Annotated in this window: 42 protein-coding genes and 1 other RNA gene; 20 read left to right on the top strand and 23 right to left on the bottom strand. The window is 67.6% G+C overall.

Annotated elements, in window-relative coordinates:
- Window positions 1-120 precede the first annotated feature (120 nt).
- The 6 genes from BUA29_RS07515 to BUA29_RS07490 all read right to left on the bottom strand — a co-directional run bounded on the left by BUA29_RS07515 (window position 121) and on the right by BUA29_RS07490 (window position 7,454).
- Window positions 121-1,101 (bottom strand): IS5 family transposase, encoded by a 981-nt coding sequence (locus tag BUA29_RS07515; RefSeq protein WP_072755831.1) that lies wholly within the window; start codon window positions 1,099-1,101, stop codon window positions 121-123.
- A gap of 52 nt (window positions 1,102-1,153) precedes the next feature.
- A complete protein-coding gene (locus tag BUA29_RS07510) occupies window positions 1,154-1,498 on the bottom strand; it encodes an OsmC family protein (RefSeq protein WP_072755994.1) in 345 nt (114 codons plus the stop codon).
- Between the two features lie 20 nt (window positions 1,499-1,518).
- Window positions 1,519-4,755: an efflux RND transporter permease subunit gene (locus tag BUA29_RS07505; protein WP_178137906.1), complete on the bottom strand. Its 3,237-nt coding sequence runs from the start codon at window positions 4,753-4,755 to the stop codon at window positions 1,519-1,521.
- A 13-nt stretch (window positions 4,756-4,768) separates the two neighbouring features.
- Window positions 4,769-5,860, bottom strand: a complete 1,092-nt coding sequence (locus tag BUA29_RS07500) for an efflux RND transporter periplasmic adaptor subunit (RefSeq protein WP_072755992.1) — start codon at window positions 5,858-5,860, stop codon at window positions 4,769-4,771.
- Window positions 5,847-6,053, bottom strand: coding sequence for a YgaP family membrane protein (locus BUA29_RS07495; protein ID WP_072755991.1), 207 nt, complete (start codon window positions 6,051-6,053; stop codon window positions 5,847-5,849). Before BUA29_RS07495 ends, BUA29_RS07500 begins: the two co-directional genes overlap by 14 nt.
- Before the next feature lie 111 nt (window positions 6,054-6,164).
- Window positions 6,165-7,454: an NAD(P)/FAD-dependent oxidoreductase gene (locus BUA29_RS07490; protein WP_072755990.1), complete on the bottom strand. Its 1,290-nt coding sequence runs from the start codon at window positions 7,452-7,454 to the stop codon at window positions 6,165-6,167.
- Window positions 7,455-7,585: 131 nt separating this feature from the next.
- Between BUA29_RS07490 and BUA29_RS07485 the strand changes: the two genes are divergently transcribed.
- Entirely contained in the window at window positions 7,586-7,960 is a 375-nt protein-coding gene (locus BUA29_RS07485) for an ArsR/SmtB family transcription factor (RefSeq protein ID WP_072755989.1), read from the top strand.
- Window positions 7,961-7,965: 5 nt separating this feature from the next.
- Here the strand turns inward: BUA29_RS07485 and recG are convergent, their stop codons facing one another.
- From recG to BUA29_RS07455, 6 genes are all read right to left on the bottom strand, one after another.
- Window positions 7,966-10,056 carry an ATP-dependent DNA helicase RecG gene (gene recG / locus BUA29_RS07480; protein ID WP_072755988.1) on the bottom strand — a complete coding sequence of 697 codons (2,091 nt, stop codon included), beginning with the start codon at window positions 10,054-10,056 and terminating at the stop codon, window positions 7,966-7,968.
- Window positions 10,057-10,090: 34 nt separating this feature from the next.
- Entirely contained in the window at window positions 10,091-10,480 is a 390-nt protein-coding gene (locus BUA29_RS07475; RefSeq protein ID WP_072755987.1) for a RidA family protein, read from the bottom strand.
- 48 nt (window positions 10,481-10,528) lie between these two features.
- Complete coding sequence (locus tag BUA29_RS07470) at window positions 10,529-12,709, bottom strand: RelA/SpoT family protein (protein ID WP_072755986.1); 2,181 nt, start codon at window positions 12,707-12,709, stop codon at window positions 10,529-10,531.
- A gap of 114 nt (window positions 12,710-12,823) precedes the next feature.
- A complete protein-coding gene (gene rpoZ / locus BUA29_RS07465; protein WP_072755985.1) occupies window positions 12,824-13,123 on the bottom strand; it encodes a DNA-directed RNA polymerase subunit omega in 300 nt (99 codons plus the stop codon).
- Window positions 13,124-13,236: 113 nt separating this feature from the next.
- Entirely contained in the window at window positions 13,237-13,854 is a 618-nt protein-coding gene (gene gmk / locus BUA29_RS07460) for a guanylate kinase (protein ID WP_072755984.1), read from the bottom strand.
- Between the two features lie 31 nt (window positions 13,855-13,885).
- Window positions 13,886-14,752, bottom strand: a complete 867-nt coding sequence (locus BUA29_RS07455; protein WP_072755983.1) for a YicC/YloC family endoribonuclease — start codon at window positions 14,750-14,752, stop codon at window positions 13,886-13,888.
- Between the two features lie 205 nt (window positions 14,753-14,957).
- On the opposite strand from BUA29_RS07455, the gene rph reads away from it, so the two are divergent.
- The 6 genes from rph (at window position 14,958) to pepQ (ending at window position 21,498) form a co-directional block, all read left to right on the top strand.
- The gene (rph, locus tag BUA29_RS07450; RefSeq protein WP_072755982.1) at window positions 14,958-15,683 is read left to right on the top strand and encodes a ribonuclease PH; all 726 of its coding nucleotides are present in this window, start codon (window positions 14,958-14,960) and stop codon (window positions 15,681-15,683) included.
- Window positions 15,684-15,687: 4 nt separating this feature from the next.
- Window positions 15,688-16,290, top strand: a complete 603-nt coding sequence (rdgB, locus tag BUA29_RS07445; protein WP_072755981.1) for an RdgB/HAM1 family non-canonical purine NTP pyrophosphatase — start codon at window positions 15,688-15,690, stop codon at window positions 16,288-16,290.
- An 8-nt stretch (window positions 16,291-16,298) separates the two neighbouring features.
- The gene (gene hemW / locus BUA29_RS07440; protein WP_072755980.1) at window positions 16,299-17,486 is read left to right on the top strand and encodes a radical SAM family heme chaperone HemW; all 1,188 of its coding nucleotides are present in this window, start codon (window positions 16,299-16,301) and stop codon (window positions 17,484-17,486) included.
- Between the two features lie 74 nt (window positions 17,487-17,560).
- A complete protein-coding gene (locus tag BUA29_RS07435) occupies window positions 17,561-19,765 on the top strand; it encodes a DUF1631 family protein (protein ID WP_178137905.1) in 2,205 nt (734 codons plus the stop codon).
- Window positions 19,755-20,096: a PilZ domain-containing protein gene (locus tag BUA29_RS07430; RefSeq protein ID WP_072755978.1), complete on the top strand. Its 342-nt coding sequence runs from the start codon at window positions 19,755-19,757 to the stop codon at window positions 20,094-20,096. The genes BUA29_RS07435 and BUA29_RS07430 overlap by 11 nt, the downstream gene beginning before the upstream one ends.
- Before the next feature lie 76 nt (window positions 20,097-20,172).
- Window positions 20,173-21,498: a Xaa-Pro dipeptidase gene (pepQ, locus tag BUA29_RS07425; RefSeq protein WP_072755977.1), complete on the top strand. Its 1,326-nt coding sequence runs from the start codon at window positions 20,173-20,175 to the stop codon at window positions 21,496-21,498.
- Window positions 21,499-21,561: 63 nt separating this feature from the next.
- Here the strand turns inward: pepQ and BUA29_RS07420 are convergent, their stop codons facing one another.
- Together BUA29_RS07420 and BUA29_RS07415 are read right to left on the bottom strand one after the other, a co-directional pair.
- Complete coding sequence (locus tag BUA29_RS07420; RefSeq protein ID WP_072755976.1) at window positions 21,562-22,884, bottom strand: aminopeptidase P N-terminal domain-containing protein; 1,323 nt, start codon at window positions 22,882-22,884, stop codon at window positions 21,562-21,564.
- A gap of 15 nt (window positions 22,885-22,899) precedes the next feature.
- Entirely contained in the window at window positions 22,900-23,439 is a 540-nt protein-coding gene (locus tag BUA29_RS07415) for a UPF0149 family protein (protein WP_072755975.1), read from the bottom strand.
- 228 nt (window positions 23,440-23,667) lie between these two features.
- On the opposite strand from BUA29_RS07415, the gene BUA29_RS07410 reads away from it, so the two are divergent.
- The 11 genes from BUA29_RS07410 (at window position 23,668) to BUA29_RS07360 (ending at window position 31,341) form a co-directional block, all read left to right on the top strand.
- Window positions 23,668-23,856, top strand: a complete 189-nt coding sequence (locus BUA29_RS07410; protein ID WP_072755974.1) for a hypothetical protein — start codon at window positions 23,668-23,670, stop codon at window positions 23,854-23,856.
- Between the two features lie 144 nt (window positions 23,857-24,000).
- A complete protein-coding gene (locus BUA29_RS07405; RefSeq protein ID WP_072755973.1) occupies window positions 24,001-25,968 on the top strand; it encodes a putative bifunctional diguanylate cyclase/phosphodiesterase in 1,968 nt (655 codons plus the stop codon).
- 9 nt (window positions 25,969-25,977) lie between these two features.
- Entirely contained in the window at window positions 25,978-26,199 is a 222-nt protein-coding gene (locus BUA29_RS07400; protein ID WP_072755972.1) for a TIGR02449 family protein, read from the top strand.
- Window positions 26,196-26,477: a cell division protein ZapA gene (locus tag BUA29_RS07395; RefSeq protein ID WP_072755971.1), complete on the top strand. Its 282-nt coding sequence runs from the start codon at window positions 26,196-26,198 to the stop codon at window positions 26,475-26,477. The genes BUA29_RS07400 and BUA29_RS07395 overlap by 4 nt, the downstream gene beginning before the upstream one ends.
- A 49-nt stretch (window positions 26,478-26,526) precedes the next feature.
- A non-coding RNA gene (ssrS, locus tag BUA29_RS07390) (6S RNA) lies at window positions 26,527-26,709 on the top strand.
- A gap of 32 nt (window positions 26,710-26,741) precedes the next feature.
- A complete protein-coding gene (locus BUA29_RS07385) occupies window positions 26,742-27,335 on the top strand; it encodes a 5-formyltetrahydrofolate cyclo-ligase (protein WP_072755996.1) in 594 nt (197 codons plus the stop codon).
- Window positions 27,332-27,814: an EVE domain-containing protein gene (locus BUA29_RS07380; protein ID WP_072755970.1), complete on the top strand. Its 483-nt coding sequence runs from the start codon at window positions 27,332-27,334 to the stop codon at window positions 27,812-27,814. Before BUA29_RS07385 ends, BUA29_RS07380 begins: the two co-directional genes overlap by 4 nt.
- Window positions 27,807-28,454 carry a ribose-5-phosphate isomerase RpiA gene (gene rpiA, locus BUA29_RS07375; RefSeq protein WP_072755969.1) on the top strand — a complete coding sequence of 216 codons (648 nt, stop codon included), beginning with the start codon at window positions 27,807-27,809 and terminating at the stop codon, window positions 28,452-28,454. Before BUA29_RS07380 ends, rpiA begins: the two co-directional genes overlap by 8 nt.
- 83 nt (window positions 28,455-28,537) lie before the next feature.
- Entirely contained in the window at window positions 28,538-29,206 is a 669-nt protein-coding gene (locus tag BUA29_RS07370) for a TetR/AcrR family transcriptional regulator (protein ID WP_072755968.1), read from the top strand.
- 126 nt (window positions 29,207-29,332) lie between these two features.
- A complete protein-coding gene (locus BUA29_RS07365) occupies window positions 29,333-29,986 on the top strand; it encodes a protein-L-isoaspartate O-methyltransferase family protein (protein ID WP_072755967.1) in 654 nt (217 codons plus the stop codon).
- Window positions 29,987-30,006: 20 nt separating this feature from the next.
- Window positions 30,007-31,341: a TolC family outer membrane protein gene (locus BUA29_RS07360; protein ID WP_072755966.1), complete on the top strand. Its 1,335-nt coding sequence runs from the start codon at window positions 30,007-30,009 to the stop codon at window positions 31,339-31,341.
- A 60-nt stretch (window positions 31,342-31,401) separates the two neighbouring features.
- Here BUA29_RS07360 and waaA read toward each other — a convergent pair whose 3' ends face one another.
- Complete coding sequence (waaA, locus tag BUA29_RS07355) at window positions 31,402-32,694, bottom strand: lipid IV(A) 3-deoxy-D-manno-octulosonic acid transferase (RefSeq protein WP_072755995.1); 1,293 nt, start codon at window positions 32,692-32,694, stop codon at window positions 31,402-31,404.
- A gap of 43 nt (window positions 32,695-32,737) precedes the next feature.
- Here waaA and lpxL point away from each other — a divergent pair, with 43 nt between their 5' ends.
- On the top strand, window positions 32,738-33,643 hold the full coding sequence (gene lpxL / locus BUA29_RS07350) for an LpxL/LpxP family Kdo(2)-lipid IV(A) lauroyl/palmitoleoyl acyltransferase (RefSeq protein WP_072755965.1): 906 nt from the start codon (window positions 32,738-32,740) through the stop codon (window positions 33,641-33,643).
- Here the strand turns inward: lpxL and BUA29_RS07345 are convergent.
- The 5 genes from BUA29_RS07345 to BUA29_RS07325 form a co-directional block, all read right to left on the bottom strand.
- Entirely contained in the window at window positions 33,634-34,944 is a 1,311-nt protein-coding gene (locus tag BUA29_RS07345) for an O-antigen ligase family protein (RefSeq protein ID WP_072755964.1), read from the bottom strand. The genes lpxL and BUA29_RS07345 overlap by 10 nt on opposite strands.
- A complete protein-coding gene (locus BUA29_RS07340) occupies window positions 34,944-36,047 on the bottom strand; it encodes a glycosyltransferase (RefSeq protein WP_072755963.1) in 1,104 nt (367 codons plus the stop codon). Before BUA29_RS07340 ends, BUA29_RS07345 begins: the two co-directional genes overlap by 1 nt.
- A 14-nt stretch (window positions 36,048-36,061) precedes the next feature.
- Complete coding sequence (locus BUA29_RS07335) at window positions 36,062-36,265, bottom strand: zinc-finger domain-containing protein (RefSeq protein WP_072755962.1); 204 nt, start codon at window positions 36,263-36,265, stop codon at window positions 36,062-36,064.
- 109 nt (window positions 36,266-36,374) lie between these two features.
- Window positions 36,375-37,082: a pirin family protein gene (locus tag BUA29_RS07330; RefSeq protein ID WP_072755961.1), complete on the bottom strand. Its 708-nt coding sequence runs from the start codon at window positions 37,080-37,082 to the stop codon at window positions 36,375-36,377.
- Window positions 37,083-37,095: 13 nt separating this feature from the next.
- Entirely contained in the window at window positions 37,096-37,686 is a 591-nt protein-coding gene (locus BUA29_RS07325; RefSeq protein ID WP_072755960.1) for a malonic semialdehyde reductase, read from the bottom strand.
- A gap of 98 nt (window positions 37,687-37,784) precedes the next feature.
- Between BUA29_RS07325 and BUA29_RS07320 the strand changes: the two genes are divergently transcribed.
- The gene (locus tag BUA29_RS07320; protein WP_072755959.1) at window positions 37,785-38,750 is read left to right on the top strand and encodes a mitochondrial fission ELM1 family protein; all 966 of its coding nucleotides are present in this window, start codon (window positions 37,785-37,787) and stop codon (window positions 38,748-38,750) included.
- 62 nt (window positions 38,751-38,812) lie between these two features.
- Here BUA29_RS07320 and glnE read toward each other — a convergent pair whose 3' ends face one another.
- The 3 genes from glnE to BUA29_RS07300 all read right to left on the bottom strand — a co-directional run.
- Window positions 38,813-41,599, bottom strand: a complete 2,787-nt coding sequence (gene glnE / locus BUA29_RS07315; protein ID WP_072755958.1) for a bifunctional [glutamate--ammonia ligase]-adenylyl-L-tyrosine phosphorylase/[glutamate--ammonia-ligase] adenylyltransferase — start codon at window positions 41,597-41,599, stop codon at window positions 38,813-38,815.
- A 161-nt stretch (window positions 41,600-41,760) separates the two neighbouring features.
- Window positions 41,761-42,417, bottom strand: a complete 657-nt coding sequence (locus BUA29_RS07310) for a hypothetical protein (protein ID WP_178137904.1) — start codon at window positions 42,415-42,417, stop codon at window positions 41,761-41,763.
- The coding region (locus BUA29_RS07300; protein WP_143148848.1) for a transposase at window positions 42,398-42,673 on the bottom strand (276 nt) is incomplete at its 5' end. The genes BUA29_RS07310 and BUA29_RS07300, both read right to left, overlap by 20 nt.

The raw sequence follows: 42,673 nt of genomic DNA, 5'->3' as shown, positions 1-42,673 counted from the left end.
CTAAGGAAGGTCTGAACAACCCGCTCTGCCGCCCGGATTGCGGCATCGTGGCGCCGGCCTGGCGTCGCTTTCGAGCCGGATTTCGCCCGTGCAGGGCGGTTTTTGGCGGGTTTCCCCGCCTTACGGACGCACTGCTCCCGTCGTCGGCAACAAACGCCGGCGCGCCATCCACAGGTTCGACAGCGCGAACAGCGTCAGCACCTGCGCCGCGTTCTTCGCCAGGCCGCGGTAGCGCACCTTCGTGTAGCCGAACTGCCGCTTGATCACCCGGAACGGGTGCTCCACCTTCGCCCGCAGACTGGCCTTGTAGCGCTCCCACCGCTCGGCGTAGCGCCGCTCGCGCTCGTTCTTCATCGCACGCAGCTTCGACGGCTTCTCCGCGATCAGGAATCCGGCGTCCACGTCCTGCAGCTCCTCGCGCTTCTCGGCACCCGTGTAGCCGCTGTCGCCGCACACCGTGTCTTCCCGGCCGTGCAGCAGCTTGTGCACCTGCGTCACGTCGGCCACGTTCGCCGCCGTGCATTCCACGTGGTGCACCAGACCGGACGCGTCATCCACGCCGATGTGCGCCTTCATCCCGAAGAACCACTGGTTGCCCTTCTTGGTCTGGTGCATCGCCGGATCGCGCTCGCCCGCCTTGTTCTTGGTCGAGCTCGGCGCACTGATGATCGTGGCATCCACGATCGTGCCACTGCGCAGGCTCAGGCCCTTGCGCTGAAGATGGGCGTTGACCTGCTCGAAGAGCTTCTCGGCCAGCCCGTACGTCTCCAACAGCCGGCGGAAGTTGAGGATCGTCGTCTCGTCCGGGATGTCGGCAAGCCCGCCCAACTGCGCGAAGCGGCGCATCACCGGCGTGTCGTACAAGGCTTCTTCCATCGCCGGGTCGCTGAGCGCATACCACTGCTGCAGGAAGTGGATGCGCAGCATCGTCGCCAACGGATAGGGCTGGCGACCGGGACGGCCCATCTTCGGGTAGTGCGGCTCGATCAGACCCAGCAGCGCCTGCCACGGCACCACCTGCTCCATCTCCGCCAAAAACACCTCGCGCCGCGTGCGCTTGCGGCTCCCCAGACCCTCGGCATCACCGAACGACAGCTGCATCGCACTCACCCCGATCACGGTGAGGCATTGTCGCGCAATCGGGCGGAGTTGTTCAGACCTTCCCTAACGACGCGGCCGGATCCGCCAGCTGGATCTCGACCTCGGCACGCGGCAGGCGCCAGCGCCCTTGGGCGTTGCGCTCGCGGCGCGCGGTGATTCGGGTGCGGATCGGGCCCGGATTGTTTTTGAACTTGCGCAGCGCAAACACCAGGCTGGCCGACAGGCAGTTGGCCACGCCTGCCAGCAGCAGGTGGGCCGGGCTTGGCCCTGCGCCGGCCCCCAACGGGGCCGGCTCGTCGGTGTGCAGTGCGTCTAGCCCGGTGCCTTCGAAGCTCACCCGAAAGGCATACGGCCCTTCCTGTTCCAGCAGCAGGTGGATCCCTTCACTTTCGCTCACGGCACACCCTCCTCATGGCTTCATGCCGCCTTTTGGCCGGCAAGCTGGCGCTGTCGCAACGTGTAGTAAAGCAGCGGAATCACCACCAGCGTCAGCAAGGTGCTGACGAAGATGCCGAAAATCAAGGAAATCGCCAGGCCGTTGAAGATCGGGTCATCCAGGATGAAGAACGCACCCAGCATCGCCGCCACGCCGGTCAGGGCGATCGGCTTGGCACGCACGGCGCAGGCATCGATCACCGCCCGGGTCAGGGGCACACCGCGCGCGGTTTCCTGGTTGATGAAGTCCACCAGCAGGATCGAGTTACGCACGATGATACCGGCCAGCGCGATCATGCCGATCATGCTGGTGGCGGTGAACTGCTTGCCCAGCAGGGCATGGCCGGGCATCACGCCGATCACGGTCAGCGGAATCGGCGCCATGATCACCAGCGGCACCAGATAGCTGCGGAACTGCGCGACCACCAGCAGGTAGATCAGCACCATCCCGGCGGCGTAGGCAATCCCCATGTCACGGAAGGTTTCATAGGTGATCTGCCATTCGCCATCCCACTTGATGGCGTAGTTGCTGCTGTCATCCGGCTGGCGGATGAAGGTCTGCGCCAGATGCTGGCCGTCCACCGTCTGCGAGTTCAGCTTGCTGACCACCGAGAACATGCCGTACAGCGGGCTGTCCAACTTGCCGGCCTCATCGGCGGTGACATACACCACAGGCAGACCATCCTTGTGGTAGATCGCGCCATCCCAGGGTGCTTTCACCACCCGCACCAGCTCCGACAACGGCACCAACTGCCCTTGGGTGCTGCGCACCTTGAGCGCCAGCAATGAAGACAGCGCCGCCTGGTCCTGCGCCGGCAGACGCAACCGCACCGGCCGCGGGTACTTGGACACACCATCGTGCACATAGGTGGCATCCAGCCCCGACACCGCCATCGCGATGGCATCGGCAATCGCCGCCTGCGGCACACCCAAGCGGGCGGCGCGCTCACGATCGACCACGATCTGTTCGCGCGGCGCATCGGCCTCCACGCTGGTGTCGATATCGACGATGCCCTCGGTGCTGGCAAACGGCCCCTTGGCCAGCGCCGTGGCGACCTTGCGCTGCCCGGCATAGTCCGGGCCATAGACCTCGGCCACCAGCGGCGAGAGCACCGGCGGGCCCGGCGGCACTTCCACCACCTTCACCGAGGCGCCGTATTTCTGCGCGATCTTGGTCAGCATCGGCCGCATCGCCAGGGCAATCTCATGGCTCTGCCGCTTGCGGTGATGTTTGTCCACCAGATTGATCTGCAGATCACCCATGTAGCTGGCGTTGCGCAGGAAGTACTGGCGCACCAGACCGTTGAAGTTGATCGGCGAGGCAGTGCCTGCGTAGCCCTGGTAGTTCAGCACTTCCGGGACGGTATCCACGGCTGCCGCCAGCTCGGCCAGGACGGCGCTGGTCTGCTCGACCGTGCTGCCCTCCGGCATGTCCAGCACGACCTGCACCTCGGACTTGTTGTCGAACGGCAGCATCTTGAGCACCACCAGCTGGAACACGGCCAGCGACGCCGCCACCAGCACCAGCCCGATCATCGAGGCAAACAGCAGTGCCCGCTTGCGGCCGGCGCGCTCGCCGTGCAGGAACGGCGACATCACCCGCTCGAACAACCGGTGCAGCCAGGTTTGCTGGTGCTCCTCGTGTATGTGGTCGACTTCGGCCTCATGACCGTGCCGAGCCAACAGCTTGAGCGACAGCCACGGCGTGACGATCAGCGCCACGGCCAACGACAGCAACATGCCAACCGATGCGTTGATCGGAATCGGCCGCATGTAAGGGCCCATCAACCCGGACACGAAGGCCATCGGCATCAGCGCGGCAATCACCGTCAGCGTCGCCAGGATGGTCGGGCCGCCGACCTCGTCCACCGCCAACGGAATCACTTCGCGCAGGGTGCGCTTGCGGCCGTCGGCATCGGGGATGGCCAGGTGCCGGTGGATGTTTTCCACCACCACGATGGCGTCATCGACCAGGATGCCGATCGAGAAAATCAGCGCAAACAGCGAGACGCGGTTGAGGGTGAACCCCATCACCTTGGAGGCAAACAGGGTCAGCGCCAGGGTCAGAATCACCGCGCTGCCGACCACGATGGCTTCCCGCCAACCAAGCGCAAACAGCACCAGCAGCACCACGCTGAAGGTGGCAAACACCAACTTCTGGATCAGCTTCTGCGCCTTGTCGGTGGCGGTGGCACCGTAGTCGCGGGTGATGGTGACCTTGACATCATCCGGGATCAGCTCGCCACGCAACTGCTGAATGCGCTCGGCCACCGCGCGGGTGATGTCGGAGGCATTGCTGCCAGGCTTCTTGGCAATCGCGATGGTCACCGCTGGCGCAAGCCCGGCCTTCGGGCCTTCCCGTCCGGCAGGCGCGCCATGCCAGACATAGCGCGAGGGCAGATCGCCACGCGGTTCGATGGTGGCCACATCGGACAGCAGGATCGGTTTGCCATCGCGGCTGCCGATCACCAGATTGGCCACATCATCGGCATTGGCCAGATAGGCACCGGCGGTGACCGGCACCGCCCCCTGGGCGGCATCCACCCGCTCACCGGCCTGATGCACCAGATTGGCGGCTTGCAATGCCTGCGCCAGATCATTGACGCCCATGCCGTACGCGGCAAGTTTGGCGGCATCCAGGGTCACCAGCACGCTCTGGTCGGGCGCACCGATGGTGTAGATGTCACGGGTACCGGGAATACGCTTGAGCTCGGCTTCCAGCGTATGGGCAACTTGCGCCAGCCGGGTGGCATCCACCTGGGGATCGTCGCTCCACAGGGTCAGCGCCATCACCGGGACGTCATCGATGCCCTTGGGCTTGACCAGCGGCTGGCCCACACCGGCCCGCTGCGGTACGAAGTCCGCATTGGAGAACACCTGGTTGTAGAGCCGCACCAGGGCCTGCTGCCGCGGCACACCCACTTCGAACTCGACGGTCAGTACGGCCACACCCGGGCGGCTGATCGCATAGACGTGCTTGACGCCCTCGACCTCGGACAGCTTCTGCTCCAGCGGCGTGGCCACCCACTGCTCGACATCGCGGCTGCTGGCGCCATCGAACGGGACAATGACGTTGGCCATGGTCACGTCGATCTGCGGCTCTTCCTCGCGTGGCGTGATGGCCACGGCCAAAAGGCCCAGCAGCAGGCCCATGATGGCCAGGATCGGCGTGAGCGGATTGGCCTGGAACGCCGCCGCCAGCCGCCCCGAAATGCCCATGTGCGTGCGGCGATCAGTCACGGCCAGCCTCCATCGCCTTGCGTTGTGCCGCCAGCGCCTGCAGTGCCGCCACCGGATCGCGCGCCACCACATCGCCCGGCTTCAACCCGGAAATCACTTCCACCTGATCGCCGCGCTGACCGCCCAGCCGCACCTGGCGCAGCAACAGGCGGCCATCCTGCACCACATAGACGGCGGTCAGCTCACCGCGCCGAGCCACGCTGGCGGAAGGAATGGACACCCCGCGTCCATCCGGACCATCGGCATCGGCCGCGAATACGACTTTGGCGGTCGTGCCCGGAGCCGGCGCTGGATCCAGCGTCGGCAGGTTCACCCGAACATTGACGCTGTGGCTGAGGGGATCGGCCGCCGGAAACACCACCACGCTCGCGGGCGTGACTCGCCGGCCATCGGCCAGCAGCACGGTGGCTTCCGGATTGCGCCGAATGGCATCACCACGGCTCTGCGGCACCGCCACCTCGATGCGCAGCGCGCCCGGGGCATACAGGCTCATCAGCGGCATGCCGGGCGCGACGGTTTCTCCGGGTTCCACCCAGCGCCGGCTGATCACGCCGTCATACGGTGCGCGCACCACGGTGTAGGCCGCCTGCTGGCTAGCCTGCGCCACGGCGGCCGCTGCCGCATTGCGTGCGGCCACCGCGGCGTCACGGGCGGCGCGCGCCTGGTCAAGCTGAGCCTTGGAGACATACTGCGTATCGGCCAGCGCGGAAAAGCGCCGGTAGTTCTGCTCGGCCTCCACGGCCTGCGCCTCGGCTGCACGCAGCTGCGCGCGCGCCAGATTGGCGCCGGCTTCCTGCTCGACATTGCTGATCCGCAGCAACACGTCACCGGCATGCACGGCCTGGTTCACATCCACCCGCACCTCCAGCACGCGGCCCGAGGTCTGCGCCGCCAGATCAGCACGGCGAACCGCTTCCACCACGCCATCCCAGCTATGGCCGGGCATGTCGTTCCCAGCCTCGACCTTGAACGTGGCAAACCCAGCCGGAAGTGCGGGTGCGGTGGCCTGCGGCGTCTGCCCGCCACAGGCGGCAAGCGCCAGTGTCAGCGCCGCCGGCAGCAGCAATCGCTTACTTGAACGCACAGCCGCCTCCCTGCACACCCAGCTTCTTGAAGATCATCGCCGCCGGGCAGAACCCGGTGAAGCTGGCCTGCAGCATGTTCAGCCCGATGAAGGCGGTGAACAGCAGCCATTTCGGCGAGACGAAGTACACCAGAGCGACGCTGATCAGGATCATCACGCCAGCAAACGCCATCACGGCACGGTCGAGGTTCATGGGGGATCTCCTTGCAGATAAAGTCAGATCAAACGATTGCATTGCGGCTGTCGCGTCCGGCTCAACGCCGGGCGCGACACGGGCAGGCACATCCGGACCGTCAGCGCGACCTCAAGACGGGCGCTTTGCGTCTTTCAACCGCTCGATGCCAAGCAGGCTGAGGATGTGCTTTTCGTAAATCGGTTCGCTGGTGCCATTGCGCATCTTGTACAGGAAGTACTTCTCAAAGCCGATCTTGGCCAGGTGCACCCACTTGCCGATCTTGGTCCAGGTGACATTGCGCGGCGGAATCTGCGGCAGTGCCACGAAGGCCGCGCCGGTATCGCCCATGTCGGCCAGGCACACCGCATTCCAGGTGCCCTCGTAATCGGGGGTCCGGCCTTCCAGTTCGGCCTTGATGTTGCGGACGATGGTGGTGACCATCGACTCGATCATGAAGCCGGTCTTGGGCGCACCGGTCGGCACCGGGGTCGGCTCGACCGGCGGGATCGCCACGCATACGCCCGCCGAGAAAATCTTCGGATACTTCGGGCTGCGCTGATGCTTGTCCACGATCACGAAGCCGCGCGGATTGCACAGCCCGTCCACCGCCGCCACGGCATCCACACCCTTGAATGCCGGCAGCAGCATGGAGAACTTGAACGGCAGCACCTGCGGCTCCAGCGGCTGGCCCTTGGCGTCATGCGGCACCACCGTCATCTCGCCATCGCGCACTTCGGCCACTTTGGCGTTTTCGATCCACTTGATGTGGCGCTGGCGCATCTCCGACTCCATCAGCCCCTTGGAGTCACCCACCCCGCCCAGGCCCATGTGGCCGATATAGGGCTCGCTGGTGACAAAGGTGATCGGCACGCGATCGCGCAGCTTGCGCTTGCGCAGATCGGCATCGACGATCATCACGAACTCGTAGGCCGGGCCAAAGCAACTGGCACCTTGCACCGCACCGATCACGATCGGGCCGGGGTTCTGCAGGAACGCCTGGTAAGCCTTCCAGGCGTGTTCAGCATGCGGCGTGGTGCAGACCGACTGGGTGTAGCCGTTCTCCGGCCCAGTTCCCGGCACTTCGTCGAATGCGAGCTTCGGGCCGGTGCAGATCAGCAGGTAGTCGTAGTCAATCCGCTCGCCGCTGCCGGTGATCACGGCATCGTGCTCGGCATCGATTTTGGCCACCCCATCGCCATTGAAGACGATGCCGTGCTTTCCGACGTAGTCGGCCACGTTGAGGGTGATGTCATCCGGCGTACGCCAGCCCACTGCCAGCCACGGGTTGGACGGCGTGAAGCTGAACTTTCCGCCCTGCCCGATCAGGATGATCTCGTGTCCTTTGCCGAGCGTTTCGCGCAGCTCATAGGCCGCACTCATCCCGCCCAGCCCCGCACCCATCACAACGATCTTGGCCATGTCAAATCCCCTCTCAAGGTGGTCTCCGGAAGTGCCGCAACTTTAACTGTTGCTAATATTAGTGTCAACTGATATAAAATCAAGCCATCGCTCAGGCCAGGTTGCCTACAGCTGCCGATAATCCCCGACCCATGAACGCCACCCCCCGCCGCCCCCGAACGCCAACCACAGGCACCACGCTATCCGGCATCGACGCCGAGGCCATGCGCACGCACGCCGGTGATGCCGCACGCATCCTGCGGTCACTGGCCAACGAGAACCGGCTGCTGCTGCTGTGCCTACTGGCCGGCGGCGAACATTCGGTCAGCGAACTCAATGCCCGTGTGCCGCTCAGCCAGTCAGCGCTGTCACAGCATCTGGCGCTGCTGCGTGAAAGCGGACTGGTCAACACCCGCCGCGAGGCACAAACGATCTACTACTCGCTGGCAGACGGGCCGGCCGGGCGGATCATCCAACTGCTGCACGAGCTCTACTGCGACGACGCCCGCACCTGCGCGGCCGCCTGAGCCGATCACGCCGCCGCATAGCGGGCGGCACCGCCCACCCAACGCGCGACGATGCGCTCGGCCTGCTCCGGCGCCTCGCGCAGCAGGCGATCGGCCAATGCGTGCACATGCGGCAGCAGATCGACATCGCGCCCCAGGTCCGCCATGCGGAAGCTGGCCAGCCCGGTCTGGCGGGTACCGAGCAGTTCGCCGGGGCCGCGCAGTTCCAGGTCTTTTTCGGCAATGGCAAACCCGTCGTTGGTCTGGCGCAGCGTATCCAGACGTTGTCGCGCCAGCGCCGACAGCGGCCCCTGATAGAGCAGGACACAGGTCGATGCCGTGCTGCCTCGCCCAACCCGTCCGCGCAACTGATGCAACTGCGCAAGGCCCAGCCGCTCGGCGTTTTCGATCACCATCAGCGACGCATTGGGCACATCCACACCCACCTCGATCACCGTGGTGGCCACCAGCAGCGCCAGCGCACCGTCCTTGAACGCCCGCATGGTGGCCTGCTTTTCCGCCGGCTTCATCCGCCCGTGCACCAGCCCGATCTGCACGCCTGGCAGCGCCGCCTGCAAGGCTTCGAAGGTGGACTGTGCGGCTTGCGCCTGTACTTCGTCGGAATCGTCGATCAGGGTGCACACCCAATACACCTGCCGCCCCTGCGCGCAGGCGAGGCGAATGCGCTCGATCAGCTCCGGCCTGCGTTCGACTGCCAGCGCAATGGTAGTCACCGGGGTCCGCCCTGGCGGTAGCTCGTCGATGGCAGAGACATCGAGATCGGCGTAGGCGCTCATCGCCAGCGTGCGCGGAATCGGAGTGGCCGTCATCACCAGCTGGTGCGGCACGCCACGCCGTCCCTTGTCACGCAGGGCCAGCCGTTGATGCACACCGAAGCGGTGCTGCTCGTCGATGATGGCCAGCGCCAGGTCATGAAACTCCACCCCGTCCTGCATCAGTGCATGCGTGCCCACCACCACCTGCGCTGCACCGGAGGCGACATCCTGCAATGCCTGCGCCCGTGCCTTGCCGGTCACCTTGCCCGCCAGCCAGCACAGGCGCACGCCCAGCGGCGCAAGCCAACCGTGCAGGGTGTGGTAGTGCTGCTCGGCCAGCAGCTCGGTCGGCGCCATCAATGCCACCTGCCGACCATCGGCCACCGCCAGCAGGGCGGCCAGCGCGGCCACCACGGTCTTGCCGCTGCCCACGTCGCCCTGCACCAGTCGCAGCATCGGACGCGGCCGGCACAGATCCTCGCGCAGCTGGGCATAGACCCGCTGCTGCGCCGCAGTCAGCGTAAATGGCAAGCGGTGCAACAGGCGTGCGACCAGGGTTTCATCACCGCGCAACGGCAGTGCGCCTTCGGCCTGCAACGCCAGCCGCTGCCGGCGCAGTCCCAACTGATGAGCCAGCAGTTCCTCCAACGCCAGCCGCCGCTGCGCCGGATGCCGGCCCGCCTGCAAGGCCGCCAGATCAGCGTCCGGCGGCGGGCGATGCAGGGTCAACAACGCGCTGCGCAACGTCGGCAGGCCCAGGGGGCGTAACCAGTCCTCCGGCAGCAGTTCCAGCGCCGCCTCCTCTGGCAGGTGGTCGAGCGCCTGCATGATCAGCCGACGCAGGCTTGCCGGCCCCACGCCCTCGATCGCCGGATAAACCGGATCCAATGTCTCGCTCAGGTCATGCCCGTGCTCGCCCAGGAGGCGGTAGCTGGGATGCACGATCTCCAGCCCCTGCGGGCCCAGCCGTGGCGTGCCATAGGCGCGCACTCGCGCACCGATCGCAAACTGCGCCGCCTGCTGGGCCCGAAAATGGAAAAACCGCAGCAGCAAGGTGCCGGTCGCATCGGTCAGGGCCACCTTGAGCTGCGGGCGGTAACGAAAGGCGCGCTCGACCGCCTCCACCCGGCCTTCCACCTGCACTGATACGCCGGGCTGCAAGGCGGCGATCGCGGTCAGCCGGGTGCGGTCTTCGTAGCTGCGTGGCAGATGCAGCCACAGATCCTGCACGCTGACCAGGCCACGGGCAGCCAGCGCATTCCCCAGGGCAGGCCCGACGCCGCGCAGCGCCGTGATCGGCGTATCGGCTTCAACGAGGGCAGGACGCGGCGGGGCCGGCATGACGGGGCGCCTCTGGCAACAGCGGGACGCGGCGTCAGCGGGACTTCAGCACCATCACCGCATCGACCTCGAACCCGGCCCCTTTGGGCAGTGCCGATACTTCGATGGTGGAGCGCGCCGGATACGGCGGCGTAAAGACCTCGCTCATGACCGCATTGACAGTGGCAAACTGGGTCAGGTCGGTCAGGTACAGCCCGACCCGCACCACATCGTCGAGACTCCCGCCAGCGGCTGCGCAGACCGCCTTGAGGTTGGCAAAGGCCTGCATCGCCTGGGCGCGGATATCGCCGGCCACCAGCTCGCCGGTGGCAGGGTCAAGCGGGATCTGGCCACTCAGAAACACCAGCTCGCCGGCGCGAACCGCCTGCGAATAGGGGCCAATGGCGGCTGGGGCAGCATCGGTCTGGATCGGGGTGCGGGACATGAGGGCTCCAAACAGGACACACGCCCCGGATTGTAGCCGCGCCGGCGCTCATCCCCGCTGCACGTCCTGCACCACCTGCAACCGGCGCACGCCACGCAGCACCTCGGCCAGATGCCGGTCATCGCGCACTTCGATGCCAAAGCGCAGCACCGCGATACTGCGGTCGCGCTCCAGATACTCCACCCGGTCGATGTTGGACTCGGCTCGCGCCACCGCCGCGGCGACCTGCGCCAACACGCCGGGCCGGTTTTCGACGTCGATGCGGATCGATGCACTGAAACTGCCGGTGACTTCACGCGCCCAGTCCACTGCCACCCAGCGTTCCGGCGATTTGCGGTATTCGCTGACGTGGGGACAGTCCAGCCGGTGCACCACGATGCCCTTGCCGGCGGTGTGGTAGCCCATGATCGGATCGCGCGGAATCGGCTGGCAGCATTGGGCAAAGCTGATCACGCCGCGCTCGCCGCCGGTGATGAAGATGCGCTCTTCCGGCCGCTGCTGCGCAATGGCGACATCGGCTGGCGCGCCTTCCGCCGGCTGCGCCAGCGCCTGTGCCACCTGGACCGGCATCCGATTGCCGAGCGCGATGTCGGCCAGCAGCGCCTCCAGCCGGGAGTAGCGATTCTCTGCCAGATACGCCTCCAGCCGATCCATCGGGATGCGGTCAAGTGCAGTACCGAGCACACCCAGCGCACGATCCAGCATGTAATGCCCAAGCTGCACCGCATCCTCATGCTCCAGCTGCTTGAGATGCTGGCGGATGGCGGTACGCGCCTTGCTGGTCACCACAAATTCCAGCCATTGCGCGCTCGGCGCTGCTGATTTGGCGGTGATGATCTCCACGGTCTGGCCGCTGACCAGCCGGGTACGCAGCGGCGCCAGCCGTTTGTCGATCCGCGCGGTGACGGCATGATTGCCGACATCGGTATGCACCGCATAGGCAAAATCCAGCGCCGTGGCATTGCGTGGCAGCGCCAGGATGTCGCCCTTGGGTGTGAACAGGTACACCTCGTCGGGGAACAGATCGACCTTGACGTTTTCCAGAAACTCCAGCGACGAGCCGGTGCCGCGCTGGCTTTCCACCAGGCTTGCGATCCAGGCCGCCGCCCGGGCCTGGGCGCTATTGCCGCTGCTGCCTTCGCCGGCTTTATAGGCCCAGTGCGCCGCCACCCCGCGCTCGGCGATCAGATCCATTTCGCGGGTACGAATCTGCACCTCGATCGGCGCGCCATACGGCCCGAACAGAACCGTGTGCAGCGACTGGTAGCCATTGGCCTTGGGAATGGCGATGAAGTCGCGGAAGCGGCCATCGACCGGCTTGTACGCCGCATGCACCACGCCCAGTGCGTGGTAGCAGTCGGCCACCGTATCGACCACGATGCGGAACCCGAACACATCCATCACCTGATCGAAGCTGCGGCCCTCCGCCCGCATCTTCGAATACACGCTCCAGGGCGTCTTGACCCGCCCGACCAGACGGTGTTCCAGCTTTTCCATGGCCAGCCGCTGGGCCAATCGCGCCTCGATCTGCGCCAGCGCCTCACGTCGCGCCAACGGCTGGCTGCGGATGCGCTTTTCGATCACCGCATGCCGCCACGGATGCAGGGCCCTGAAACCCAGATCCTGCAACTCCGACTTGACCAGGTTCATGCCCAGCCGCTGCGCGATTGGGGCGTAGATTTCCAGGGTTTCAATGGCGATCCGCCGACGCGCTTCCGGCAACTGCGCCCCCAGAGTGCGCATGTTGTGCAGCCGGTCGGCCAGCTTGATCAGGATCACCCGCAGATCACGCGCCATCGCCAGCAGCATCTTGCGGAAACTTTCCGCCTGCGCCTCCTGCCGGTTGGCAAACTGCACCTTGTCCAGCTTGGTGACACCATCGACCAGCTCGGCCACGGTCTCCCCGAACTGTGCTGCGATATCGGCACGGGTGAGCGGCGTGTCTTCGAGGGTATCGTGCAGGATCGCCGCGACCAGCGTCTCCACGTCCAGCCCCTGCTCGGCCAACACCTGCGCCACCGCCACCGGATGGGTGATGTAAGGCTCGCCTGACTTGCGGTTCTGCCCGGCGTGCGCCGCCGCACCCACCGCCCAGGCTCGGCGCAGCATGGCTTTCTGGGTGTCGTTCAGGTAATGCGCCGCCTGCTCCAGGGCCTGCACATAGTCCGGCACCACGTCGTCATCGCACGCGGCGGGATAGACAGGCAGGGCGGGATCGGTCGTCGGCATACCCCGAGACTACCCGCGCCGCAGCCAGTGGTAAAGAAACCCCTGCCCCCAAACGCAAGACGGCCCATGCGGGCCGTCGGGTGATGCGTCGAAATTTGCAGACCGCAGGGTGGGTCAGTCGTCGCCCTTGAGGTCGTCGTCGCCGGCGACCACTTCGGCAGCCGCCCACTCCAGCGCCTCGCGCTCCTTGCGCTCACGCTCGGCCTTCTCCACCGCGTCGATGAAATCGGCGTCGATGGCACGTGCGGCAATCTCGCGCAACGCCAGCACGGTCGGCTTGTCGTTGGCCTCGCTGTTGTCGATCTTCGGCTCCACGCCTTCCGCCAGCTGACGGGCGCGGCGGGCTGCCATCATCACGAGTTCGAAGCGGTTATCGACCACCTGCAGGCAGTCTTCGACGGTAATCCGGGCCATGTCTGTCCTGCGGCCATCCGGCCGCCACATCATCGAAAGGGGCGCAAGAATACCGGCTTGCGTCCGTCTGCGCAAGGCCAACCCTTTCAAATCATGGACTTATGCCGCAAGCCTCACGGCTGGCCCAGCAGGGTCTGCAACAACTCGGCGTGCCGAACCTGCTGCACCTGGCGGCGCAGGCGGCTGGCCGTGAAGATGCTGTGCATCTGCTCCACCGCGGTTTCGAACACCTCGTTGACGATCAGGTAGTCGAACTCGTGGTAGTGACTCATCTCTTCGCGGGCAGCGGCCAGCCGGCGCTGGATCACCTCTTCGCTGTCCTGGCCGCGTTTGCGCATGCGCTCCTCCAGCGCCGCACGCGAGGGCGGCAGGATGAACACGCTCACCGCATCCGGCACCTTGGCCCGCACCTGGCGCGCGCCCTGCCAGTCGATTTCCAGCAGCACGTCCTTCCCCTCGGCCAGCAGCGGTTCCACCGACTGCCGGGCGGTACCTTTCCAGTCGCCGTGCACCATCGCGTATTCGAAAAACTCCCCGGCCGCCACCATCGCCTCGAACTCTTCGCGGCTGACGAAGTGGTAATGCTCGCCCTGGCGCTCGCCCGGGCGCGGCGGCCGTGAGGTGAACGAAATCGACAGCCGGATGTCCGGGTCACGGGCCAGCACCGCATTGACGATGCTGGATTTCCCGGCTCCCGAGGGAGCGGCGACGATGAACAACGTTCCGCGCATGGCAACTGGCCCGGTCATGGGAGGTCCTGGTTCATTCGATATTCTGGATCTGCTCGCGGATCTGGTCGATCAGCACCTTCAGTTCGACCGCGGCATTGCTGGTCCGCACGTCCACCGACTTGCTGCCCAGGGTATTGGCCTCTCGGTTGAACTCCTGCAGGAGAAAATCCAGCCGCCGGCCCACCGGCTCCCGGCCGCCACGCAGGATCCGGCGCAACTCGGCCAGATGGCTGTCGAGGCGATCCAGCTCCTCGTCCACGTCCAGCTTTTGCAGCCACAGCACCAGCTCTTGCTCCAGCCGCCCTGGATCGGCTGGCTGGGCCAGCTCGGCCAGGCGCGCCTGCAGTTTCTGCCGCTGACCCGCGCGGATCTGCGGCAACAGGGTGCGCAGCTCGACGACGATCCGGGCAATCGCCTCGGCCCGTTCACCGATCACCGCCGCCAGCTTGCCGCCTTCCCGCTCGCGCGCAGCGGTGAACTCATCGAGCACGGCATCCAGCAAGGCCAGCGCCTCGTGCTGCAACGCCTCGCCATCCACCGCCGCCGCCTGCAAAAGCCCCGGAAACTGCAACAGCTCGACAAAAGACACCTGCAGCTGCGGAAACTGCTCTGCCTGCAACCGCCGCGCCAGCGTCCCCAGCTGGGCGGCCAAGGCGGTATCCAACTGCAGCGACTCGCCGGTCTGGGCCGCCCGCAAACGCAGCACCAGTTCCAGCTTGCCGCGCCCCACCCGGGCGGCGACACGTTCGCGCAGCACCGGTTCTGCCGCGCGCAGCTCCTCCGGCAGCCGCAGGCCCAGCTCCAGAAACCGGTGGTTCACCGCGCGCAGCTCGGCCGACAGCACGCCCCAGGGGGTGCTGCGCTCACCGGCGGCATAAGCGGTCATGCTGCGGATCATGACTGTCCCCGTATTGCAAAGCGCGCATGGTAATGCAGGACGGGCCACCATAGCCGCTGGCCCACTCCCCCTGCGCTGGCGCAGCCCTCGATATTCAACGGTTCCCTTGCATGCCGAGGTCGCGCTCGGCCATGCTTGCGCACCGGCCGCAGCCCGCCGATGGGCGCGCCGGCCTCCCGCCGTTTGGCTTTCCGGGATTTTCTGCATGACCTCACTCCGCCCCAGCGGGCGCGCACCCGAGCAGATGCGCGCCGTCACCCTGCAACGCGGTTACACCCGCCACGCCGAAGGCTCGGTGCTGGTCAGCTTTGGCGAAACGCGGGTGCTGTGCACCGCTACCGTCGAGGCCAAGGTGCCCGCCTTTTTGCGCGGCAAAGGGGAGGGCTGGGTCACCGCCGAGTACGGCATGCTGCCGCGCGCCACCCATACCCGCAGCGAACGCGAGGCTGCGCGAGGCAAACAGGGCGGTCGGACACTTGAAATCCAGCGCCTGATCGGCCGCAGCCTGCGCGCCTGTGTCGATCGTGCAGCGCTGGGCGAACGCACCATCACCCTCGACTGCGACGTGCTGCAGGCCGACGGCGGCACCCGCACCGCAGCCATCACCGGCGCCTATGTCGCCCTGGTCGATGCCGTGACCGCCCTGCACAAGGCAGGCGAACTCAAGCGCGACCCGATCCTGGGCGCGGTGGCCGCCGTCTCGGTGGGCATCTACCGCGGTGTACCGGTGCTCGATCTGGACTATGCCGAGGACAGCGACTGCGATACCGACATGAACGTGGTGATGAACGACGGCGGCGGCTTCATCGAACTGCAGGGCACAGCCGAAGGCCATGCCTTCCGCCGCAACGAGCTCGATGCCCTGCTGACCCTGGCGGAACAGGGCTGTCACGCCCTGTTCGCGGCGCAACGTGCAGCACTGGCGGAGTGACGTGATGCGCCTGGTGCTGGCCAGTAGCAATGCCGGCAAGCTTGCCGAACTACGCGACCTGTTGGGCGAAGGCATCACCCTGCACGCCCAGTCCGAGTTTGGCGTCACGGACGCCGAGGAAACCGGGCTGTCCTTCATCGAAAACGCCATCCTCAAGGCCCGCCACGCCGCCCGCGCCACCGGCTTGCCAGCACTCGGGGACGATTCCGGCCTGTGCGTGGATGCCCTCGGCGGCGCACCCGGGCTGTACTCGGCGCGCTATGCCGGCCGCCATGGCGACAGCGACGCCAATATCGACCGCCTGCTGCGCGAACTCGAAGGCATCCCGGATGCCGACCGCAGCGCCCGCTTCGTCTGCGTGCTGGCGCTGGTGCGACACCCCGAAGATCCGCTGCCGCTGATCGCCGAAGGCCGCTGGGAAGGCCGCATCCTGCAGGCGCGCCGCGGGCAGCACGGCTTCGGCTACGACCCGGTGTTCTTCTCACCCGCGCACGGCTGCAGCGCCGCCGAACTGCCGCCGGACATCAAAAACCGCGACAGCCACCGCGGCCGTGCGCTCAAGGCCCTGCGCACCCTGCTGGCCAACACACCCGGCATCGACACGTGACAGCCACCATGACACTGCCGGGCGATGCCGCCTTGCCGGGCGGTCTGCTGCAACCGCCGCCGCTGGCACTGTACGTGCACCTGCCGTGGTGCGTGCGCAAATGCCCGTATTGCGACTTCAACTCACACGAGGGCAAAGGCCCCCTGCCTTTCGACGCCTATGTGGACGCCCTGCTGCGCGACCTCGATGCCGAGCTGCCACTGGTCTGGGGACGGGTGGTGCACAGCGTGTTCTTCGGCGGCGGCACGCCCTCGCTGTTTCCGCCGCAGGTGATCGACCGCTTTCTGCAGCAGGCCAGTGCCCGGCTGCGTTTCGCCCCGGATGTCGAAATCACCTTGGAGGCCAACCCTGGCACGGTGGAGCACGGGCCGTTTCAGGGGTTTAGAGCTGCGGGCATCAACCGGCTCAGCATCGGCGTGCAGAGCTTCGATGACGGCTGCCTCAAGCGGCTGGGCCGCATCCACACCGCCGGCGACGCCGAGCGTGCGGTCAAAGCGGCGCAGGACGCCGGCCTGGACAACCTCAATCTGGACCTGATGTATGCGCTGCCGGGCCAGTCCCTGCCACAGGCGCTGGACGACATCGCACGGGCGATCGCGCTGACACCTGCCCACATCAGCCATTACCAGCTCACGCTCGAGCCGGGCACGCGCTTTGCCGCCCGACCGCCGGACGACCTGCCCGATCCTGATACCGCCTGGGACATGCAGGAGGCCTGCCAGGCACACCTGGCCACCGCAGGATTTGCCCAGTACGAAATCAGCGCCTACGCCCGACCGGGGCGGCAATGCGTGCACAACCTCAACTACTGGCAGTTCGGGGATTACCTGGGCATCGGTGCCGGCGCGCACGGCAAACTGACCCTGGCCGCCGAAGGCCGCATCCTGCGCCGCTGGAAAATCCGCCATCCTGGGCTGTATCTGGACAAAGCCGGGCATCCAGAGGCGATCGGCGGCGAAGAAACCTTGACCGCACAACGACTACCGTTCGACTTCATGCTCAACGCGCTGCGCCTGAACGCAGGCGTCCCGGTGGCCATGTTCGAAGCCCGCACCGGCCTGCCACGGGCTGTCATTGCCGAAAAGCTGGCAGTCGCGCAGGCGCGCGGCTGGCTGGAGGCAGCCCCCGACCACCTGCGCCCGACCGAACTCGGCCGGCGCTTCGCCAACGACGTGATCGCCCTGTTCCTGGACTGAAGACACCCCGATTGAGACGCCCGTCAATCGCGCATACCATGCGACAGACGTGGCGCACAAGGAGTGTCAGCGCGGTGAGCTTGGACAGTCCATCCCGGTTGCAGGCGGCTACGCTGGCAGACGCCGCGTTGCCGCGCCGCGCCAAACTGGCGCTCGAAAACGTCCAGACCGAACTGCGCGCCCGCCTGGAGCCGCAGCTGCCACTGCTTCTGCAAGACACCGGGCAGGCCCTGGCGCAGGCCACCCCTGTCGATACCGACGAACCACAGCAGGCTGCCCGTCAGGCCGCACTGTATGGCCTGAGCCGCAATGCTGCAGCGTTCTCGCGCCGCTTCCTGGCCGCGCTGGAATCGGCCCTGGCCAACCTGCAGACCCCCCGTAAGGCACCGGAACCCACCCCCGTCGCCCCCAGCGAACTAGCCCTTCTGGACGAGGCGACCCTGGACGAACAGGCCACGCTGGCCAACGTCGCCAGCCGCCTGGAAGCGCGCAACAGCCTGGCGCTGCAGCTGCTCGGGCACCGGCTGGGTGTGCTGGCCACCACGCCGGCACTCGAGGGCGAGCAGCTGCCGCTGGGCCCGTATTCGCTGTGCCGGGTGCTGCTGGACGCCGCCGACGCCCTCCAGCTGCCCAGCGAAGCACGCCGGTTGCTGCTGTTGCAATTCGAAAAGCGCATGACCGAGCTCTATCCGGAGCTCTTGGATGCCTGCAACGCCCGGCTGATCCAGGACGGCATCCTGCCGCATCTGAGCTTCATCCCGGTGCGTGTTCAACCGTCCTCGACCCGCCGCAGCACCGCACCCTCCAACGCCGACGCCACCCGTCCGGCATCCCCCAACCGGGCCACCCCGGCAGATATCCACACGACTGCCGCGGCGATGCCAGACTTCAACGCGCTGCGGGCGCTGCTGCAACAGCGCCGCCTGCTGCTCGACAAACTGCGCCCAGGCAGCACCGCGCCGTCTGCGCGCGAGCCTCTGTCGCAAGCCGAACTGCTGGACACCCTGCACCACCTGCGCCGCCAGGCTGTTCCGGCCGCCAGCCTGGACGAGTACCGGCAGATCCTGCTGGCCCAGGCCCGCCAGACGCATGGCCATGGCATGACGCTGGCCACACCCGACAACGACAGTTTCGAGCTGCTGTCGCTGTATCTGGCGCAACTACGCCGCCAGCTGCGCCCGCGCAGCCCGGGCGACACCCTGGTGGAACGGCTGCGCCTGCCGCTGCTGCAGCTGGTTCTGCGCGACCCCGGCTTTTTCACCCAACCGGCCCATCCAGCGCGGCAGCTGTTGAACGCGGTCTCGGTGGCCGGTGCGCGCTGGCTGGCCGCAGATGACATCGACAACCAGTGGCTGGGCCTGTTGCAGCGTGCCGTCACCTCCGTGCAGCAAGATGACGACGGCAAGCCTGAAACTTTTGCCGAGGCCAACCAAACCTTGCAGTCAGGGCTGATGGCGCAGGCGCGCCGGATCGAGATGGCGGAACGGCGACAGATCGAAGCCGCCCGCGGTCGTGAAAAGCTGGCGCTGGCCCGGCAGCGGGCCGCCCAGGTGCTGGATGGGTTACGCGGGGGCCGCAGCCTGGGGCGCTTCCAGAGCATCCTGCTGGAGCAGGCCTGGCTCGACGTGCTGGCACTGACCCACCTGCGCAGCGGCGAACACGACAGCGCCTGGCAGGAGGTGCTCGACACCAGCGCGCGCATCATCGACATCCTGACCGGCACCGTGCCGCCGCCGGACGACGACGCATTGGCCAGCCGCATCCGTGACGCGCTGGCGCAGGTGGGCTACCACGGCGCCGATGCCGCCGCCATCGCCGCGCAACTGGTTCAGACCGCAGCGGACGAGGGCTTGGCTTCGCGTACCGAACTGTTGGTGCAACTGCGCGCCCGCGCCCGGCTGGGCGAAGGCAGCGAGCCGCAGGCCGCGCCTCCGGTACCGCTGACGCCCAGCGAACAGGACGCCCGCGAGCGCTTGCGAACCCTGCCCTGCCCGGTCTGGGTGGAGCTGCTGGATCCCAACGACGACCCGCTACGCCGGCGTCTGGCCTGGGTGAGCGCGCACACCGCCCAGGCCCTGCTGCTCAACCGGCGTGGTCAGCGCATCGGTACCGAAGATCTGGATGTGCTGGCGCGGATGCTGGCTGCCGGCCACTTGCGCATTCTGGAACGCGACGTCACCCCGGCGGAAGCGGCTTGGGAGACGCTGCTGGCCAGCCTGCAACGCACGGGTGCCAGCGATGCCGCCTTAGCCACTGCGGAGGTGCCCGATGGCGATTGAATCGCGCCGCCAGGTTCGCCGCACGGTTCCTGGCATGGTGGACGTGTATGACACCATCCGCGAGGAATCCCTGGGCCACCTCGGCAATGTCTCGGTCGGCGGCATGCTGCTGATCGCCCGCCATCGTCTGCCCGACGATGCCCTGTTCCAGCTGCGCTTCCAGCTTCCGGATGGCCTGCCTGGTGCACCACCGCTGGAAGTCGGCGCACATGTGCTCTGGCAGGATCGGGCCGGGGCACCCGGGCAGTTCTGCGTCGGGATGCGCTTTCTCGGCCTGGCACCGGAGGCTGTCCAGCGCCTGCGCCTGTGGACGGAACAACCCGATCACTGACGCCGGAGCGCCACGCCCCTGCAGTGCGCCGGCCAATGCGCGACAATCGCTGCTTCTTCCTCACCCGACCACGCCGATGTCCACGCCCGCCCTCGCTGACCTGTATCCGGCCCACCTGGACGTGCTGCAGGCACGCGCCGCCGAGGCGCTGCGCCGCAGCGGTCATGACCATCTGGTGATCCCCAGCGGCACCGTGCATTACCAGGTGTTCGACGACCGCGACTACCCATTTGCGGTCAACCCGCAGTTCAAGGCCTGGCTGCCGCTCACCCAGGCGCCCGGCAGCTGGCTGGTCATCACGCCCGGCGTGCGCCCGAAACTGGTGTTCCTGCAGCCACACGACTACTGGCACGTGGTCCCAACCCTGCCGCAGGGCTACTGGGTCGAGCATTTCGACATCATCGTGATCCGCACCGCCGATGAGGCCGCACGCCACCTGCCCGCTGACCCGGCACGCTGCGCCATCCTCGGCGAACCACAGAGCGCTCTGGGTGCCTATGTCCCCAACAACCCGGCACCGGTGCTCCACTATCTGGACTATCACCGCGCCTTCAAGACGCCTTACGAGATCGCCCTGATGCGCGCGGCCAACCGGATCGGCGTGCGCGCCCACCGTGCCGCCGAGCGTGCCTTCCGGGCCGGGGCCAGCGAGTTCGGCATCCACCTGGCTTACTGCCAGGCCGCAGGCCAGGATGCCAATGACCTGCCTTACAGCAACATCATCGCTCTCAATGAACACGCCGCGGTGCTGCACTACACCCAGCGTGATCGCCTGCCACCGCGCCCGCTGCGCAGTTTCCTGATCGACGCCGGCGCGGACTGCAGCGGCTATGCCGCCGACATCACCCGCACCTATTCGGCACAGGACGACGACTTCGCCGCCCTGATCCAGGCGGTGGATCAGGTGCAGCAGGCGCTGTGCGATCTGGTGCGGCCAGGCGTGGACTACCCCTGGCTGCATCTGGAAGCGCACCGCCGGTTGGCCGCAGTCCTGCGCGACTTCGATGTGATCCGTCTGGATCCGGAAGAAGCACTCCAGCGCGGCGTCAGTCGTGTGTTCTTCCCGCATGGCATCGGCCATGGCATTGGCCTGCAGGTGCACGACGTCGGCGGCTTTGCCGCCTCCGATGCCGGCGGCACGCTCGCCAAGCCGGAGGGCCACCCCTATCTGCGTCTGACCCGCACGCTGGCACCCGGAATGGTGGTGACCATCGAACCCGGCCTGTACTTCATCGACATGCTGCTGGAAGACCTCAAGGCACGGGGCCTGGAAGACACCGTGAACTGGGCACGGGTGGCGCAGTTCCGTCCGTATGGTGGCATCCGCATTGAGGACGATGTGGTGTGCACCGAGGACACCCCGATCAACCTGACCCGCGAGGCGTTCGCAGACCTGCACTGACCGCGCCGCGCGTTCGGGGCAACCCGGGCGCGATCGCACATGCCCCATGCCCGCGCTGTCGTGTCAGGCCCCAGCCATCAGCGCTTCCACCTCGTCTGCGCTGCGTTCCAATGCGGCGGTCAGCACCCGGTGACCATCACGGGTGATCAGCACGTCGTCCTCGATCCTGACCCCAAGACCACGCCAGCGGGGCGGCACCGAGACATCATCGACACCGATGTACACGCCGGGTTCGATGGTGACCACCATACCCGGCTCGAGCAGGCGCGAGGCGCCGTCGATGCGGTACTCGCCGACATCGTGCACGTCCAGCCCCAGCCAGTGCCCGGTCTTGTGCCGGTAATAGCGGCTGCAGTCGCCGTTTTCCAGCACCTGCGCCAGCGTCCCTTGCAGCAGCCCCAGCGACAGCAGCCCCTCGGCCACGGTTGCAAGCGCCGCCCGGTGCATCGCCTCGTATGGCACCCCGGGACGCGCCTGTTCCAACGCCGCCGCCTGCGCCTGACAGACCAAATCATGCAGCGCCCGCTGCTCGCGGCTGAAGCGCCCGCTCACCGGGAAGGTACGGGTGATGTCGGCGGCATAGCCGGCGTATTCGGCACCGGCATCGATCAAGACCAGATCACCGGCGCGCGCTTTGCCGGTATTGGCGCTGTAATGCAGGATGCAGGCATGCGCACCGGCACCGACGATGCTGGCATAGGCAGGCTGTGCGCCATGCCTGCGAAACACATATTCCAGCTCGGCCTGCAGCTCGTACTCGTGAATCCCCGGACGTGCCGCCCGCATCGCCGCCCGATGCGCTTCGACGCTGATGTCGGCGGCACGCTGCATCAGGGCGATCTCGTCGGCTGACTTGAACAGGCGCAGCTCGTCGAGCAGGTGACCCAGCTCCAGGAACTCGTGTGGTGGCTGGGCACCACGCCGCACCTGTGCCCGCACCCGGTTGAGCCAGCCGATCAGCTTGAGGTCGAACGCCGCATCACGACCGAGGTGGTAATACACCCGGCGCCGTCCCTCCAGCAGGCCGGGCAGGATGTCATCGATGTCGGCAATCGGATACGCATCGTCCATCCCCAGCTGCGACACCGCGCCTTCCGGCCCCAGCCGCGGGCCATCCCAGCCCTCGCGCTCGGGGTCACGCTCGCGGCAAAACAGGATGGCTTCGCCATGCCGCCGGCCCGGCACCAGCACCAGCACCGCCTCCGGCTCTGCGAAACCGGTCAGATACCAGAAGTCGGAATCCTGCCGGTACGGGTAATGGGTGTCATGGCTGCGGATGCGCTCGGGCGCCGCCGGCACGATCAGGATCGCCTCGTCACCGGCCGCCTGCATCAGGGCACGGCGGCGACGGGCAAGCAACTGGCGCCAGCGCGCGCTCGACAGCATCGTCCTGCGCCTCCGTCAGTGCAGACGCTGCCGATGGCGTGGCGCCAACACGCAATCGGCGTGCAACAGCAACACCGCCATGCGCAGGTATTCCTCGATTTCCACCAGCGCCTGCTCGTCACTGCCATCGTCGTTTTCCGCCACCTGCGCCGATGCCAGGCTGGCCAGATCACGCAATGCCTCTTGCCCTTCGTCGGAGAGCGCCTTGCCTTGCACCGCCAACCCAAACCCGCCGAGAAAGCCACGACACCAGGCGAACAGGGCTTCCGCGCGAGCCAGCACGTCGGTCTCCGGCAACAACAGCTCAAACCCCAGCGCCGGATCGTCGAGCTGGGCCAGGCTGGCCCCGTGCAGGCGGTCGAGCGCATCGCCCGGCTGCGGAGCAGGCAGGTCAGGATTGGCCAGCACCTGCGCCAGCCAGTCGGGAGCATCGGCCCCACCGGCGGCCAGCCATCCACACAAGGCACCGTGCAACTCCGCCGGGGTACTGGCCAAGGCCAGCCGGTCCGCAGCCTGGGCGACCTCATTCCAATCCGGCAACCGGTTATCACTCACGCACGCAGTCCTCGCCAGCCGATTTGGGAAGCTCTGACCAACGCCATCCTGCAGGGTCAGCCCATGCCGAGCCCGGCACCTGCCCGGGTCGGCGCACACGAACGGATCTGGTCGGCCATCCATGTCCGACCGGAATCTCCGACGCATTCGGAGATCGCCGTGTCGCCAGTGTAGCAATCACGCCCGCGTGCTTGTTGCCGGTACCTCGGCATGCCTACACTTCCGCGTATGCTGCCGCCCAAGACCTGGAAACCGCCGTGGCTGGCCGCGAGTATGTGGCTGAGCCCGGCGGCTGCCTACGCCGGCCCCCTCGGGGCCGACGGCAGTGACGTCTTGGTGCTGCTACTGGCCGCGCTGACCCTGCTGCTGGCATGGCTGGCGCTTGCCTCGCGCCGCCGCCGCGACCAGGAACAATAGCGCCATCTGCGCCTGCTGAAAGAGCGCGAGCAACGCCTGCGGCTGGCCCTGTGGGGCTCCAACGAGCTGTACTGGCAGATCGACTTCGACACCGGCACGCTCGAACTCACCCGCGCCGAACCGGGCCAGGCCGATCAACTGGTGATGCACACCGTCCTGGCCAAAGACCCGCGCATCCATCCGGACGATTTGCCACACGTGCGCCGGCAACTGGTGGCCTACCTGCGCGGCGAGCTTTCGGTGTTCGAATGCGAGCACCGCATCCGCGGCGAGGATGGCGACTGGCAATGGGTTCGCACCCGCGGCCGCGCGGTCATGCACAATGCCAACGGCCGGGTGCGGCGGATGGCCGGCACCGCCCGCAACATCGACACACTGCGCGAACTGGAAAGCCAGCGGCAGATTGCCGCGGAAGTGCTGCGCAACATGCGCGAATCGGTGGCGGTTCTCGATGACGAATTTCATTTCATTGCCGCCAACCCGGCCTTCAGCCAGATGAGCGGCTACGATGTGGACGAGGTAATTGGCCAGGATACGGCCATCCTCAACAGCGACCGTCATCCACCCGAGTTCTACCAGGCCGCCCGGGATGCCATCCGTCGCCAGGCCAGCTGGAGCGGTGAGATGTGGCAGCGCCACAAGGACGGCCGCGACTTCCTGTGTGCGATGCAGTGCAATGCCATCGAGGATCCGGGGACGCGCCAACGTCTGTACATGCTAGTGACCAGCGACATCACCGAGCGGCGCCGGATCGAGCAGGAATTGCGCTACCTGGCCAATTTCGACCCATTGACCGGGCTGCCCAACCGCACCCAGCTGGCAGAACGCCTGTCGCAAGCAATCGTCCAGGCGCGCCGCAGTGGCGGCATGCTGGCGGTACTGTTTCTCGATCTGGACAACTTCAAGGACATCAACGACTCACACGGACACGCCACGGGTGATCGCGTCCTGCGCGCGGCCGCACAGCGGCTGCGTGACGTCGTCGGTGCGCAGCGTACCGTGGCCCGGATCAGCGGCGACGAGTTCGCGGTGGTGCTTGATAACCTGACCGCCGCCGAGGAGGCCGACCGCTGCGCCCGGCGCATCCTCGACGCCTTCGAAGCACCGCTGCAGCTGGACGAACGCCACGAGTTCGTGATTTCGCCCTCGATCGGGATCAGCCTGTTCCCCGACCACGCACAGGTACCGACCGACCTGATCAAACATGCCGATACCGCCATGTATCGGGCCAAGCGCCGCGGCAAGCGCAACTATGCCCGCTACTCGCCCGACATGGATCGCGACAGCCGTCGCCGCACCAGCCGAATCGCCGCGCTACGTCGGGCGATCGAGCGCGAGGAGCTGTCCCTGGTCTATCAGCCGGAACTGCACTTGACGCAGGGGCGCATCCATTCAGTCGAGGCGCTGCTGCGCTGGAACAGCACCGACCATGGCACCGTTCCGCCCGGCGAGTTCATCCCATTGGCGGAAGAAACCGGGCTGATCATTCCACTCGGCGAATGGGTGCTCGACCAGGCCTGCCGCACGTTGGTCGCCTGGCGTGCGGCCGGTGCCGATCCGGCGCTCAAGATGGCGGTCAACATCTCGGCCGTACAACTGCTGCGCAGTGACCTGCCCGACACCGTGGCGCGCATCCTGCAGCGGCACGCGCTGCCGCCCGGCGTGCTGGAACTGGAGCTGATCGAAAGCGTACTGATGAGCCATGCCGAGCAGGCGCTACGCCGCCTGCACGTGTTCCGCGAGCTGGGCGTCTCGATCGCGGTGGACGATTTCGGCACCGGCTACTCCTCGCTGTCGTACCTGCATCGCCTGCCGATCGACACCCTCAAGATCGACAAAACGTTCATTGACGGCGTGGCCGCCCCGGATGACCACGACGACGCCACCATCACCTCCACCATCATCGCCATGGCGCGCACGCTTGGCCTGGCCACCGTGGCCGAAGGCGTGGAAACGCCGGCCCAGCTGGCCTTCCTGCAGCGTCATGGCTGCGACATCGCGCAAGGCTTCCACATTTCCCGGCCACTGCCCGGCGATGACTGCCAGCACTTTCTCGAAACCGCCCCAGCCAGGGCCGGACACTGGCTTGACCCGGCCCCGACACCTGCCTAAGGTGCGCACATGACCCAGCGCGACCTGCACGCGGAACTGCACAGACTGCTGGCGCGGATCGATCTGCTCGGCGCGCGCATGCAGCGCCTGCAGGAAGAAAACCGCAGCCTGCGCCAGCAGGTGGAGCAGCTCAGCAACGAACGCGCCCAGCTTCTGGCCAAGCAGGAGCAGGCCCGCAGCCGGGTGGAAGCCATGATCAGCCGGTTGAAATCGCTGGAGCAGCACACGTGAGCGAACCGGTCACCGTCCGTATCCTCGACCGCGAGTACACCGTCGGCGTCGAACCCGGCGAGCGCGACTCGTTGATGGCCGCCGCCCGCCTACTGGATGCACGCATGCGCGAGCTGCGCGGCGGCAATCGCATGGTGGCCGCCGACCGGCTGGCCGTCCTCACCGCGCTGAACCTGGCCCACGAACTGCTGCAAGGCGGCGGTGGCAACAGCACCGGGGCTGACCCGTTCGCGCTGATCGACGAGGCCAACCGCAAGCTGGACGCCTTGCTGGCCTGAGCGTGCCTAGCGCCACTTCCGCACCACCGCACACGGGCTATACTGTGCTCGTCCTCTGCCGTGAGCGACAGCGTGCGCAACATTCGCCTTGTCCCTTAATGACGACCCTGGGAGCGCAACGGCAGCCGGGAGTGCATGTCCGCCATGAGCGGAAAGCCCGATGGTTGCCCAGCGTCCCCACTTGAACCTCGGGTTCAAGGTCGTTCCGCACGCATCGCCACGGCGGAGACGTTTTTGCCTTTTCTGTCGCCGGATCGCCGCCGCGTGAATCCTTCCTCTGAACGCGCCGCGCTGCGCAAGACGCTCCGGCAACGCCGTCGCCAGCTTTCGCCGGGTCAGCGCATCGCTGGCGCCGAGGCCCTGGCCGACCGCCTGCTTGCCCTGCCCGATCTACCCGCAACCGGCTATGTCGCCGGCTACTGGGCAACGGATGGTGAAATCGGCCTGCATGCCTTCCAGATTCGGCTGCCGGCGGGGCTGATCTATTGCCTGCCCCTGCTGCATGCCGATGGCACGCTGCGATTTGCCCCGTGGCGACCGGGCGATCCGCTGGTCACCAATCGCTACGGCATCCCGGAACCGGACGTCCATGCCGAGGGCGCGCTGATGGCTGCCGACATGCATCTGCTGGTGATGCCGCTGGTGGGTTTCACCGCGCAATGCCAGCGGCTGGGCATGGGTGGCGGCTGGTACGATCGCACCCTGGCCTTTCGGCGCGAGCGCCCGGCACCGCCCCTGCTGGTCGGCGTCGGGTTCGACGAACAGCAGACCGCGCCGATTGCCGATGCCCCCTGGGACATCCACCCCGACCTGATCTGCACCCCGACCCGCACCCTGCACCGCTGTCCTTCCGCATGAGCCCCGTCCGCAGGAAAACCTGGCTGATGAAATCCGAGCCGTCGGCGTTTTCGATCGACGATCTGGCCCGGGTCGGCAGCGAGCCCTGGAATGGCGTGCGCAACTATCAGGCGCGCAACTTCATGCGCCAGATGCAGATCGGTGACAGCGTGCTGTTCTACCACTCCAACTGCCCGCGCCCGGGCATTTACGGGCTGGCGGAAGTGGCAAGCCTGGCCTATCCGGACCCGACCCAGTTCGACCCGGCCAGTCCCTACTATGACCCCAAGGCCACCCCGGCCCAGCCACGTTGGGATCTGGTGGACGTGCGCTACCTGCGCCATCTGCGCCGGCCGATCACCTTGGACGAGATCCGTCGCCATGCCGATGCGCTGGGCGAGGATTTCGCGCTGATCCGCAAAGGGTCGCGCCTGTCGGTGCTGCCGGTCAGCCCCGCCCAGGCCCGTCTGTTGCTCTCACTGGAATCCGTCGATGTCTGAACTGAAGAAACTGGCGGCCGAGAAGGCCATGGACTATGTCGAAGACGGCATGGTGGTCGGCGTTGGCACCGGCTCCACGGTGGCCTACTTCATCAATGCCCTGGCCGCCCGCAAAGACCGCATCGCCGGTGCCGTGTCCAGCTCCGAACAGAGCACGGCGCGGCTGCGCGCGCACGGCATCGAGGTGCTCGACCTCAATGCCACCGGGCCGCTGCCTCTGTACGTCGACGGTGCCGACGAATGCGATCCGCACAAACGCCTGATCAAGGGTGGCGGCGCCGCGCTGACCCGCGAGAAGATCATTGCCGAAGCCAGCGCACGCTTTGTCTGCATCATCGACCCCAGCAAGCAGGTGGACGTGCTGGGCCGCTTTCCGTTGCCGGTGGAGGTGATCCCGATGGCGCGCAGCCTGGTGGCGCGCGAGATCCTGCGCATGACCGGCGGTCAGCCGGTGTGGCGGGATGCGGTGGTGACCGACAACGGCAACTGGATCCTCGATGTGCACGGTCTTGCCATCACCGACCCGGTGGGGCTGGAGCGCGAGCTCAATCAGATCCCGGGCGTGGTCAGCGTCGGCCTGTTCGCACGCCGACCGGCCGATGTGGTGATCGTCGGCGGCCAGCCCCCCCGGCTGTTCTGACCCGGCCCGCCGTCCGGCGCCTGTGGCTGAACGGCGCATGGCGAGCGCATCAAAATATGTACCGCCTAGTTTAGTATAAAACCATGTCCAGCCCGTCGCCGTCCCGACCTGCCACCAAAACCGCAAGCCCCGGCCGTCCCAAGGATCTGGCCAAACGCGCGGCCATCCTCGAGGCGGCCAAACGACTGTTCGTGCAGCAGGGCCTGGAGCGGGTCAGCATGGACCAGATCGCCGCGGAAGCCGGTGTCTCCAAACTCACCGTCTACAGCCACTTCGGCGACAAGGATCGGCTGTTTGCCGAGGCCATCCGTGCGCACTGCGAGCAGAACATGCCCACCCGGCTGTTCGACCCTGCCCCGGGGACACCGCTGCGGGCGCAACTGACCGCCATCGGCGAGGCGTTTTTCGCCATGGTGATGAGCCCAGACGCAATCGCCGGCCACCGCATCCTGTGCTCACCCCAGCTGGCCGGCACCGCCCTGGCCCGGCTGGCCTGGCAGGCCGGGCCGGCGCGAACCCAGGCGGCATTTGCCGAGCTGCTGCGCCACCATATCGCTGCGGGCGCGCTGGACATCGCCGATCCTGTCCGTGCCGCTGGCCATTTCTTCGCCTTGCTCAAAGGCGATCTGCACACCCAGGCGGTGCTGGGTTGCCAGGATGCCGCCTGCCAGCAGGCCGCCCGTGCCCACGTGGACAGCGTGGTCGATCTGTTCCTGCGCGCCTACGGAGTTCCCGGCCATGGCCGCCATTGAACCTTTACGCCGCGCCGGTGACTTCCGGCACTGCGTGCTGGTGTATCAGCACGCCCACACTGCCGACAGGTTTCCGGTCGCCCACTGCAATCCCAGGTTTTTCTTCAGCCACTCCCGTCAAGTCCCATGAACATCGATTTCGCCCGTGCCCGTGAAACCATGGTGGAACAGCAACTGCGCCCGTGGGAGGTGTTCGACGTCCGCGTGCTCGACACCCTGCTGGCCGTACCGCGCGAGGCCTTCGTGCCGGAAGCCGTGCGCGCCCTGGCCTACGCCGACCTGGCGCTGCCGATCGGCCATGGCGAGGTCATGATGAAACCGGTGCTGGAAGCGCGTGCCCTGCAGGCGCTTGCCATCGCGCCCCATGAAAGCGTGCTGGAGATCGGCACCGGCAGCGGCTACCTGACCGCCTGTCTGGCCCGGCTCGGCCGTGAGGTGGTCAGTCTCGAACGCCATGCCGACCTGGCCGAGGCCGCGCAAGCCCGGCTGGCAGCGCAGGGCATCGGCAATGCCACGGTGCATACCGCCGATGCCTTCCAGTGGACACCGGGGCGCAGCTTCGACGTGATCTGTGTCACTGGCGCGGTCGCCGAGATCCCGGCACGCTTCATCGACTGGCTGGCGCAGGACGGACGCATGTTCGTCGTGCACGGTCGCTCGCCGGTGATGGAGGCCGCGCGCGTGCATCGCAACGTCAACGGCGTGCGTATCGAGTCGTTGTTCGAAACCGACCTCCCCTATCTGGTGGGCGCTGAACCCGCGCCCGTCTTCACCTTGTGATGACTTATCGAGGATTCCCCATGTCGCGCCGCCTGCTTGCCCTTGCCATCTCCGCACTCCTGCTGCCCGCCGCGGCGCAGGCCGACGATCTGTTGCAGACCTACCAGCACGCGCGCAACAACGACCCGCAATACGCCAGCGCCGAAGCCAGCCGCGCCATTTCCGCGGAACTGCCGGTGCGCGCACGCGCCGCACTCCTGCCCAGCCTGGGCGGCAGCGTCGGCAGCACCCGGATCGACAACGCCAGCACCGGCGGCCCGATCCGCACCGGCTCCTGGGGCGTCAGCCTGCAACAGTCGCTGTTCAACTTCGGCAACTACAAAGCACTGCAGGGCGCACGGGCGCAGGATCGTGCTGGCGGCTTCTCCCTGGCGGCGGCCGGGCAGGACCTGATCACCCGCACTGCCGCGGCCTATTTCAACGTGCTGGTGCAACTGGAAAGCCTGGCTGCCGCCGAGGCCGCCGAAGCCGCGCTGAAGAAGCAGTTCGACTTCGCCAGCAAGCGGCTGGAAGTGGGCTTGGCACCGATCACCGACGTGTACGAGGCACGCGCCCAGTACGACGCCGCCCGCGCCAACACGCTGCTGGCGCGCAATGCCGCCCAGGATGCCTATCAGGCCCTGCTGCAGATCACCAATGTCCCCGCCGGCAACCTCAAAGGCCTGCCTGACGACTTCCAGCCCAGCCTGCCGACCACGCAGGATGTCAACGGCTGGATCGCCACTGCACTGGCCAACAACCCCACCCTGCAGGCGCAGCAGGCCAGCCTGGAGGCCGCCGAAGCCAACGTCGGCGTTGCCCGCGCCGGGCATCTGCCCAGCCTCGGCCTGCAGGCGACCTACGGCAAGGCCATTCCCAGTCTGTATGACCCGCCCTTTCTCGGCAGCAACAAGGCATCGACCAGCGTCGGGATCACCCTGAACATTCCGCTGTTCGCCGGCGGCGCGGTTCAGTCCGGCGTCCGCAGCGCGCTGGCCCAGCGTGATGCTGCCGCCGAGGCGGTGGAGCAGACCAAGCGCGGCATCGAACGCAACGTGCGCGCCGCCTGGCAGGCGGTGATGGCCGGCATCAGCGAGGTCGAGGCACGTCGGCAGGCGGTGCTGTCCGCCCAGAAAGCCTACGACGCCTCGCAGGTCGGGCTGGAAGTGGGCACCCGCACCGTGCTCGACGTCTTGACCAACCAGCGCAACCTGCTGGCCGCGCAGCAGGCCTATGCCCAGGCCAAATACAGCTTCCTGCTCAGCCGGCTGCAGCTGGAACAGGCCGCCGGCACCCTGGACATCGCCGATCTGGAAGACATCAACCGGCTGTTGACCACCGACAAGCCGATCGACCCCAGCATCGCCGCCCGCTAAGGCAGGCCGGGCCAAAGGACTCTCCGCCCTGTGCGGAGAGTCGCCAACCCGCGTACGACGTCAGCGCCGCGGCAGCAGCGGCGTGACCAGCGCCAGCGTGCGCGCCAGGGCGCCGCGCCCGTCCTTAAGCAGTTGCAGCGCGGCCTGGGCCATCCGCTGCCGCAACACCGGCGCATCGAACAGTGTCTGCAGCGCCTGGCCAAGCGCCTGGGCGTCCGTCACCACCTGCATCGCCCCGGCCTCACGCAGACGGCGGGAGATATCGGCGAAGTTGTGCAGGTGCGGGCCGCTGAGAATGGCGGTGCCGGTCGCCGCCGGTTCCAGCAGGTTGTGGCCACCGACCGGCTGCAGGCTGCCGCCGACGAAGGCCACCTCGGCGCAGGCGTAGAACTTGAGCAATTCGCCCAGAGTATCGATCACGAACACGTCGGTCTGCGCCTGCGGCCAGCCGTCCACGCTGCGACGGGCCACGCCATACCCGGCATCAGCCGCCCGCTGCGCCACCGCGGCAAATCGCTCCGGATGGCGCGGTGCCCACAGCAGCAACGCATCGGCATGGCGCTCGCGCAGCCGGGCGTGCGCCTGCAGCACCGCCGCTTCTTCGTCCTCGTGCGTGCTGGCGGCGATCCATACCGGCCGGTCCCGGCCCAGCGCGGCGCGGAAGTCAGCAACGAACGCCGCCGCCTCTACCGGCGGCAGGTCGAACTTGAGATTGCCGGTGGTGTGCACCCGCGCCGGATCGGCCCCCAGCGCCAGAAACCGCTGGCCATCGTCGGCGGACTGGGCCGCGATCAGCGCCACTCCGCCGAGCGCACGGCGCAGCAGGGGCCGCAGCAGGCGATACCCACGCAACGATCGCGCCGACAGACGGGCGTTGAGGATGCAGGTCGGCACCCCGCGGTCACGACAGCCAAACAGCAGGTTCGGCCACAGCTCGGTTTCCACGATCAGCGCCAGCGCTGGCCGGAAATGCCGGAGAAAGCGCGCCACCGCGCCGGGCAGATCGTAGGGCAGATAGACATGGGCCACGGCATCTCCCCACAGCGCCCGCACCCGTTCCGAACCGGTGGGGGTGATGGTGGTGACCACCAGCCGCAGCTGCGGATGCTCGGCGCGCAGGCGATCGATCAGCGGGGCCGCAGCATTGACCTCGCCCACCGAGACCGCGTGCACCCACACCGGCGCCGGCTGGCCCGGCTGTGCATAGCTGGCATAGCGCTCGTCCCAGCGGTGGAAATAGGCACGCTGGCGAAAACCGCGCCAGATCAGGTGGTACAGGGTGATCGGCAACAGCAGGTAGAGCGCGGCCGAGTACAGGCCGCGCAGCACGTGTTCGGTCAGGTCGGCCCGCATGTGCACAGGATAGCCGGCCGGGCTGGCCCGGTAGAATCCCTGCATGGCCGATCTCCCGCCCCGCCCACCGTTTTCACCGCGCCTGTGGCTGCACTGGCTGGGCGTCGGGCTGGCCATGGCCGCGGCACGCCTGCCGGTGCCGCTGCAGCACGCGCTGGGCCGCCTGCTGGGCGCGCTGGCGCGGTGGCTACTCCCCAGCCGCCGTCGCGCCGCCCGCATCAATCTGGCCCTGTGCCTGCCGGAGCTTGATGAGGCTGCACGCGAAGCCCTGCTCCGCGCGCACTTCCGCGATGTCGGCATCGGCCTGTTCGAGTTCGCGCGGGCCTGGTGGGGCGAGATCGCGCCAATCCGCGCCAACGCCCAGATCGAAGGGCTGGAGATCCTGCAGCGGCTGCGCGAGGAAGGCCGCGGCATCCTGCTGGTGTCCGGTCATTTCATGACCCTGGAACTGTGCGGGCGGCTGCTATGCGACCACGTCCCGCTGGCCGGGATGTACCGCCCGCACCGCAGCCCGGTGCTGGAGTGGGCCGTCCTGCGCGGCCGCCTGCGCTATGCCCGGGCGATGTTTGCCAACCACAACACCCGTGCCGCCCTGCGCTACCTCAAGCATGGCGGCATCCTGTGGTATGCGCCGGATCAGGACATGCGCGGCAAGGACACCGTGTACGCGCCGTTTTTTGGCGTTCCGGCCGCCACCATCACCGCCACCCACCAGTTCGCGCGTCTGACCGGTTGTGCCGTGGTGCCGTTCTTCCACCGCCGTGAAGGCTCGCGTTATGTGCTGCGCATCGGCGAACCGCTGACGCCTTTCCCCAGCGACGACGTGGTGGCCGATTGCACCCGGGTCAACGCCGCCATCGAAGCCATGGTGCGGCAGGCGCCCAGCCAGTACCTATGGTTGCACCGGCGCTTCAAGCGCCAGCCCGACGGGCGCTCGCGCTACGACTGATCACTGGCCTCGACCCGCCCCCACAGGCTGCCGGCATACAGCCCGGCCAGCAGCAGCACCACGCCCCCCCAGAAGGTGGAATGCACCGCCAGATGGGTATTGAGCGGAAACACCGCCGCCACCAGCGCCAGCAACGCCGGGAAGGTCTGCGCGCGGGCATCCGCATCGGCATGACGCCAGGCCCGCCAGGCCAACGCGACCCCGGCCAGCCACAGCAGCAGACCGAGCGTGCCGGTTTCGCTGGCCACTTCCAGCACCAGCTGGTGCGCATGCAGCGCCGTGCCAGTGCCCCAGGCAGGCGATACACCGGGCTGTGGATCGCAGGCGGCAAACGCCGCCCGGAAACCGCGCACGCCCACCCCGTTGACCGGATGCTGTGTCCACATGCACAGCGCCGCCGACCAGATCCGAAGCCGCCCGGACAGCGCCGCATCCGCCGTCTGCGGCTGCAGCACCAGGGCACTGCGCTGCACCCGTTCCTGCAGCGATGGTGACAGCACGACCAGCGTGGCCAGCCCCAGCATCATCGCGACCACGGTCGCCAGCACGCCGCGCCGTCCCCACTGCCGCGCCGCCAGCCAGAGCAGCACCAGGGCGTAACTCACCCAGGCCGCACGGGCACCCGCCAGCAGGATCACCCCCCCAATCGCCACGGCCACCAGCACGCTGCCGACGGCACCCAGCCGCTGATATGCCCAGCACAAGGCAAATGGGGCCAGACAGGCCAGCACGATTCCGAGCTTCGGGTTGCAGGGGCCGAACACCCCACTCAACCGCCCAGGCGCGATCACGTCCTGCGGCCGGCACCACGGCTGCCCCGCCAGCAGCCGGTGGCCGTGCTCCAGCAACCAGAACAGCGGGCTGGTTCCGATCGCCACGGCCACCAGCGCATCCAGCGTCCATGCCAGCGCAATCAGGCCAAGCCCCGCGAACACCCGCCGACGTCCGTCCGCACCGGCCACCGCCAGCGCCGCCAGCCACAGCAGCGGCAGGGCCAGCAGGCCGGCCAGCACCTTGCGCAGGGCGGCAAGCGGCACCAATGCATCCGGCAGGGACACCAGCTGCGGCAGCCAGTAGGCGGCAAACAGCACCGTCGCCAGCGCCCAGGCCGGAACGGCCATGTAACGGCTCGCCCCCCTGAACCGGGTGTGCAGCAGATGCCCAAGCAACCCCAGCGCCCCCAGCCCGAGCACCCCCGCCGACAGGCCCGGCAGCGGCCACAGCGCCACCGCCAGCAGCACCCAGGCAGGCGCCCAGCGCAGGATCCATGCCGGTGAGGCGGTAGATGCAGGCGCGGTCATCACGTCACCACCGACTGATAGAGGGCCAGCGTGGCCGCCTGCATCGCCTGCAAGGTGTACGGCAGGGTCGCAGGCAACACCGGCGTCTGCCTGCAGAACGCGCGGGCGCGCTCGAGCAGGGCCTGCTGATCAAACGGCGGCAGCGCCCCCGCAGGGAAGCAGGCGTCCAGCAGTTCGCCCACCCCGCCATGGCGCCAGCCGAGCACCGGGCGGCCCACCGCCAGGGCTTCCAGCACGGTGCGACCGAAGGCTTCCGGCCGGCGCGACAGCTGCAGTACCAGATCGCTGGCGGCATACGCCTCAGGCATGTCTGCCACCGGCGCGGTGCAGGCCAGCGCCCCGGCCACACCGGCTTCTTGCGCCATCTGTTCGAGTGACCGGTGATAGCGTGCGCGCCCGCCCTGCACCACACCCGCCAGCCACAGGCGCGCATCGACACCTTCGGCGCGCAGCGCAGCCAGCAGGGTGATGGCATCGGCGTGGCCTTTCAGACGCGTACCACGCCCCGGTAGAAGCAACAGCGGCCCGGTGCCGCCCAGCGCCGGATAGCGCCCGGCAATCCGGGCCCGTGCCTGCGGATCGGGCGCCGGGGTGCGGGCAAAGACGGCTGGATCGATCCCGCGCGGGATCACCACCAGTCGCTGTGGCTCCAGCCCCGGATAGTGGCGCAGCAGGTACTCCCGCACCGTCTGCGACACACAGATCACGCGCTCGCCGCGGGTCATGATGGCGCTGTAGCGTGACGGCGAGTTCAGCCCATGCACGGTGGTGAGAAAGTGCGGCCGCCGCGTGCCCAGACCGCGCAGGGCCCACCAGCCCATCCAGGCGGGCAGGCGCGAACGTGCGTGCACGATGTCGGCATTGGCCAGTTGCCGCCGCAGCGCCGGCAAGGTTTGCAATACCGAGAGTGACTTGCGCCCGATCGGAAGCCTGACATGGCAAGCCCCGATCGCTTCCAGCGCCGGCAGCAACCGGCCGCCCGCCGATACCACGGTGGCGCGATGCCCGGCCTGAACCAGGGCCTGGGCGATTTCCAGGGTGGAGCGCTCAACGCCGCCGGCATCGAGCGCCGGCAGCAGCTGGATGACATGCAGGCGACGCACGCCGGCCGTCGTGGTCAGTCCACCAGGACGTACTCGTTGCCGCAGTACGGGCAGACGCTGCGTCCACCTTCCTCGACGATGGGCAGATAGACACGCGGATGTTCGTTCCACACCGCATGTTCGGGCAGCGGGCAGGACAGGGGCAGATCGGCGCGGTGCACCTGCCAGGTCTTCTGGGCCTTCGCGGCGGATGGGGTCGGGGAGGGGGACACGGCCATGGTCTTTGCAATCCTTACAGTGCGGCCCGCATGGGCCTGCCGGACGCCGCGAACGCGGGCACGCCGGCACCCGCGCAGTGTACCGCAGCACCCGCCCCCACCGGGCACCTCATGCTGGCAGCGTGAACAGCAGCACCTCGCTGTCGTCGGCCAGCCCCTGCAACTGCAGTGACCCGTGTTCGCCCACCCACCCCAGCGCATCGCCGGCGGCCAGCCGCTGCTGGCCGACGGCGACCGTCCCGCTGGCCACGTGCAGCCAGTACCGGTGCGCCGGGTCGAGCTCGGCCGACAGCCGCGCCTGCGCCTGCAGCCGGGCCGCCCGCAGCCAGGCCTGCTGACGGATCGGCAAGCCACCCTCGGCACCGTCCGGCGCTGCCAGACACACCCAGCGCCCGCGCCGCTGCTCCGGTGGAAACGGCCGACTGGCATAAGCCGGGGCATAGTTGAGCCGGTCCGGCTGCAGCCAGATTTGCAAAAAATGCACCGGTGCGTCTGTGGATGCGTTGTATTCGCTGTGTTCGATGCCGTGACCGGCGCTCATCCACTGCACCTCTCCGGCACGGATCACGCCCTCGTTGCCGGTGCTGTCACGGTGCGCCAACGCCCCTGACAGCACCACGCTCAGGATTTCCATATTGGCGTGTCGATGCGGGGCAAACCCACCGCCGGGGGCGACGGTGTCCTCGTTGATGACGCGCAGCACGCCAAAGCCCATCCAGGCCGGATCGTAGTAGTGGCCGAAGGAAAAGGTATGCCGGCTGTGCAGCCAGTCCAGGTGCACCTCGCCGCGTGCGGCGGAGGGTCGCTGCAGGATCATCGCGGCCTCCTGCTCACTCGATCCGGCAGGCTTCGTCGAACGGCAGCCGCGGCGAGCGCGGGAACAGGCTGGCGGGGTCGCCGTACCCAAGGTTGACCAGAATGTTGGAACGAATCGAGGTGCCGGCGAAGAACGCCTCGTCCACCTTGGCATTGTCGAAGCCGGTCATCGGCCCGCAGTCCAGCCCCAGCGCGCGCGCAGCCAGGATCAGGTAGGCCGTCTGCAGGGCACTGTTGCGCATCGCCACCCAGGCCAGCTCGGCCGCATCGCGATGCTCGAACCAGGCCTTGGCGTCGGTGTGCGGGAACAGCACCGGCAGCTTCTCGTAGAAGCGCATGTCATAGCCGACGATGGCGGTCACCGGCGCTTCCATGGTTTTTTTGTAGTTCCCCTCGGACAGCGCCGGGCCAAGCTTGGCCTTGGCCTCCTTCGACTTGACGAACACAATCCGCGCCGGGGTGGTGTTGGCCTCGGTGGGGCCAAACTTCATCAGGTCATACAGCCGGCGCAGGGTCTCGTCCGACACGTCGCCGGTGAAGGCGTTGTAGGTTCGGGCGGTGCGGAACAACTGGTCGAGGGCGGCATCGTTCAGAGGGGCGTGCATGTCAGGGTTCACTCCATCGAGTCGAAAACACGGGCTGACAGTGTATGGCGCCATTGCCGCAGGCAATATCCCCTGATCGAAACGGATTGACGCCACCCATGCAACGATCGACCCCCGCAGCCCCAAGCTGCCTGGCCGTGCACGACGGTCGCGCCGGCCACGCCCGCCAGGCGCAGGCCTTGGCCTGCCTGCTCGCCCCAGGCGCCGGCGCGCTGTGTCTGACACCGCGCCCGCCCTGGCGCTGGGTGGCCCCACGCCTGTTGCCCGGGGCGGCCCAGGGGTTCGACCCTGGCCTGCATCCGCTGTTGCGGCAACCTCCGCGACTGGCCGTAGGCTGCGGCCGCCAGGCGGCCCTGGCCACCCGCCTGCTGCGCCGTGCCGGCAGCCAGGTGGTGCAGGTGCTGGATCCCCGCCTCCCCGCGCGGCATTGGGATGCGCTGGTGGTGCCGATGCACGACCGGCTGCGCGGCGACAACGTGCTGACCCTGCATGGCAGCCTGCATCCGGTGGACGACCGTTGGCTGCAGCACGCCGCCGCGGCATTTCCGCAGGGCGCACAGTTGCCGGCACCGCGCACCGTGCTCCTGGTGGGTGGCCCGACCCGGCATGCCCCCCTGACAACACCGGCCTTCCTGGCCCTGCTGACGCGGCTGGCGGCACAGACGCGGGCAGAAGGCGGCAGCTTCAGCGTGGTGGTCTCGCCACGCACCCCACCCGACTGGGCGCAGGCACTGGCCCGGATCGACCCCGCCCTGCCGGGGCTGCGCTGGCGCGGGCCTGCCGACGGCCCCAACCCCTACGCCGGGCTGCTGGCGCACGCCGATCGTCTGATCTGCACGCCGGACTCGGTGAACATGCTCAGCGAAGCAGCGGCCACCGCTGCCCCGCTGTTTGTCTGGCAACCCGCATGCGTCCGTGGCCGACCCCGGCATTTCCTCGCTCACCTGCTGGGCAGTGACCGGGCAAAACCGCTGGATGACACGCTGGCGGCGTATCCGGTGCAGCCACTGCGCGAACCCGAACGCATCGCCTCGCAGCTGCGGCAGTGGCTTGGGCTTGCATAAGGCCGCTCGCGTCGGTCACGGATGGGCGACCAGGCCTCCTCAACACACCCGCCGCAGCGCGTTCAATCCGTTGCCAGCAGCGGCGCTGTCGCCGCCCGGATCACTGCCAGCGCCTGTGCCACTTGCGCATCGCTGCGCGGTGCCCGGCGTGGACGCCGATCCAGGGTGCAGCGCAGGCCCGCCTGCAGCAGGGTGGCGTGGGCGGCGCGCAAGGCGGCATGAGTGTCGGCATCGAAGCAGCCGGCGGCGTGCGCCGCCGCCAGCAGATCGGCGGTATTGCGCGGCGTGCGCAACCCAGGCTGCGTGTGCGCATCGCGCAATACCAGGTACTGCAGCAGAAACTCCAGATCGACCAGGCCGCCTTCGCCCTGCTTGAGATCGACCATGTGGGCATCACTGCGATCCAGTTCCGCACGCATCCTGCGCCGCATCGCGGCCACGTCGGCGGCCAGCCGCTGCTGATCCCGTGGTTGCGCCAACACGTCTGCGCGCAGCGTCTCGAACGCCTGCGCAAGCCCGGCATCTCCCGCCACCACCCGTGCCCGCACCAGCGCCTGATGCTCCCAGGTCCAGGCGCGCTGACGCTGGTAGTCACTGAAGCTGGCCAGGCTGGACACCAACAGCCCCTTGGCACCGTCCGGACGCAGCCGCATATCAACATCAAACAACCGACCGGCACCCGTCCGCACACCCAGCAGGGCAACCAGCTTCTGCCCGAGCCGGGCATACCAGCGCGGCGCATCCAGCGGTCGCGGGCCGTCCGACACGACGTCGTCAGGGGCATCGTAGAGAAACACCAGGTCGAGGTCGGAGCCAAAGCCCAGCTCTTCCCCGCCAAGCGTGCCGTAGCCCAGCACGGCGAACCGGCCGCCGGGGATGCGGCCATGCGCCTCGCGCAGCCCCGCCTCCGCCAGTTGCAATGTGCAGGTCACCACCGCATCGGCCAGCCAGGCCAGCCGGCGCGCGCAATCGCCGGCGTCGATCCGCGCATCCAGCAGCGCCAACGCAAACCTGAAGCTCAGCGCCTGGCGCACCTCATTGAGCGCATCCAGCGACGCCTCCACGTCGTCCATGCGCAGCGCCGCCTGACACTGCGCCCGAATCGCTGCCGCGTCCGGCAGAGCGCCACCGATACGCACGTCCAGCAGTTCATCCAGTAGCAGCGGATATGCCGCCAACCGTTCACCCAGCAGGGCGCTGCGAGCCAGGGTATCCATCAGCCGCGACAGCGCGGCCGGCTGCTCGTCCAACAGCGCCAGATAGCTGGCGCGCCGCAGCAGGGTCTGCAACAGCGGCAGCACCCGGCGTAGCACTAAATCGGGTGCGGACGTGGCCGCCGCACGCGCCAACAGCGCCGGCAGCACGCGATCCAGCCGAGCGCGGGCGGCATCGGACAGCTCACGCACACCGGGGCTGCGGGCAAAATCGCGCAACAGCCCATGCAACGCTTCCGGTTCGGCAAACCCGGCATCTGCCAGCATGGCGGGCTGCGCATGGTCAGGCAGTGCCCGCCAGTAGTCGGCCATCCCGGAATCCCCGCCGGCACGCGCCCGCCGCGCCGCCAGCAAGGCATCGAACTCCTCGCTGACCCGGGCGCGATGGCGGTCAAGCGCGTCCCGCAACGCCGCCCAGTCCGGATACCCCAGCCCACAGGCGATACGCGCACACACGACCGGGTCGGTGGGCAGGGCATGGGTTTGCGCATCGGCCAGCATCTGCAGGCGGTTTTCCAGCCGCCGCAGAAACCGGTACGCCTCGACCAGGCCCGCAGCCGTGGCAACGGGCAAGTGCCCGGCCTCGGCCAGCGCCTGCAAGGCCGGCAACAGACCACGCCGACACAGCGCCGGCTCGCGGCCACCGCGGATCAGTTGCAGGGCCTGGACCAGGAACTCGATCTCGCGGATGCCGCCAGGACCGCGTTTGATGTCGTCCGCCAGCTCCTTGCGTGCCACTTCGGCGGCGATCATCGCTTTCATCGCGCGCAGCCCATCCAGCGCGCCATAGTCGAGATAGCGGCGATAGACGAACGGCCGCAGTGTCTCCAGCAAACGCGCACCGGCGTCGAGATCACCGGCCACCGGACGCGCCTTCTGCCACGCGTAGCGCTCCCAATCACGCCCTTCGCGCTGGAAATAGGCCTCCATCGCCGCAAACGACAGCGCCACGCGACCGGCGCTGCCAAATGGTCGCAGCCTGAGGTCAACACGGTGGCAAAACCCGTCGGCGGTCACCTCATCCAGCAGTTTGGCCAGCTGCTGGCCCAGACGCGCGAAATAGTCCTGCGCATGCAGCGCACGCGCGCCATCGGACTCCCCTTCCTGCGCGTAGGCGTACACCAGATCGACGTCGGAACTGAAGTTGAGCTCGCGCCCACCGAGCTTGCCAAGCCCGAACACCACCAGCCGCTGCGGCGTGCCGTCACTGGCGCGCACGATGCCGAAACGACGGGCGAAGTCGGCCTCCAGCGCATTGAGCGCCACCTGCAGACAGGTGTCCGCCAGCGCACTGCTGCCGGCCAGGATCTCCTCCACGTCCACGCCTTCGACCACGTCGCGCCACACCAGCCGGGCGGATTCCGCCTGCCGGTAGCGCCGCAGCTGGCGCGCCCAGTCGCCGGGCGTATCAGGTGCCAGCAGCGGCGGCGACAATGGCGTGGCCGCATCGGCCTGCAGCGTCGCCAGCAGCGTGGGCTGGCGCGTCAATACGTCGATCGCGAAATCGCTGGCGATTGCCAGGCGCTGCACGGCATCCTGCTGAGCAGGCTCCAGCACAGCACCGGCGGCCTGCACCCGCGCACAGGCGCGGGCGGCAAGCTCGGCAATCACCGGATCATCGGAACATGGCGTCATACGCCGATTGTGGCATCCAGGCGCTTGCGCATGTCGTCGTTGCCGCAGATTACAGCGATCCGAACAGTGTCAGGCCGGGACCTGCCTTGTGAGCGGGCGATCAGCGCGCACTGCCTTCCGCCCTCCACCATGCTTGTCAACTTAGCTACAAGAAGTTCCCGTCACTTTGAACGCTTGCCGCCAGGCACACCGTCCACGTCGCGCATGCTCTGCTTCTGCCTCCCCGCCTCGTGCGACGCTGAAGGCAACACAATGCGCAATGACGCTGACTTGCGCATCTCCTGCAGCCATCGCAGGAACCCAGCCTGCCGGTGATCGTTCAGATCGGCCCGCTGCTCGAAATCGGCAATCCACTGCTCAGGAACTTTTCCCGTGATCGCTCCCTCGGACAGGATGCGATACATGTAGCCACGTCCATCATCGGGAAACTCGCGCACCAGTCGCTCAATATAAGGCCGCGCCCGCAAGCCTCCCTCTTTCGGCGAGAGTCCGGCTTCGAACATCCACATCCTTACAACCTCATCCAGACTGGAGTGCAGGTAATCCGAATCCTGCATCGCCAGCTGGTAGTGCTTGTCTGCCTCATCGAAGCGCTTGGTGTAAAGGCTACTGACCGCCAGGTAGTAGTGGCCTGCGGCTTTCTCTGGCTCATCGGCCACCGCAAGCGCCGCATAACGCCGCGCCATGGAAGGCTCCAAGTCCACCAGCATGCGGGCGATGTTTACATTGACCCACCACCCGCCCTCCCTGAAGCGGACCACCTGCAACAGGCTCAATCGCGATTCCAGTGGAAACGGTTCATGTCTGATGGGGAGCATGGAGCCAAGGGTGACGGGGTAGATGCCTGAGCTTGGCGCACAGCAGGTAGCTGATGGCGATCAGGTTGGCGTCAGTGCGATAGCCCTTGGCGCGGGCCTTGGCGGCCTGGATCTGGGCGTTGAAGGCCTCGACCTGGCCGTTGGACAGGCCGGTGTCGAAATGCCGCAGGATGCCGGTGAGGTGGTCGCGGATGGTGGCACCGAGCTTCTTGAAGGGCGTCAGCCGACACCGTCGTGCCCAAGAGACCCACTTTCG

The sequence above is a fragment of the Thermomonas hydrothermalis genome, from assembly GCF_900129205.1.
GTDB lineage: Bacteria > Pseudomonadota > Gammaproteobacteria > Xanthomonadales > Xanthomonadaceae > Thermomonas > Thermomonas hydrothermalis.
This window is presented reverse-complemented; position numbering and strand designations above follow the sequence as displayed.

Excerpts from the sequence above, each read along its gene's own strand:
- BUA29_RS07515 (WP_072755831.1), bottom strand. The coding sequence starts at position 1,101 with ATGCAGCTGTCGTTCGGTGATGCCGAGGGTCTGGGGAGCCGCAAGCGC.
- BUA29_RS07505 (WP_178137906.1), bottom strand. The coding sequence starts at position 4,755 with ATGGGCATTTCGGGGCGGCTGGCGGCGGCGTTCCAGGCCAATCCGCTC.
- BUA29_RS07495 (WP_072755991.1), bottom strand. The coding sequence starts at position 6,053 with ATGAACCTCGACCGTGCCGTGATGGCGTTTGCTGGCGTGATGATCCTG.
- BUA29_RS07490 (WP_072755990.1), bottom strand. The coding sequence starts at position 7,454 with ATGGCCAAGATCGTTGTGATGGGTGCGGGGCTGGGCGGGATGAGTGCG.
- BUA29_RS07485 (WP_072755989.1), top strand. The coding sequence starts at position 7,586 with ATGAACGCCACCCCCCGCCGCCCCCGAACGCCAACCACAGGCACCACG.
- recG (WP_072755988.1), bottom strand. The coding sequence starts at position 10,056 with ATGCCGGCCCCGCCGCGTCCTGCCCTCGTTGAAGCCGATACGCCGATC.
- BUA29_RS07475 (WP_072755987.1), bottom strand. The coding sequence starts at position 10,480 with ATGTCCCGCACCCCGATCCAGACCGATGCTGCCCCAGCCGCCATTGGC.
- BUA29_RS07470 (WP_072755986.1), bottom strand. The coding sequence starts at position 12,709 with ATGCCGACGACCGATCCCGCCCTGCCTGTCTATCCCGCCGCGTGCGAT.
- rpoZ (WP_072755985.1), bottom strand. The coding sequence starts at position 13,123 with ATGGCCCGGATTACCGTCGAAGACTGCCTGCAGGTGGTCGATAACCGC.
- gmk (WP_072755984.1), bottom strand. The coding sequence starts at position 13,854 with ATGCGCGGAACGTTGTTCATCGTCGCCGCTCCCTCGGGAGCCGGGAAA.
- BUA29_RS07455 (WP_072755983.1), bottom strand. The coding sequence starts at position 14,752 with ATGATCCGCAGCATGACCGCTTATGCCGCCGGTGAGCGCAGCACCCCC.
- rph (WP_072755982.1), top strand. The coding sequence starts at position 14,958 with ATGACCTCACTCCGCCCCAGCGGGCGCGCACCCGAGCAGATGCGCGCC.
- rdgB (WP_072755981.1), top strand. The coding sequence starts at position 15,688 with ATGCGCCTGGTGCTGGCCAGTAGCAATGCCGGCAAGCTTGCCGAACTA.
- hemW (WP_072755980.1), top strand. The coding sequence starts at position 16,299 with ATGACACTGCCGGGCGATGCCGCCTTGCCGGGCGGTCTGCTGCAACCG.
- BUA29_RS07430 (WP_072755978.1), top strand. The coding sequence starts at position 19,755 with ATGGCGATTGAATCGCGCCGCCAGGTTCGCCGCACGGTTCCTGGCATG.
- pepQ (WP_072755977.1), top strand. The coding sequence starts at position 20,173 with ATGTCCACGCCCGCCCTCGCTGACCTGTATCCGGCCCACCTGGACGTG.
- BUA29_RS07420 (WP_072755976.1), bottom strand. The coding sequence starts at position 22,884 with ATGCTGTCGAGCGCGCGCTGGCGCCAGTTGCTTGCCCGTCGCCGCCGT.
- BUA29_RS07410 (WP_072755974.1), top strand. The coding sequence starts at position 23,668 with ATGCTGCCGCCCAAGACCTGGAAACCGCCGTGGCTGGCCGCGAGTATG.
- BUA29_RS07405 (WP_072755973.1), top strand. The coding sequence starts at position 24,001 with ATGCACACCGTCCTGGCCAAAGACCCGCGCATCCATCCGGACGATTTG.
- BUA29_RS07400 (WP_072755972.1), top strand. The coding sequence starts at position 25,978 with ATGACCCAGCGCGACCTGCACGCGGAACTGCACAGACTGCTGGCGCGG.
- BUA29_RS07380 (WP_072755970.1), top strand. The coding sequence starts at position 27,332 with ATGAGCCCCGTCCGCAGGAAAACCTGGCTGATGAAATCCGAGCCGTCG.
- rpiA (WP_072755969.1), top strand. The coding sequence starts at position 27,807 with ATGTCTGAACTGAAGAAACTGGCGGCCGAGAAGGCCATGGACTATGTC.
- BUA29_RS07370 (WP_072755968.1), top strand. The coding sequence starts at position 28,538 with ATGTCCAGCCCGTCGCCGTCCCGACCTGCCACCAAAACCGCAAGCCCC.
- BUA29_RS07365 (WP_072755967.1), top strand. The coding sequence starts at position 29,333 with ATGAACATCGATTTCGCCCGTGCCCGTGAAACCATGGTGGAACAGCAA.
- BUA29_RS07360 (WP_072755966.1), top strand. The coding sequence starts at position 30,007 with ATGTCGCGCCGCCTGCTTGCCCTTGCCATCTCCGCACTCCTGCTGCCC.
- waaA (WP_072755995.1), bottom strand. The coding sequence starts at position 32,694 with ATGCGGGCCGACCTGACCGAACACGTGCTGCGCGGCCTGTACTCGGCC.
- lpxL (WP_072755965.1), top strand. The coding sequence starts at position 32,738 with ATGGCCGATCTCCCGCCCCGCCCACCGTTTTCACCGCGCCTGTGGCTG.
- BUA29_RS07345 (WP_072755964.1), bottom strand. The coding sequence starts at position 34,944 with ATGACCGCGCCTGCATCTACCGCCTCACCGGCATGGATCCTGCGCTGG.
- BUA29_RS07335 (WP_072755962.1), bottom strand. The coding sequence starts at position 36,265 with ATGGCCGTGTCCCCCTCCCCGACCCCATCCGCCGCGAAGGCCCAGAAG.
- BUA29_RS07330 (WP_072755961.1), bottom strand. The coding sequence starts at position 37,082 with ATGATCCTGCAGCGACCCTCCGCCGCACGCGGCGAGGTGCACCTGGAC.
- BUA29_RS07325 (WP_072755960.1), bottom strand. The coding sequence starts at position 37,686 with ATGCACGCCCCTCTGAACGATGCCGCCCTCGACCAGTTGTTCCGCACC.
- BUA29_RS07320 (WP_072755959.1), top strand. The coding sequence starts at position 37,785 with ATGCAACGATCGACCCCCGCAGCCCCAAGCTGCCTGGCCGTGCACGAC.
- glnE (WP_072755958.1), bottom strand. The coding sequence starts at position 41,599 with ATGACGCCATGTTCCGATGATCCGGTGATTGCCGAGCTTGCCGCCCGC.
- BUA29_RS07310 (WP_178137904.1), bottom strand. The coding sequence starts at position 42,417 with ATGCTCCCCATCAGACATGAACCGTTTCCACTGGAATCGCGATTGAGC.